The organism is Staphylococcus sp. EZ-P03 (assembly GCF_003344575.1).
Taxonomy (GTDB): domain Bacteria; phylum Bacillota; class Bacilli; order Staphylococcales; family Staphylococcaceae; genus Staphylococcus; species Staphylococcus simulans_B.
In genome coordinates this window covers 1-57,671 of record NZ_QPMO01000022.1, presented here as the reverse complement: position 1 = coordinate 57,671, position 57,671 = coordinate 1, and the positions used below count along the sequence as shown (strand labels likewise).

General features: G+C 34.1%; 55 protein-coding genes, 2 tRNA genes and 4 pseudogenes (1 of these 61 running past the window's edge). 32 read left to right on the top strand and 29 right to left on the bottom strand.

What is annotated here, in order from left to right:
• Positions 1-194: the final stretch of an amidase domain-containing protein gene (locus tag DVJ99_RS10585; protein ID WP_114604166.1), read on the top strand. The gene continues 1,996 nt to the left of window position 1, outside the view; 194 of the gene's 2,190 nt are visible here — the last part of the coding sequence; its start codon lies beyond the left edge, outside the window; the stop codon is at positions 192-194.
• A 95-nt stretch (positions 195-289) separates the two neighbouring features.
• Here DVJ99_RS10585 and DVJ99_RS10580 read toward each other — a convergent pair whose 3' ends face one another.
• Together DVJ99_RS10580 and DVJ99_RS10575 are read right to left on the bottom strand one after the other, a co-directional pair.
• Positions 290-2,101, bottom strand: coding sequence for a coiled-coil domain-containing protein (locus DVJ99_RS10580; protein WP_114604165.1), 1,812 nt, complete (start codon positions 2,099-2,101; stop codon positions 290-292).
• A gap of 176 nt (positions 2,102-2,277) precedes the next feature.
• Entirely contained in the window at positions 2,278-3,141 is an 864-nt protein-coding gene (locus DVJ99_RS10575) for an LEM-3-like GIY-YIG domain-containing protein (RefSeq protein ID WP_114604164.1), read from the bottom strand.
• A 258-nt stretch (positions 3,142-3,399) separates the two neighbouring features.
• On the opposite strand from DVJ99_RS10575, the gene DVJ99_RS10570 reads away from it, so the two are divergent.
• On the top strand, positions 3,400-4,137 hold the full coding sequence (locus tag DVJ99_RS10570) for an NAD-dependent protein deacylase (protein ID WP_114604163.1): 738 nt from the start codon (positions 3,400-3,402) through the stop codon (positions 4,135-4,137).
• A 143-nt stretch (positions 4,138-4,280) separates the two neighbouring features.
• Positions 4,281-5,036: an SDR family oxidoreductase gene (locus DVJ99_RS10565; RefSeq protein ID WP_114604162.1), complete on the top strand. Its 756-nt coding sequence runs from the start codon at positions 4,281-4,283 to the stop codon at positions 5,034-5,036.
• An 88-nt stretch (positions 5,037-5,124) separates the two neighbouring features.
• On the opposite strand, the gene DVJ99_RS10560 is transcribed toward DVJ99_RS10565, so the two are convergent.
• The gene (locus tag DVJ99_RS10560) at positions 5,125-5,805 is read right to left on the bottom strand and encodes a type 1 glutamine amidotransferase domain-containing protein (protein WP_114604161.1); all 681 of its coding nucleotides are present in this window, start codon (positions 5,803-5,805) and stop codon (positions 5,125-5,127) included.
• A gap of 326 nt (positions 5,806-6,131) precedes the next feature.
• On the opposite strand from DVJ99_RS10560, the gene DVJ99_RS10555 reads away from it, so the two are divergent.
• Together DVJ99_RS10555 and DVJ99_RS10550 are read left to right on the top strand one after the other, a co-directional pair.
• Positions 6,132-7,100: an LLM class oxidoreductase gene (locus tag DVJ99_RS10555; protein WP_114604160.1), complete on the top strand. Its 969-nt coding sequence runs from the start codon at positions 6,132-6,134 to the stop codon at positions 7,098-7,100.
• Positions 7,088-7,327 carry a DUF896 domain-containing protein gene (locus DVJ99_RS10550; RefSeq protein ID WP_114604159.1) on the top strand — a complete coding sequence of 80 codons (240 nt, stop codon included), beginning with the start codon at positions 7,088-7,090 and terminating at the stop codon, positions 7,325-7,327. The genes DVJ99_RS10555 and DVJ99_RS10550 overlap by 13 nt, the downstream gene beginning before the upstream one ends.
• 84 nt (positions 7,328-7,411) lie before the next feature.
• On the opposite strand, the gene DVJ99_RS10545 is transcribed toward DVJ99_RS10550, so the two are convergent.
• Positions 7,412-7,993, bottom strand: coding sequence for a histidine phosphatase family protein (locus DVJ99_RS10545; RefSeq protein ID WP_114604158.1), 582 nt, complete (start codon positions 7,991-7,993; stop codon positions 7,412-7,414).
• Positions 7,994-8,290: 297 nt separating this feature from the next.
• Here DVJ99_RS10545 and DVJ99_RS10540 point away from each other — a divergent pair, with 297 nt between their 5' ends.
• From DVJ99_RS10540 to DVJ99_RS10500, 9 genes are all read left to right on the top strand, one after another.
• Positions 8,291-9,247, top strand: coding sequence for an NAD(P)-dependent oxidoreductase (locus DVJ99_RS10540; protein ID WP_114604157.1), 957 nt, complete (start codon positions 8,291-8,293; stop codon positions 9,245-9,247).
• A 12-nt stretch (positions 9,248-9,259) separates the two neighbouring features.
• Positions 9,260-9,619 (top strand): cupin domain-containing protein, encoded by a 360-nt coding sequence (locus DVJ99_RS10535; protein ID WP_114604156.1) that lies wholly within the window; start codon positions 9,260-9,262, stop codon positions 9,617-9,619.
• 180 nt (positions 9,620-9,799) lie between these two features.
• Positions 9,800-10,420, top strand: a complete 621-nt coding sequence (locus tag DVJ99_RS10530; protein ID WP_114604155.1) for a LysE family translocator — start codon at positions 9,800-9,802, stop codon at positions 10,418-10,420.
• A 70-nt stretch (positions 10,421-10,490) separates the two neighbouring features.
• The gene (locus DVJ99_RS10525) at positions 10,491-11,012 is read left to right on the top strand and encodes a VOC family protein (protein WP_114604154.1); all 522 of its coding nucleotides are present in this window, start codon (positions 10,491-10,493) and stop codon (positions 11,010-11,012) included.
• Positions 11,013-11,343: 331 nt separating this feature from the next.
• Complete coding sequence (locus DVJ99_RS10520; protein WP_114604153.1) at positions 11,344-12,273, top strand: ketopantoate reductase family protein; 930 nt, start codon at positions 11,344-11,346, stop codon at positions 12,271-12,273.
• 121 nt (positions 12,274-12,394) lie between these two features.
• Positions 12,395-13,135 (top strand): SDR family NAD(P)-dependent oxidoreductase, encoded by a 741-nt coding sequence (locus tag DVJ99_RS10515; RefSeq protein WP_114604152.1) that lies wholly within the window; start codon positions 12,395-12,397, stop codon positions 13,133-13,135.
• A gap of 203 nt (positions 13,136-13,338) precedes the next feature.
• Positions 13,339-14,580, top strand: a complete 1,242-nt coding sequence (locus DVJ99_RS10510) for a quaternary amine ABC transporter ATP-binding protein (protein ID WP_114604151.1) — start codon at positions 13,339-13,341, stop codon at positions 14,578-14,580.
• Positions 14,573-16,294, top strand: a complete 1,722-nt coding sequence (locus tag DVJ99_RS10505; protein WP_114604150.1) for an ABC transporter permease/substrate binding protein — start codon at positions 14,573-14,575, stop codon at positions 16,292-16,294. The genes DVJ99_RS10510 and DVJ99_RS10505 overlap by 8 nt, the downstream gene beginning before the upstream one ends.
• A gap of 392 nt (positions 16,295-16,686) precedes the next feature.
• Positions 16,687-17,226 (top strand): hypothetical protein, encoded by a 540-nt coding sequence (locus DVJ99_RS10500; RefSeq protein WP_162912184.1) that lies wholly within the window; start codon positions 16,687-16,689, stop codon positions 17,224-17,226.
• 72 nt (positions 17,227-17,298) lie between these two features.
• Here DVJ99_RS10500 and DVJ99_RS10495 read toward each other — a convergent pair whose 3' ends face one another.
• A complete protein-coding gene (locus DVJ99_RS10495; RefSeq protein WP_114604148.1) occupies positions 17,299-18,618 on the bottom strand; it encodes a Rho termination factor N-terminal domain-containing protein in 1,320 nt (439 codons plus the stop codon).
• Positions 18,615-20,024, bottom strand: coding sequence for a pyridoxal phosphate-dependent decarboxylase family protein (locus DVJ99_RS10490; RefSeq protein ID WP_114604147.1), 1,410 nt, complete (start codon positions 20,022-20,024; stop codon positions 18,615-18,617). Before DVJ99_RS10490 ends, DVJ99_RS10495 begins: the two co-directional genes overlap by 4 nt.
• Before the next feature lie 231 nt (positions 20,025-20,255).
• On the opposite strand from DVJ99_RS10490, the gene DVJ99_RS10485 reads away from it, so the two are divergent.
• Positions 20,256-20,456 carry a hypothetical protein gene (locus tag DVJ99_RS10485; RefSeq protein WP_114604146.1) on the top strand — a complete coding sequence of 67 codons (201 nt, stop codon included), beginning with the start codon at positions 20,256-20,258 and terminating at the stop codon, positions 20,454-20,456.
• A gap of 203 nt (positions 20,457-20,659) precedes the next feature.
• Here the strand turns inward: DVJ99_RS10485 and DVJ99_RS10480 are convergent, their stop codons facing one another.
• Positions 20,660-20,914 carry a type 1 glutamine amidotransferase family protein gene (locus DVJ99_RS10480; protein WP_205527062.1) on the bottom strand — a complete coding sequence of 85 codons (255 nt, stop codon included), beginning with the start codon at positions 20,912-20,914 and terminating at the stop codon, positions 20,660-20,662.
• Positions 20,915-21,605: 691 nt separating this feature from the next.
• Between DVJ99_RS10480 and DVJ99_RS10475 the strand changes: the two genes are divergently transcribed.
• Positions 21,606-23,960 (top strand): CDP-glycerol glycerophosphotransferase family protein, encoded by a 2,355-nt coding sequence (locus DVJ99_RS10475; protein WP_114604145.1) that lies wholly within the window; start codon positions 21,606-21,608, stop codon positions 23,958-23,960.
• Positions 23,961-23,995: 35 nt separating this feature from the next.
• On the opposite strand, the gene DVJ99_RS13430 is transcribed toward DVJ99_RS10475, so the two are convergent.
• The 9 genes and pseudogenes from DVJ99_RS13430 to DVJ99_RS13335 all read right to left on the bottom strand — a co-directional run bounded on the left by DVJ99_RS13430 (position 23,996) and on the right by DVJ99_RS13335 (position 30,618).
• The gene (locus DVJ99_RS13430; RefSeq protein WP_346426308.1) at positions 23,996-24,130 is read right to left on the bottom strand and encodes a hypothetical protein; all 135 of its coding nucleotides are present in this window, start codon (positions 24,128-24,130) and stop codon (positions 23,996-23,998) included.
• 43 nt (positions 24,131-24,173) lie between these two features.
• The gene (locus DVJ99_RS10465) at positions 24,174-24,953 is read right to left on the bottom strand and encodes a tandem-type lipoprotein (protein ID WP_114604144.1); all 780 of its coding nucleotides are present in this window, start codon (positions 24,951-24,953) and stop codon (positions 24,174-24,176) included.
• 102 nt (positions 24,954-25,055) lie between these two features.
• Positions 25,056-25,835, bottom strand: a complete 780-nt coding sequence (locus tag DVJ99_RS10460) for a tandem-type lipoprotein (protein WP_114604143.1) — start codon at positions 25,833-25,835, stop codon at positions 25,056-25,058.
• Between the two features lie 83 nt (positions 25,836-25,918).
• Positions 25,919-26,698 (bottom strand): annotated as a pseudogene (locus DVJ99_RS10455) (tandem-type lipoprotein).
• A 97-nt stretch (positions 26,699-26,795) separates the two neighbouring features.
• Positions 26,796-27,581 (bottom strand): tandem-type lipoprotein, encoded by a 786-nt coding sequence (locus DVJ99_RS10450; RefSeq protein WP_114604142.1) that lies wholly within the window; start codon positions 27,579-27,581, stop codon positions 26,796-26,798.
• A 498-nt stretch (positions 27,582-28,079) separates the two neighbouring features.
• Positions 28,080-28,700: a hypothetical protein gene (locus DVJ99_RS10445; protein ID WP_084944759.1), complete on the bottom strand. Its 621-nt coding sequence runs from the start codon at positions 28,698-28,700 to the stop codon at positions 28,080-28,082.
• A gap of 128 nt (positions 28,701-28,828) precedes the next feature.
• On the bottom strand, positions 28,829-29,602 hold the full coding sequence (locus DVJ99_RS13340) for an HNH endonuclease (protein ID WP_240430836.1): 774 nt from the start codon (positions 29,600-29,602) through the stop codon (positions 28,829-28,831).
• Between the two features lie 23 nt (positions 29,603-29,625).
• Positions 29,626-30,251: pseudogene (locus DVJ99_RS10435) on the bottom strand (type I restriction endonuclease); the annotation flags it as partial.
• Between the two features lie 136 nt (positions 30,252-30,387).
• Complete coding sequence (locus DVJ99_RS13335; RefSeq protein WP_232045965.1) at positions 30,388-30,618, bottom strand: hypothetical protein; 231 nt, start codon at positions 30,616-30,618, stop codon at positions 30,388-30,390.
• Between the two features lie 793 nt (positions 30,619-31,411).
• Here DVJ99_RS13335 and DVJ99_RS10425 point away from each other — a divergent pair.
• From DVJ99_RS10425 to DVJ99_RS13495, 14 genes are all read left to right on the top strand, one after another.
• Entirely contained in the window at positions 31,412-32,077 is a 666-nt protein-coding gene (locus DVJ99_RS10425) for a Cthe_2314 family HEPN domain-containing protein (protein ID WP_114604141.1), read from the top strand.
• 61 nt (positions 32,078-32,138) lie between these two features.
• On the top strand, positions 32,139-33,650 hold the full coding sequence (locus tag DVJ99_RS10420; protein WP_114604140.1) for a hypothetical protein: 1,512 nt from the start codon (positions 32,139-32,141) through the stop codon (positions 33,648-33,650).
• 171 nt (positions 33,651-33,821) lie between these two features.
• On the top strand, positions 33,822-34,115 hold the full coding sequence (gene ssb / locus DVJ99_RS10415) for a cassette chromosome ssDNA-binding protein (protein ID WP_037576829.1): 294 nt from the start codon (positions 33,822-33,824) through the stop codon (positions 34,113-34,115).
• Positions 34,115-35,902: a cassette chromosome replicative helicase gene (gene cch1, locus DVJ99_RS10410; RefSeq protein WP_114604139.1), complete on the top strand. Its 1,788-nt coding sequence runs from the start codon at positions 34,115-34,117 to the stop codon at positions 35,900-35,902. The genes ssb and cch1 overlap by 1 nt, the downstream gene beginning before the upstream one ends.
• A gap of 70 nt (positions 35,903-35,972) precedes the next feature.
• On the top strand, positions 35,973-36,251 hold the full coding sequence (locus DVJ99_RS10405; RefSeq protein ID WP_114604138.1) for a recombinase family protein: 279 nt from the start codon (positions 35,973-35,975) through the stop codon (positions 36,249-36,251).
• Positions 36,252-36,441: 190 nt separating this feature from the next.
• Complete coding sequence (gene ccrA / locus DVJ99_RS10400; protein ID WP_114604137.1) at positions 36,442-37,791, top strand: cassette chromosome recombinase CcrA; 1,350 nt, start codon at positions 36,442-36,444, stop codon at positions 37,789-37,791.
• A gap of 21 nt (positions 37,792-37,812) precedes the next feature.
• Positions 37,813-39,438: a cassette chromosome recombinase CcrB gene (gene ccrB, locus DVJ99_RS10395; protein WP_114604136.1), complete on the top strand. Its 1,626-nt coding sequence runs from the start codon at positions 37,813-37,815 to the stop codon at positions 39,436-39,438.
• Positions 39,439-39,525: 87 nt separating this feature from the next.
• The gene (locus tag DVJ99_RS10390; RefSeq protein WP_061054987.1) at positions 39,526-40,260 is read left to right on the top strand and encodes a glucose 1-dehydrogenase; all 735 of its coding nucleotides are present in this window, start codon (positions 39,526-39,528) and stop codon (positions 40,258-40,260) included.
• A 566-nt stretch (positions 40,261-40,826) separates the two neighbouring features.
• Positions 40,827-41,165, top strand: coding sequence for an SAUGI family uracil-DNA glycosylase inhibitor (locus DVJ99_RS10385; RefSeq protein WP_114604135.1), 339 nt, complete (start codon positions 40,827-40,829; stop codon positions 41,163-41,165).
• A 97-nt stretch (positions 41,166-41,262) separates the two neighbouring features.
• On the top strand, positions 41,263-41,574 hold the full coding sequence (locus tag DVJ99_RS10380) for a DUF960 family protein (protein ID WP_069855724.1): 312 nt from the start codon (positions 41,263-41,265) through the stop codon (positions 41,572-41,574).
• Between the two features lie 19 nt (positions 41,575-41,593).
• Entirely contained in the window at positions 41,594-42,115 is a 522-nt protein-coding gene (locus DVJ99_RS10375; protein ID WP_114604134.1) for a DUF1643 domain-containing protein, read from the top strand.
• 1 nt (position 42,116) lies between these two features.
• A complete protein-coding gene (locus tag DVJ99_RS10370; RefSeq protein ID WP_114604133.1) occupies positions 42,117-42,323 on the top strand; it encodes a hypothetical protein in 207 nt (68 codons plus the stop codon).
• A complete protein-coding gene (locus tag DVJ99_RS10365; protein ID WP_114604132.1) occupies positions 42,316-42,681 on the top strand; it encodes a JAB domain-containing protein in 366 nt (121 codons plus the stop codon). Before DVJ99_RS10370 ends, DVJ99_RS10365 begins: the two co-directional genes overlap by 8 nt.
• Positions 42,682-42,729: 48 nt before the next feature.
• The gene (locus tag DVJ99_RS13495; RefSeq protein WP_114604131.1) at positions 42,730-42,885 is read left to right on the top strand and encodes a JAB domain-containing protein; all 156 of its coding nucleotides are present in this window, start codon (positions 42,730-42,732) and stop codon (positions 42,883-42,885) included.
• Between the two features lie 1,471 nt (positions 42,886-44,356).
• On the opposite strand, the gene DVJ99_RS10350 is transcribed toward DVJ99_RS13495, so the two are convergent.
• On the bottom strand, positions 44,357-45,130 hold the full coding sequence (locus DVJ99_RS10350) for an acetoin reductase (protein ID WP_046099774.1): 774 nt from the start codon (positions 45,128-45,130) through the stop codon (positions 44,357-44,359).
• A gap of 384 nt (positions 45,131-45,514) precedes the next feature.
• Here DVJ99_RS10350 and DVJ99_RS10345 point away from each other — a divergent pair.
• Positions 45,515-45,733: pseudogene (locus DVJ99_RS10345) on the top strand (recombinase family protein); the annotation flags it as partial.
• A 2-nt stretch (positions 45,734-45,735) separates the two neighbouring features.
• Here DVJ99_RS10345 and DVJ99_RS10340 read toward each other — a convergent pair.
• The 11 genes and pseudogenes from DVJ99_RS10340 to DVJ99_RS10290 form a co-directional block, all read right to left on the bottom strand.
• A pseudogene (locus DVJ99_RS10340) lies at positions 45,736-46,053 on the bottom strand (PDDEXK family nuclease); the annotation flags it as partial.
• Between the two features lie 180 nt (positions 46,054-46,233).
• Entirely contained in the window at positions 46,234-46,719 is a 486-nt protein-coding gene (locus DVJ99_RS10335) for a GNAT family N-acetyltransferase (RefSeq protein ID WP_114604129.1), read from the bottom strand.
• 152 nt (positions 46,720-46,871) lie between these two features.
• A complete protein-coding gene (rlmH, locus tag DVJ99_RS10330) occupies positions 46,872-47,351 on the bottom strand; it encodes a 23S rRNA (pseudouridine(1915)-N(3))-methyltransferase RlmH (protein ID WP_105994047.1) in 480 nt (159 codons plus the stop codon).
• A gap of 439 nt (positions 47,352-47,790) precedes the next feature.
• Entirely contained in the window at positions 47,791-48,408 is a 618-nt protein-coding gene (locus DVJ99_RS10325) for a hypothetical protein (protein WP_114604128.1), read from the bottom strand.
• A gap of 136 nt (positions 48,409-48,544) precedes the next feature.
• Positions 48,545-49,345, bottom strand: a complete 801-nt coding sequence (locus DVJ99_RS10320) for an MBL fold metallo-hydrolase (protein WP_114604189.1) — start codon at positions 49,343-49,345, stop codon at positions 48,545-48,547.
• A 343-nt stretch (positions 49,346-49,688) separates the two neighbouring features.
• Positions 49,689-50,477, bottom strand: a complete 789-nt coding sequence (locus DVJ99_RS10315) for a two-component system regulatory protein YycI (protein WP_105994048.1) — start codon at positions 50,475-50,477, stop codon at positions 49,689-49,691.
• Entirely contained in the window at positions 50,474-51,808 is a 1,335-nt protein-coding gene (locus DVJ99_RS10310) for a YycH family regulatory protein (protein WP_114604127.1), read from the bottom strand. The genes DVJ99_RS10315 and DVJ99_RS10310 overlap by 4 nt, the downstream gene beginning before the upstream one ends.
• Positions 51,798-53,627 (bottom strand): cell wall metabolism sensor histidine kinase WalK, encoded by a 1,830-nt coding sequence (gene walK / locus DVJ99_RS10305; protein ID WP_105994050.1) that lies wholly within the window; start codon positions 53,625-53,627, stop codon positions 51,798-51,800. The genes DVJ99_RS10310 and walK overlap by 11 nt, the downstream gene beginning before the upstream one ends.
• 11 nt (positions 53,628-53,638) lie before the next feature.
• Positions 53,639-54,340 (bottom strand): response regulator YycF, encoded by a 702-nt coding sequence (gene yycF, locus DVJ99_RS10300; protein ID WP_105994051.1) that lies wholly within the window; start codon positions 54,338-54,340, stop codon positions 53,639-53,641.
• A gap of 392 nt (positions 54,341-54,732) precedes the next feature.
• Positions 54,733-54,805, bottom strand: a tRNA-Asp gene (locus DVJ99_RS10295).
• 5 nt (positions 54,806-54,810) lie between these two features.
• Positions 54,811-54,885 (bottom strand) — tRNA-Glu (locus DVJ99_RS10290).
• A 107-nt stretch (positions 54,886-54,992) separates the two neighbouring features.
• On the opposite strand from DVJ99_RS10290, the gene DVJ99_RS10285 reads away from it, so the two are divergent.
• On the top strand, positions 54,993-55,886 hold the full coding sequence (locus tag DVJ99_RS10285; protein ID WP_114604126.1) for a YitT family protein: 894 nt from the start codon (positions 54,993-54,995) through the stop codon (positions 55,884-55,886).
• A gap of 101 nt (positions 55,887-55,987) precedes the next feature.
• On the opposite strand, the gene DVJ99_RS10280 is transcribed toward DVJ99_RS10285, so the two are convergent.
• Positions 55,988-57,271 (bottom strand): adenylosuccinate synthase, encoded by a 1,284-nt coding sequence (locus DVJ99_RS10280; protein WP_114604125.1) that lies wholly within the window; start codon positions 57,269-57,271, stop codon positions 55,988-55,990.
• Positions 57,272-57,671: the final 400 nt, after the last annotated feature.

The window sequence follows — 57,671 nt, the reverse complement described above, 5'->3', positions numbered from 1 at the left end:
GTGCAGTGGTCTTTGAAGCTGGCCAGCAAGGTGCTGATGGTATCTATGGCCATGTAGCCTTTGTGGAAAAGGTTAATCCAGATGGTTCTATTGTTATTTCTGAATCTAACGTTCAAGGTTTAGGCGTTATTTCTTACAGAACTATCGATGCACAAGATGCATCTGAATTAAGTTATATTGAAGGTCAAAAATAAAATATTCCAAAGATAAAACGCTCCACTCAAAACCAAGCAATTGGTCCTTTGAATGGAGCGTTATTTATAATGATTTACTTCAATGAATTGAATGATTAAGATGATTTCGTTTTACGGCGTTTCACAAACCATGTAATACCGCTTCCGATAATAACGAATGCAATACCTAGCGGCAATGCTGAGCGTTTAGCGACTTCACCCGCTGCCGGCAAATCAAAGTTGCCGTCATCATCAAATAAACCGCTTAAGAAGTCATCAGACGGATTGCCTAAAGATAAAGCACGTCCTTGCGAAGGATTAGGAATATCCGGAATTTTATCCAGCACACTGTCTCCGCCTAACAGTTTATCTATGAGACTCGGTCCGCTGAATAAGCCTGTATGACTGCCAAGCAATGGTTTATCCAATCCACTTTCTTTAGACAGCTGCAGTAAGCTTGGTGTGTCTTGTAACGGATCAAAGATACCGCGTACATCTGATTTCAATCGACTGATATCATTATCCACTTTGAGTAAATGATTCAAATGACGATCAATATCAGAAGTCATTAATTTTAACAGTTCTGCCTTCTTATCTTCTTTCTTTGCGATAATATTCGCTAATGCACGTGCTTTAGCATCGTTGAATTTAGAAGCTAATATCGTTTCAATCGCTTGGCGCTGATTATGTGCTTGGTCAATCACATTGCCAAGAATATCGTCGCCTGAAATATCTGAACCATAATGTTGTTTAAGCAGTTGTACAATTTGTGCACTGTTTGGATAATTGCGCATGATTTCTGCAGCTTTATCCGCTGCTTCTTGTTGTTCAAATTTCGTAGATAATAAAGTCTGAATCAACGCTTCTTTATCTTCTGCTTTATCAAACATAGATTCTAATAAGCTGTCGCTTGAGAAGGAAGAGAGTCCATCTAATTGACTTAACACTTGGCTCGCAATTTGTGAGTCTGTTTTGCCTTTAGTTTCAATACGATCAAGTATAGACTGTGCTTGTTGTTCATCTACAGTACTGCCGATAATAGATTTCACTGCTTCTCGTTTATCTGAAGCAGATTGTAGACGGTCTAAGACAATACTATCTTGTTGTTTTAAGTTTTCTTTAGTCGTTTCAATTTCATTTCTGAGACGGTCGGCTTTTGATTTTGAAAGTTCATGGCGTTCAGCTAATCTATTTTCCAGTTCCTGCAAGTTGGCCTCTTTATTTTGAACATATTGGTCCAAATCACGCGATGAGCTTTGTTTCTCTGTTGTTACACGTTGAATATCATTTCTCAGATTGCTTAATGCATGTTCTGCTTGATCAGCTTTTTGGGATGCTGAAGATTGAGCTGTTTCATCTTCACTTGGTTTACGCTCGTCAACTTTATTCGACAAATTTTCTAAATCTGCGATGAATTGGTCAATGCTTTGGTTAGCCTCCCCGCTGTCTAAACGCTGATCAGCTGCATCCGATTGTATCGGTGTACTTTGAGAGGTTTCCGCATTCTCTTCAACATCACGATTTACTTTATCTTTCACACTTTCAACTTTCTGTGTCTCTTCTGACAAAGCTTGTTCTGAAGTACTTTGTTTCTCTTTTATCTTATTTAACAACGTATCAACATCTTCAATACTTTTCGCTTTACCGATATCTGTTTTAAGTTGTGCCTTCTCGTTTTCTTTTATATCTTTTAATCGCTCAACTTCAGCTTTAGCTTCTTGAATACGCGCTTCTAAATTTTGTTTACGCTTATCCACATTCTGCGAAATCGTTGAATCCGCTTGGTCTGCTGCGCCGGCTGAAGGAGAGGTTGATACTGCATCGAAACCGAATAACACTGAACTTAAAACCAATACTGCACTCGTAAACTTAATCGGCTGTTTCATTAGGTTTCTACGATTCAAATCATTGTATCTCTCTCTTTTCATTCAATTCACCTTTCCTCCTAACTCTACATTCCCCATTATATAAGGAATATGACATGATTCATAGAGAGAAATAAAAATCACACCTTAGAACGACAGCATAATAGTGTTAGAAGGTGTGATAGTAATATTTATTCTGTTTGTATTTAATACTTTCAATTTAACTAAAGTGAGACTTTTTATCTATTGATATACCGTCTTGAACATTGGGCTTTAAACTCTAAGCTTGGTAACGCTTTTTTATACAAGTTAAGTTTTTTCAGTACTTCTTCACTATTCGAGTCACTTTCGAAGGTATATATTGGACGAAGCACATTGTTTTTATCATATTTCTCTTTGCTTTTCATACGTTTTGAAGTAATTTCATAAGCTGAGATAACAGAGTTATTTGCGCCTGAATTAATTCCAATAATGTATTTGATTTTATCTTTTTCCAGCAAGCTTTTATCTACATTCCATGTACCTAAAGTACGCATTTTTAAATTATCAGGGTCACGTTTCTCAATATCTTCAGGATAAACGACATTTTCATTTTTGCATAATCTAAATCCATCATTGATTTTTACAGCTAAAATAATCTCATCTGTATTAATGTCACTGACTTCCATAGGGTCATAACCGAATTCATCTTCTAAATCCTCAACTTTATAGCCGCTTGTACCGTGTCCATTTACAAGGTTTGTTAAACTATACATTTCATTCATTTTCACCATATTGATTAATGCGTTTTCTGCAGCATAAGCTTCATTATTCGTTAATTTAAAACTTACGATATAACCTAACACATTCAGACCTTCGCTAAGAATTTGTCCGATACGTTCGAATTTTAAATTACTTTCTTTTTCACCTTCAAACATGTAATCTTCTTTCATATCTTGTTCAGCGTCTTCTTTATGCTTAAATATTCTATTGCCTTTTCCTTTACCGATATAAAATATTTCGTCATTACGCGGATCTTTTAAATAATAAACATAGTAAGGTTTATTCGCATCCGCTTCCATATATGCAATTGTTGAATCGGAAAATCTTTTTAAGTGTTCCATAACATTTCCTCGCAATCATCTGTGTTTATAAAATTATTTAATACACATGTATACTAGCAACACTTATCCAACAAGTATATAGCACAATCTAACAAAATGTTTCAAAAACGTTGTCATATCTAAAGATATTTGTATGCTTGCCTTGTATATTGATAGTTTGTTAAATATCTCTGGTTGCTTAAACATTTCCTTAATCTTAGAATTAATGTGAGTAAATCAATACACGAGATGTATTGAATAATTAATGGAGTGATAAGCGTGGATACTAAAATAACACAGTTGAAAGACATCATTGATAATTCTAATAAGATTACGTTCTTTACAGGTGCAGGTATTTCTGTCGCAAGTGGTATTCCTGATTTTCGTTCTATCGGCGGTTTAAATGATGAAATCGCAAAGCAAGGTTTATCGCCTGAATATATCTTGAGTCATGATTACTTGCAAAGTAACCCAGACGGCTTCATGGACTTTTGTCATAAGTATTTATTGTTTGCGGATAAAAAACCTAACGTTGTACATGAATGGATCGCAAAACTTGAAGCGGAACATAAATCTTTAGGTGTTGTTACCCAAAATATTGATGGTCTGCATACCGATGCAGGCAGTGAAAATGTAGATGAGCTGCATGGTACATTAAATATTTTCTACAGTATCAATGATGAGAATGATCAATACTCAAAATTCGATATCATCGACCATAACTTGCGTCATAGTAAGAAAGACGGCAGTCCGCTCAGACCTGCCATTGTCTTATACGGTGAAATGTTAAATCAAATGACAATGTTCAGCGCATTAAGCAAAATCAAACAAGCGGATACTTTAGTGGTCTTAGGTTCTTCACTCGTTGTACAGCCTGCGGCTGGATTAATTTCCAACTTTGAAGGTGAGAACTTAGTCATCATCAATAAAGATGCGACATCTTATGATCATGATGCAGATTTAGTCATTCATGATGATATGGTCAACGTCATCAATGCACTTAATAACATTGACTAATCCTATTGAACCAACAGCCTTCCATCTGATTTTTTGATGAAGGCTGTTTTTTATGCTTTATTTTAAGATAATGTCACTATTTTATTTATTCACGTATGGTTGAACACGACCTAGGGTAATGAGTAAGTAAGAGGTGATTGTACATGTTTAGTTTAAATAATCAAATCGCATTCGTGACAGGCGGCGCAAACGGAATCGGCAAAGGTATTTCTGAAACATTGGCAGAAGCAGGCGCAAAAGTGATTATCGGAGACATTGATGAAACCAACGGCAAACAAACAGCTGAAGCACTCAATGGTGTATTCTTCAAACTCGATGTGACAGACTCAACTCAAGTAAATAAAGTTGTCGGGGATATCGTTCATCAATTTGGAAAGATTGATATTCTAGCTTCAAATACAGGCGTTTATCCTCAAATCAACATCGAAGATTTAACAGAAGAAGATTGGGATTATGTACAAAATATCAACTTAAAAGGTACGTTCTTTGTGACACAAGCTGTCTTAAAAGTAATGAAAAAACAAAAATACGGACGTGTTATCGTGACTTCTTCAGTTACAGGTCCGAATACCGGCTATCCTGGCTGGGCACATTACGGTGCATCAAAAGCTGGACAACTCGGCTTTGTACGCAGTGCCGCATTAGAATATGCAAAATACGGCATTACTGTAAATGCTGTACAGCCTGGTAACGTATTAACTGAAGGTTTAAAAGCTCAAGGCGAGGATTACTTAGAAGGTACACGCCAAATTATACCGACACATGAGTTAGGCGAACCTGAAGATATAGGTTACGCAGTAGCTTTCTTCGCTTCTAAAGAAGCTAAGTTCATTACTGGGCAAGCATTGATTATCGATGGCGGCCAAGTATTGCCTGAAGAACCTAGCGGTATCCTATAAACAATAAAATCACAGTTTTAGAGCTTATATACGTATAAAAATAAGACTACCCTGCACCGGGGTAGTCTTATTTCATGTACACTGAAATTTATTGACCTAATGCTTTCAGCGTATCTAACGCTACTTGTTGTGCAGATTGAGGGTTTTGACCTGTGATCAGTCTGCCGTCTGCGACAACGAATGATGACCAGTCTTCACCTTTTTCATATTCTCCGCCTTTTTCTTTTAAGGCATCTTCTAGTAAGAATGGCATGTTTTCTGTCACGCCCATTTGAGATTCCTCACTGTTAGAGAACCCTGCGACTTTTTTGCCTTTGATTAGATTTTGACCATTGTCTTTAATATTCAATAATCCTGCGGGACCATGGCAAACAGCAGTAACGTAGCCGTTATTTGAATAGATTTTTTCAGCTAGTTCAATTAAGCCTTTATCTTTTTCAAAGTCCCAAACTACACCGTGACCGCCGGCGTAATAAATCACTTCATAGTCCTCTGGGTTAACTTCTTCTGGTTTTAATGATTGATTAAGCTTTGTCATGAATTGATGATCTGTATAATATTTCCAATCCACATCTGTCATGAAGTCTTCAGATAAGCTTGCCGGATCAATCGGCACAAATCCGCCTTTTGGACTCACATAATCTACTTCATAACCTGCTTTATAGAACTCATCTGCGAAATGTACAACTTCTCCAAGCCATGCGCCTGTAGGACGTTCTAAATCTTTATATTTCGAAACATTTGTGACTGCGACTAAAATCTTTTTCATTTGAGTCTCACCTCTTGTTTATTAATATGTTTCACTTTAACACCGACCTCCCCTGCAAAAGGAAATGATTTGCTCAAAATGATGATAAAGTTATTGTAAATCTCATGCATTCATCTTCTCTAAAAAACTCAAAATAACACTTTGTTCATTTTTTTAATTTTAGTCAAAAGTGCATCAAATCAACGTTTTTGACTATTTTTGACTAAATTGATAAACCGCGTGAGCACAAGGTTTGATTAAGTTATGTAAACATTATAGAATAATTGTAGACAACTTGATTAGTGCAATCATTATTTGTCAAATTACTCAAGTTAGGAGGGATAGACGTGACAACAATTCAACAACACAACGGCTTTAAACGCACCTTTCAAAAAGGACATCTTACTTTAGGTTTAAGTATTCCTTTTGATGATAATGATTCAGTTGCGTTAGCGTTTGAACAACAAGCCCAGTTGGCACAGCTTGCGGAAAACTTAGGATTTACCAGCCTATTTGTACGAGACAATCCATTATACAGTCCGCATTTAGGCAAAGTAACCACAAACTACGATCCGTTTGTATTCTTAACGTATCTCAGTGCCAAAACCAATAAGATTGCGCTCGGAACAGCGAGTATTGTTGCGACATTGCGTCATCCGATTCATGTAGCTAAAGCTGCAGCAACTCTTGACTTGGTATCTGGCGAGCGCTTATTAATGGGACTTGCGACTGGAGACCGTTCTTTTGAGTTTCCAGCTTTCAAAGTCAAAACGAAAGACTTGCATATCCGCTTCAAAGACGCAGTCGCGTCTTTAAACGCATTATGGCAAGCACATTCTCCAGAGATTTCAAACTCTATCTTTGAGTTATACGAAGACTCAGGTCTGCAAGTATTGCCGAAGCATCATCACATACCGATATTTGCGACAGGCAACGCAAAGCAAGACTTGAACTGGATTAAAGAAAATATGGATGGCTGGATGTTCTACCCCCAAGAATTCCAACTTCAAAAAGCCTTATTAGAGGCATGGCATGACAACGATGAATTCAAACCATTCATGCATCCATTAGTCATAGATTTATCCAAAGATCCAAACGAAAAAATCAAACCCGTTAAAGGCGGCTATAGACTAGGCAGAAACACATTGATTAACGTGTTGAAAGCTTATGAACGAATCGGTACTAATCACATCATGCTGAAACTCGATACACATGAGAGAACGTACCAAGATATTATGAACGAATTGGGCGATTATGTGATTCCGCATTTCCCACCAAATGATTTCAAGGAGGAACAAACAATATGGAACTATTAGATAGAATTAATGTACTTGCAAATAAAGAAAAAGAAGTAGCACTTAGTACTGAAGAAAAACAAGAACAACATGAATTGAGACAAGAATACCTTAAAATGATTCGCGGCCAAGTGGTCAGCACATTCTCAACATTAAAAGTTGTAGATCCGCTTGGTGAAGACGTTACACCAGATAAAATCTATAACTTGCGCGAAGAAATGGGTACTTTAGACTTAAAACCTGAATAAGCAACATAAAATAGATGAATAATAAATCTGGATAGTAACGGGTTGGACACTTCTGATAGAGGCATCCAACCCGTTTTCTTCTGCTTAAGCAGGATGAATAGCTTCCACAAACGTAAAAGTTTCATCCTCATATTCAAATTTTAAAATACAGCAATTTGTCATTTTGATTTGTTTGACCGCTTCTACCGGCAAACAATGATGTGCAAATAGGAATAAAATATCTCCATGACTTGCTGCTACGACATTTTGATGCGGTGTCTCTTTTACAACTTGATGCAAAGTCTTTACTGTACGTGTTTGAACCTCTTCCACAGTTTCCCCGCCATAAGCCGCAAAGAAAGCCCCCAAATCTACTACCCCGTTTGGATGCGGAGGATTTAACAGCTCCGACTCCCCTTCAAACAAACCATAATTCCATTCTTTAATTCCTTTTAATCTAGTATAAGGTTCATCAGGAAATAAAATTTCTAACGTATCAGATGCGCGTTCTTGTGTAGATGAAAACAATGCATAGTCTGTCAGATTTAATTGATCAAAATACAGCTTAGCCTTTACGGCTTGCTGTTTTCCTAATTCAGTTAAAGGCGAATCTGATGCACCTTGAATTTGGTGTTTCTTGTTAAACAAAGTTTGTCCGTGTCTGATTAAATATAATGTCTTTTTCATGATTGTCTGCTCCTCATTTTAGTCCTTTCATCATTCGTATTGCTGTATCTGTACTAAAAATGATGGGTGTTCCCTTTCATCATAACGAATCTCTTCTATATACGGTGATGGATTTTATTACGATTTTGATACATCTTTCATCAAGTATGCTCCAACCGTTTATACATTTTGTTCATTTCGTACAAATTAAAGCAGTGAATTTATCATTTTATGCACTTCTATTATTTCAATTCCATGATAAGCTAAAGATAAATATTGTGAATGTTTTCACAAAGTAAATATAAGGAGCGATTGAGTATGACAAAAGTATTAGTAGCAGGTGCGATTCCAGAGGCGGGATTAAATCAACTGAAAGCACATTTTGAAGTAGATATGTATACTGGAGACAAATTAATTACTGAAGACGAATTAATCGAACGTATTAAAGATGCAGACGGCTTAATCAGTTTATTATCCACAAATGTAAGCGAAAAAGTCATTGAAGCTGCACCGAACTTAAAAATTATCGCAAACTATGGTGCGGGATTCAACAATATTGACATTCAAGCAGCAAGAGCACGCGGCATCGATGTTACTAATACACCGATTGCTTCCACTAACGCCACAGCTGACCTGACAATGGGTATCTTATTAGCTGTAGCACGCCGTATCCCTGAAGGCGATCAATTATGCCGCACAAAAGGCTTCAACGGCTGGTCCCCGCTCTTCTTCCGCGGGCGTGAAGTATCAGGCAAAACAATCGGTATCATCGGTCTGGGTGAAATCGGTTCTGCAGTTGCACGACGCGCAAAAGGTTTCGATATGGATATTCTGTACTCTGGTCCATCACGTCATGAAGATAAGGAACAAGAACTCGGTGCACGCTATGTTTCGCAAGATGAACTGTTGAAACAAGCAGACTTCGTCACAATCAACTGTTCTTACGATGAAAGCATGCACCACATGATTGATTATGACGAAATTAAAAAGATGCAGCCTACTGCGTACTTAATCAACGCATCGAGAGGTCCGATTGTTTATGAAGCTGAATTAGTCAAAGCCTTGCAAGACGGATTAATCGAAGGTGCCGCATTAGACGTCTTCGAATTCGAACCAGAAATTACTGAAGAACTGAAATCTATGGATAACGTTGTGATTACACCGCATATCGGCAATGCGACATTCGAAGCACGTGATATGATGGCTGAAATTGCGGCAGGTAACGTTGTCAAAGCACTCACAGGCGAAACACCGGATTATATTGTAAATAAATAGGAGTGATAACCAATGGTCGACACACAACAACGCTTTTTTAACATGGAAGATTTGCCACGCTTCTCAGAGGAGGAAGCACAAAAAACTGTCTTTTATCAATCTGAACATTCTGCAGGTGCCGTTTGGTGCATGAAACCCGGCCAATACTTGCAATGTCATACCCACCAAAACGCAGATGATGTATGGATTGTGACACAAGGCGAAGGCACATTCTATACAAATAACGGACGAGAAAGAACCATCAAAGCGGGCGACATCATTGTATCATTGCCTGGCGAAGCACACGGTATGACCAATACTGGTGATGAAGACTTTATCATGCTTGGTTTCGCTACACCGATGCCTTTAGACTTCATCCCTTATGTACATTAAGCGAATTTTATTATTACCATTTATAATCAACCTCCAAAACTTGAGATGAATGATGTTGCTGAAAGGACGTCATTCATCTTTTTTCATGCGCAATTGACACTGACGTCGAATTTCTTGTCTCATAGAATGAACAGACATGCTAAGATAGAGGCATTACTATTTTCAAGGGAGTGCTCGATTATGGATCCGCTTATCAGTTTTATACTCATTTCACTACTCATCATTATTATTCCTGGTCCTGACTTCTTCATCGTTGCGACCAATACGATGAAAGGCAGTACTAAAAATGGAATTATGTCAGCCCTAGGCATATCGAGTGCACATGTGGTCTATTCATCCATCGCCGCTCTTGGCTTGATCTTTATACTCACGAGTTCGTATTATGCATTTACAGCCATCAAATTCCTGGGTGCCGTCTATATTGCGTATCTAGGTGTTAAAACTATATTGAATGCACGTAAAACCAATAAGATTACGACTTCAAGCTATCCTATCAGGCATATCAGTTTGTTTAAATCATTCAGACAAGGCTTCATGAGTACCATACTTAATCCGAAAGCTATCCTCTTCTACATCTCAGTCTTGCCTCAATTTGTTACTAAGGAAGAAGGTTCTTTGAAAATCATTTTCTTATCTGCACTCTTTATCGCTATTGTCTTTATTTGGTTCTTTTTATGCAGCTTCTTATTTACACACATTAAGAAATTATTTAATCAGCCGCTCTTTAAATCTATCTTTGATTATGTAGTAGGTGTTATTTTAATCGGGCTTGCGGTCAGTATATTAAAGTTCGAGCAGTAACATATGAAGCATAGAAATCTGTTAAACGGCTAATATATAAGCAAGGTATTTTCAGAAAGAAGTGAGTCAGATGGATATAACAAGGGGGATTAATCATATTGGATTAACGGTACCAGACATAGAAGCTGCGACACAATTCTTTAAAGTAGGTTTAGACGGTAAGGTGGCTTACGACAGTCAAACAGAAATGGATCCGCTCAGAGGCGGTAAAGCAGTAGAACGCTTTTTAGACCTTGAACAAGGTGCTAAAATCATCAAAAAACGCATGATGGTCTTCGGGAACGGTCCTAATATAGAAATGTTTGAATTTGTGAATGCTCATCAGCACAAACCAAGTGCCTTGCAAGACGTTGGTTTTACCCATATTTCTTTTTATGTAGACGATTTTGATAAAGCACTGCATCAAATCATACAAGCCGGCGGAGAACCTGTCTCAGAACCTCATGAGAACACACGCTATGAAGATACACTAGGTAATCAAACAATCTATATCAAAGCACCTTGGGGCAGCTTAATTGAATTACAGACACTGCCTCATGGCTATTATTATCCAAAAGAGAGTGAAGCTGAAGTCTTCATACCGAAAGAATAAGCACATTCAAAAATCTTATATATTACCTTTGAAGCATCTATGCTTAAATCAAAGCATAGGTGCTTCTTTGTTTATTCACATGAAATAAAACAAGTCATAAATCTCGGTTTCAGTATACTTTCAAACAGTGTTTAATACTTTAACTCCTAAATTTTACTATTCAATGAACATGCAATTCATTTCTAAGATGGCAAAGCAAAACGAAACCTATATACCCTCTCACTATCTTATTGTCTTAGAAACATCTGTTATTTCAAATAATAGTAGGGTATTTATATATAATGACAATATTATTATTAGGATAATTTTATTATTTTAGGGGTGAAGCGTTATGTATAAAGTAGGAATCGCTGGCGCAGGTGCGATGGGAGGACGCATCGGGGTCTCTATCAAAGAAGCAGGTTATGACGTGACATTGATTGATAACTGGGAAGAACATGTGAATCGTATCAATGCACAAGGCATGGAAGTACAAACTGAAACAGATACGTATACTGTTGAAATTCCAGCAGTGCTTTCTAAAGATGTGAATGAACAGTTTGATTTGATTGTTATTTTGACGAAATCCATGCAGTCAGAAGCTATGCTTGAACACTTGCAGTCGATCGGCTGTATCCATGATGAAACGGCTATCTTAAGTATGATGAATGGTTTAGGCCATGAAGAGCGTCTATCTAAATTCGTGCCGATGTCTCAAATTTATCTTGCGGTCACAATGTGGACTGCTGGACTGCGCGGTCCTGGACAATTATTACTAGAAGGAAACGGTACAATTGATTTGCAGCGTGCTGACGGAGAGAAAGATACACGTACAGATTTCATTTTAAATGTACTCAATGAAGCTGGACTTCATGCTCAAATCAGCGAAGATGTCTTTAAATCCATTTGGTCTAAAGCCACGCTAAATAGTGTATTAAACCCGCTCTGCACGATCTTAGATAAGACCATTTACGAATTCGGCAGTTATCCAGAGTCTCGACAAATGATTGTGCCGCTAATTGAAGAAATCGTAACTGTCGCAAAAGCAAAAGGTGTCGAATTAGATAGTACAGAACTCTTAAATAAAATCGAAGCGGCCTATCCTAAAGAGACACAAGGTCTGCATTATCCATCTATGCATCAAGACTATAACAATGGCCGTCTGACTGAAATCGACTACCTCAACGGACAAGTCGCAGCTTATGGTCAAGCACTCAACGTCCCTACACCATTGAATACAATGATTACACATCTGATACATCAATTAGAAATGAAAATATAATAGACGTCATATATTTAATACTGCCCTCTGTCTTATACTCAGACAAGCAATTTTAATGATATTGCATGCTAAGTGTCTTAGGATAGACAAACTTATAAGAACTAAAGAAAGGTGATATGTTATGGGTAAATTAGATAATAAAGTCGCAATTATTACTGGAGGATCTTCAGGTATCGGAGAAGCGGTCGCAAAACGCTTCGCAGCTGAAGGTGCTAAGGTTGTAATTGTAAATCGCCATAAAGAGAAAGGTGAAAATGTGCTGAAAGCTATAGAAGACAATGGCGGCACAGGTTTAGCATTGGGCGTTGATGTGACATCTAAAGACTCGGTGGAAGAAGCAGTTAAAACGGTCAAAAATCAATTCGGCACAATCGATATCTTATATAACGGTGCTGGAGTTCATGATGGTTATAAAAATGCTTTGGAAACAGACGAAGAAACATTCGATTTATTAATGGGTGTAAACGTAAAAGGTGCTTACCTATTCGCTCATGCAGTGTTACCAACATTTATAGATAATAACAGTGGTGTAATTATCAATGTCGGATCACAAGGTTCATCTATGGCAGGCGTCGGCGGCAGTACTTATGTAACAACGAAACATGCGATTGCTGGTTTTACTAAACAACTTGCTTATGACTTTGGAGATAAAGGTATCCGAGCAAATCTTTTATCACCAGGATTTATTGATACACCAATGACAGATGGTATTGAAGATCCAAGAATCAAAAACATTCCATCACAACGTGCAGGTAAGCCAGAAGAACTTGCTTCCGCTGCACTTTTCCTTGCCTCTGACGAAGCATCTTATGTCCAAGGCGCTGAACTTAATGTAGATGGCGGTTGGACTATAGGGAGATAGGACAATAGATAAATTAATAAATGTGAAAGAGCACTGGATAGCTGATCAGCTCAGCATTAAACAGTGCTCTTTCATTATACATACACAAAACAAATAATTATATTGACTTTTAATTTATATCTATGCACAGCAAAGTTGTATTTACTAATTAATATGGTAACATTAAATATTAAGGTAATTTTTTAAAATGGAGGAGATTAATTTTGAGCAGAGTTCACGTAAGGAACTTGACCAAAGTCTTTGGTAGAAATAGCCAAAAGGCACTCAAAATGGTTGAAAATGGAGATTCTAAACAAGAAATTTTAGAAAAGACAGGTGCCACTGTTGGTGTGTATGACGCAAGTTTTGATGTGGAGGACGGAGAGATTTTTGTCATAATGGGACTCTCCGGTAGTGGTAAGTCCACATTAGTTCGTTTGATTAATCGTTTGATTGACCCTACTTCAGGAAGTGTGTACATAAATGAAGACGATGTATCAAAGATGTCTAAAAATGAATTACGCGAAATACGACGGACCAAAGTCAATATGGTTTTCCAAAATTTCGGATTATTCCCAAAACGTACTGTATTAGAAAATGCTGAATATGGATTAGAAATACGTGGTGTAGACAAAGAAACACGTCGTAAACAAGCTGAAAAAGCTCTAGAAGATACTGGATTACTTTCATTTAAGGATCAATATCCTAATCAACTTTCAGGTGGAATGCAACAACGTGTAGGTTTAGCACGTGCACTTGCAAATGATTCTGAAATATTATTGATGGATGAGGCTTTCTCGGCACTTGATCCGCTTATACGTAGAGATATGCAAAATGATTTACTCGAACTACAACGAAAAGTTAAAAAAATCATTATCTTTATCACACATGATTTAAATGAAGCTTTACGTATTGGTGATCGCATTGCTTTAATGCGTGAAGGAAAAATTATGCAAATTGGTACTGGTGAAGAAATTTTAACGAACCCTGCCAATAACTTTGTCAAAGAATTCACAGAAGATGTCGATCGTTCTAAAGTATTAACTGCAGAGAATGTTATGGAACCACCACTCACGATTAATATCGAAACAGAAGGACCAAACGTAGCCTTGCAACGTATGCGTCAAGAAGAAGTCAGCATGCTGCTAGCAATCGATCGTGAACGTAAACTTAAAGGTAGTGTCTCTGCTGAAAATGCATTAGAAGCCAGAGACAAGGGTTTACCTTTAAAAGAAGTCATAAATAATAACGTTCATAAAATTAATAAAGACATGTTTGTCAGCGACATTTTCAATATTATTTATAACTCCCCTGCACCGCTTGCAGTAGTAAGTAAAGAGGACGAACGTGTAATCGGAGTTGTTGTGCGAGGTAGTGTTATCGGAGCAATGAGCACCAAAAATATAACTGTGGGAACAGAGACTTCTTCTGATACAGGGAAAGAAGAGGTGAATACAGATGCTTAATTTTTCAATGAAACAATTACCTTTTGCAGAATGGATTGATGCTATTGTAGATTGGCTGACTGATAATTTGTCAGGTCTATTTACAGTGTTAAGAATTGTTGGAGAAGCAGTGATGAACTTCATGACCATGATTCTCACATCTATCCCTCCTTTTGTCATGATAGCTATCTTAGTCATTGCAGCTTTCTTTATATTCAAACGTAAATTAGGATTTGCCGCATTTACTTTAATCGGCTTACTGTTTATTTATAACCAAGACCTGTGGAATGATTTAATGAACACAATCACATTAGTGATTATCTCCAGTTTAGTAGCAGTTATTATTGGAGTACCTTTAGGTATCCTAATGTCTAAAAGTGATACAGTAGAAAAAACTATTAAACCTGTACTAGACCTTATGCAGACAATGCCGGGATTTGTATACTTAATTCCAGCTGTCGCTTTCTTTGGCATCGGTATGGTACCAGGGGTGTTCGCATCTGTTATCTTCGCATTGCCACCAACGGTCAGAATGACAAACTTAGGTATTCGCTCAATCTCTACAGAATTGGTAGAAACATCTAACTCTTTTGGTTCTACTGCATGGCAAAGACTTTTTAAACTTGATTTGCCTATGGCAAAAGAAAATATTTTTGCTGGTATTAACCAAACGATTATGCTGACACTTTCTATGGTTGTTATTGCATCTATGATAGGAACACCTGGGCTTGGACAAGGTGTTTTAGCCGCTGTTCAACGTTCGGAAGTTGGGAACGGGTTCGTATTCGGTATTGGGATTGTAATTCTTGCAATTATTATCGACCGCTTCACTCAAGCCTTAAATCGTCCTAAAAACACTAGAATGACAAAAAAGAAAAAATGGATTACTACTGGAATTGTTGTATTTATTGCTTTAATTGTTATTTTATTTTCTATTTTCTTCTCACCTACTAAATCTTCAAATAAAGGGACTATCACTTTAGCTTATGCACAACAAGACGATCAAATTGTTTCTACTAATGTTATAAAACAGGTACTAGAAGAAGAAGGTTATACAGTTAATGCAACATCGCTAGATATTCCTGTGGTTTGGGAAGCTGTAGCTAAAGGAGAAGCGGATGCAACGACAGGAGCGTGGCTTCCTGTAACACACGAAGCACAATATAAAGAATTCAAGGATGATTTAGATGACTTAGGTCCACATCTTGATGGTGAAGCTAAACTCGGTCTTGTCGTGCCTACCTATATGGATGTCAATTCTATCGAAGATTTAGACAGTCAAGCCAAGAAGAAAATAACAGGTATCGAACCAGGTGCCGGAATTGTTAAAGCTACAGATAAAACTATCGAATCATACCCTAACTTAAAAGGTTGGGAACAAGTTATCTCTTCTACGGGTGCAATGAACGCACAGTTAAAACGTGCTGTTCAAAATAAAGATGAAATTATAATCACAGGTTGGAATCCATACTGGATTTTCCAACGATATGACTTAAAATATCTAGATGATCCAAAAGGTACAATGGGCAAAGCTGAAAGTATCCATACGATGACACGTAAAGGATTTAAGAAAGATATGCCAGAAGCTAATAAAATCTTAGATAATTTCAAATGGAACGTAGATGATATGGAATCTATTATGTTAGAAATTGAAGATGGTAAAGATCCAGAAAAAGCAGCAAGTGAATGGATTGAAAACAATCGAGATAAAGTAGATAAATGGAAAGAGAAATAAGTTTATATAATTATATACTTTAAAATTATAGTAAAGAAACTCTGCAGCACATTGTTTAAATCAGTGATACTGCAGAGTTTTTCATGTCTTAATAATACTTTTTTAGTTCTCTTGATAAACTTACGATACTGAAACAATGTTTAGAAAGCTTCTCTATACTCCCCAAACCATTTTACCATGTTCATTCAAAAATAGGATTAATAGTATTAATGTTAATTTCACGCACAAAACTACTTTTATCAAAATACCAACATTTTTAAAATTTAAAATTACTATTTTCTATCTCTATTATGCCAATCCAAAAAGTACACTATTTATTAAAAACTTCTATCAAATTGTTGGTAAATAGATTATTCTAATACTAATAAGAAAAATAGATGGGAGATAGTATATTGAAAAAGGTATTCGCTGGTTTAGGAGTCATCGTACTCATTGCCGCATTAGGTATAGCAATCGGATTTGCATTCGGCAGCCATAAAAGCTCAGAACTTCAAAAAGATGAAGCTAAAGTTGAGGAAAAAGAGAAAACAAAGAAAGAAAAAGAAGAAAAGCAACAAGATAACAACACAGAAACAGCAGACGAAACTAACAGCCAAGAACAAGCACAAACTAATGCAGGAACAGAAATGCCGCAAGCAACTGCACCTCAAAATGATACGACAACGCAAGGCAATGCAGCACCACCCCAAAATAACCAAGCACCTTCTCAAAGTACGTCTAAATCATCAGACAGCGCTTTTGATGCAGATGCTGAATATGCTAAACAAAAAGAAATGTACGAAAAAGCTGCCAGAGGAGAAATACCTGAGCCGGGTGCAGATCTTTCTGGTGACAATGCAGAATTGATGGAACGTGATCCAAGTACACTAACGAATGATGAAGCTGAACAAAGAGAGAGAAGAACGAATGCTATGGAGTCAGAAGGTCAATAATCCATAGCTGCTAATATAAAGAAAGACGGTGAAAATCTTAAAAGGATTTCCATCGTCTTTTCTGTTCTAATATTAGTTATTATGTTGTTTAAATGATGCTTTTGTATGGCCACGATACTTCCAAAGATGCAGATGACTTTCGATTTCAGTTAATAATATGGTTAATGCATCTTCGCTGATACCATCAAAGTCCTTCGCTATGATGAGAGTCTTAGCAAAGCTTTGGATTCGATCTTGATTCAAATCTGTTCTGAGTGAAAATACCACAGTATCTATTGTATCCACTGCCTTATAATGCGCATCCCTAGTACAATAACTTTTCAGCTGTTGTAATAACGAGATGAGTTCTGGTGTGTTTTCATATTGATATTTACCAAGATGCACGACTTCTTGTAATGTTTTTGGCAAATAATATTCAATCTGTGCACGTGCTTCTTCTACTTCAAAATAAAAGTTAACATCACCATCTTCATAGACTGAATCATCATCTTCCCAATCATAATCGATATAGTCTTCATCTTGATAATAATCATCATTTAACATGCTATGCACCAAGTCGGTCACCGTTAAAAAGGCAATATCGCTTTTTTCAATTGCCTCCTCGAAAGCAACCATCCATTCTCTTTCTGTATATGTTGTTTGAAAGAATTGATTGTATAATTTAACTACTATAGATATAGGTACAATGCCATACATTTCTGCTAATCCGCCAAAAAAGTACATTTTCTTCACCATTGTATCCATTGCTTCCTCTTCATTCAGAGGAAAATCAGGAACCTTCACAAATCGCAGATAGTCTTCAAAATTTTGATACTCACCTATTAAACCTTTTAATAAAAACATCCCTTCTGGGGACAAGTTTTTTTGTTGCTCCAACCATTGAATATACTCTTTTTTCGCGACTTCATCGATTTTTAAAGTTTCTGCAATACCATTAATATGTCTGCTTGTTTTCGGGAGTTGATAATGAAGATTTTCATTAATGACACCATTTTCAAATTGATAGCCTCGCTTAACCAAGAATTTAATAACACTGATATCATGCTTTTCAAAATAACTTTTAAATGCCTCTATTACTTCTTTTGGCACCATTAATCCATAGTTATTTTCATACACAAAATAACTTTTTAGCTGATCTTTTAAGAAGCCACTCGAATTATGTCCTGAAACAATCATTGTACACACCATTTCAATCAAATCTTCATCTAAATTAGATTCGATCATTTCATCTGGATGATTATGAAATCGTTGTACAATTTTATCTATGATTTCTTGTTTTTTGAGCTTAGAACTCACAGGTATGTTGAAATTCTCACAAATCGTTAGAAGTTCTGAAACTTTATATTTCTTACTTAGAAGCTTTGAGAAAGTTAAATCTCTAGGATTTTTCATAGATGCGCCTCACTAATATAGAGATTGAGTCTATTGATAGTTTCTTTAATGTCATCTTCTGTTGTTAATGGATTTGTTGTACATAATCGAATCACACGTTGATTGTTTAGTACGGTTGTATATGCTACCGCATAGCCGGAATCTGCTATCTTTTGTGCAGCCATACTATTGAGCTGGTTGTTTTGTGCTTCAGTTAAATCTTCATTTTCATATCTGAAGTTAACAATAGAGAGATTGGCATGAGAAACGATACGCCAATGATCAAGTTGTGATACATAGCTTTCAGCGTACTCTGCTAAATCTTCACCATACTTAATGCGTTCAATAATTTCATCTTCACCAATAACTTGCAGTGTGATCCATAATTTCAATGCCCTAGCAGGTCGTGTAAGTTCTATACCTAACATTTCAGGATCAATCACATCATCGTCAGATGCAATGTCATCTAAGTATTCCGCATCCTCACCAAAGCTTTGAAGCAGATGTTGTTTTTCTTTCACAACAACCATTGCACAGCTGTATGTTTGGAATAATAGTTTATGTGCATCCCAGCTTACACTGTCGGAACATTCTACACCTTTAAATAGATGTTCGGCTTTATCTGAGAGGATGTGTGATAAACCATAAGCACCATCCACATGAAGCCATAGGTTGTATGCATCACAGATATCTCCAAGTGTTGTAAAGTCATCAACTGACCCTGTATTGGTTGTACCTGCAGTTGAAATCACAATCGCAGGCTTATAACCTGCTTCTATATCCTTTTCTATTTCAGCTTTTAGACTATCCGTATTCATTGTGAAATCTTCATTATAATCAATTCTTCGGATATTTTTCTTTAAGAAGCCTGCGACATGTAATGCTTTACCGACAGAATGATGTGTTTGAGAGGTTAAGTAGACAGTCGCTTTCTTAATGTCCTCCATATTGATTTGTGCATCTCTAGCCGCAACTAATGCGGTTAAATTAGCCATTGAGCCTCCAGATACAAACACACCGCCAGCCGGCTTGATTTCATATCCGATTTTACCTGCCAAATAATTGATTAAATTACGTTCAATATTAATCGGCAATGTCGCATTTTTAAAGTTCGAGGCATGTATATTGTTAGCTGTACTCAAAATATCCCCAAGCCATGATAAACGTGATGCAGGACCTGGTATAAATGAGAAAGAACGAGGATGATTCGGACGATATAAGTAATTCAATACTTCGTTATTCAGATCTTTCAGCACATCGTAGATATTACGTCCTTCACTTGGCACTTCCATATACTCATATTTCTTTCTAAGTTCAAGCGGTGCTTGCTGCGTTGCTGGAAGTTCTCCAATATCTCTAGATAAATACTTGTTGACTTCGTCTCTGATAATGGTTTCTAAATCTATATTGTTCTCATTAAAATCCATATCTCTTCTATGCTCCTCTATTTAGATATTTATTCAATACAATTATCACACAAGGGGCTTTTGTCATACAATCATTCACTATGTTTTATAGAAGGTTGATTTAAGATTTTGCAATTAGTTTTCATTATCTTCCACTACTTGTATAGTATGTTGATTTTCGTTAAAATCAATATGAATATAAATTTTTATTATTTTTAAATCATTCATATCTATCATGGAAAGGAGTATTTTATGAAATATATAATTGCGTTTTTAATCATTATAGGAACAGCCATAGTATTCACCTTAGTTAAATGGTTAGACAGCAAATGGATAGAAAAAAGAACAGGGAAAACAGCAGCAGAGTTAAGAAATAATAAAAAATGGTTAATCATTAGCTTTATTGGCGGATTAATAATAGGATCCCTTTATGTCATCCTCTTTTACTTTTAGGAAGATTGATTTAGTTATTAAAGATAGAAAGACACAAAAAACTTGAAAATAAATACCACCTTATAAGATTCTTTATAGTGATATTCATTTCCAAGTTTGGTTGAAAGTTTGTCTGATACTTACTGTCATACATGCTTCCTACAAATAGTTAACAACGCTTGTACTGTAATGGCTGCTTATCGCAATATAGACGCATGCATACTTTAAGATGATGTATGATATTTAAGTATGCTTTCTACTGCCTCAGCAACTTTCTTAGGTGATTGCGGGTTTTGACCAGTAACTAAGCGGCCACCTTTAACCACATAAGGTCTAAATGGTATTTTGGCTTTACTATATTTTGCATCTCTTTTTTTCAATTCGGTTTCTAACATAAACGGAACGAGTTGTTTACGATTTGTAAAAACTTCTTCCATATTTGAAAAGCCAGTAATAGCTTTGTTATGTAGTGAACCCAAAAGGTTGAACTTTTTGATTAAGCTATTTCCTAACGCAAGATTTCTGTATTTAACAGGAGTCTTGCCTTTTAAATTTTCTTTTCCTTAACTCAATAATAACTAAAACTATTTCTTTGTTTGATTTTTTCGAGCTAAGGATTGTAACTTTTTTCAAGTTCAATTTGGATTTCTAGCGATTTATTTTCATAACGTAATCTTTCAAGTTCTTCTCTTTCAGTTTCATTTAATGGTTGGTTAGACGATTCACATTGATGCTAGTCATTATTTGACCATTTACTAAAATTCCTCAATTATTTCTTTACAATAATTAAAATTATCTTAATCAAACCTATATATTGTTTTAACTGTGTGCTAGTATTAAGAAAAAAGGCATATAATTGAGGGAAATATATACTTTGGTTTTCCCTAGCCTTACTACTTTTTCTACTATCGTTTACAACCGTAATTGATAAATTCTTCGTTTTTGTTCTCACTTCATTTGAAACAAAAGCTTACATAGAGTAGTCATATCATATTTAAGATTATTTCATAAAAACTTTAAAACGTGTCGAAAACAACAATATAAAATACACCACTCAAAGTGGTTCAAGTTCAAAAAAGTGGTGATAGATATACCTCAAAAGGCTGTCTATCGCTATTTGTGTTTCGTTAAGATATAAGTTTTAGTTGATCATTTAGAAAGGAGTACAGTATGAAAGTTAATATATTAGGTTTTAATTTGTTCGCTAAAGGCGGTACAACCAGAAGCAATATCAATCTCATTAAAGCGTTCCAACAAGCAGGGCACGATGTTACATATTTTAATTACTTACATTATGAAGATGAGGCGATTATGAAATTAGTAATCCATGAAAATATTAACCCTAAGCGCCTTGAAATCAAATCACATAAAGAAACGAAAGCCTTATCAGATGCGGATATTTTAATTCTGACAAGAGAGTCGTTATTCAAAATTGCAAGAGACGTTAAGAAGCATAATAAAAACATAAAAATTATCGGAGAGGTTCATGGACCATTATGGTATCTTGATGACGACGCAGACTTAGCTTTAGATGCGATCGATGCGGTACGTGTAAGCACTAAAGAAATACAAGAAGCATTTAGCAATAGATTCCATTACTCATCGGTTTTCCATTACTATGTCAATGCTGCGCATATTCAAATCAATGAACACCCTATCAATACTAAACGCAACTTGTTCATCAAATCTCGCTTTGAAGATGGCATCAAAGACATTTCTTATGTCATTAAACTGATGGACTACATCGTTAACATAAAACAAGACAAGGCTATTCAACTCTATATTCAAGGTTATGGTCCTTCTGAAGTTTTATATCAAAACTTAATTCACTACTATAACTTAGAAGATAATGTGCACTTAAATCAAAAGGTACCTCAAACCTATATCTATGTTTCCTCATCGCCTTATGAAACTTTGGGCTACTCCATATTAGAAGCTATGGCAACGGGTAATCAAGCACTTATTTATCCAGGTGATGACAATGTGTTACAAGCGATATATGAGAAATATCATAACGTTCACTTTATGAAAAAAGAAGTTGAACATGACTATTCAATATTAAAAAGCATGTTAGAACATAAATATACGAATGCTGAACGTCTTGAAGATGTTAACGCAATGAAAGCAGATTTCCAACCAGAAACATACGCAGAAGATTATCTAACCTTATTTAATAAGGCTATGTCGAACCGCTCGCTTTTACCGATTAAATTAGAACGCAAAATCAAAGGGTTTAATACGAACGGTCTTAAATTTTTAAACAAGCGGAAAAATGTATACAAGAAAATGATGAACCTTCCAGGTGTCAGAAAAGTATCTTCAAAATCCATTGTCAGAAAAGGAATGAAGAAAATCTACAACGTTCAAAAGAACGGTATGATAGAGCGCAACTTAGATAAAATCAAACCTAAGTCAGACAGAGTTTTCATTGAGTCATTCCACGGCAGTAATTTTAGCGGTGATCCAAAATACATTGCTCTTGCAATTCAAAACCAATTTAATGATAAGAAGATATTTGTCAGCTCTAGAAATGCCTTAGTAGATATTGAAATCAGAAATCACGGCTTTATACCTGTGCGTTTCGGTTCGTTGAACTACATGAAAACATTCAGATCCTGCAAATACGTCTTTATGAACGGCAATTCTTGGGATAGAGTCGACAAGGATAAAAGACAGGTCTTTGTTCAAACATGGCACGGCTTCCCATTGAAGAAAATGGTGAATAACCTCAATGATGAACAAGAAAGAAAAGCGCAGTTTCATGCTTTCAAACCAAGAATGAAGAAATGGGATTATTTATTAACTTCTTCTAAAACGAATAAGATGCTGCTGGAGTCGGCGTTTGATTTAGAGAAGAATAAAAAGTTAAAAGTCCTTCAGTTAGGGGCACCGCGGAATGAATATTTAATAAAAAATAATAATGAAGCGGAACGTACAAGAATCAGAAAGAAATACCTGCAAGTCGATGCGAAGGATAAGAAATTCGTACTTTATTGTCCAACTTGGAGAAAAGATAAGCGCAGCAGTATAACAGGTGTAGACTTGAAAGCTTTATTAGATCATTTACCTAGTGATTATGAAATCATCGTTAAACTCCATCCTAATGATTCTAACTTGCGTACTAAATACAATCAGCTAGATCCTCGTATTCATTGCTTTTTCAATGAGTTCGTAGATATTCAAGAATTGTATTTAATCAGCGATGTCATGATAACTGATTACTCATCAACTATCTTTGATTATGCACATTTAAACTTACCTATTTTACTATTACAAGAAGATAGTCAAAAATATCAAGATGAAATCGGTTTTTACTTTGATATCCATGAAGTTGGTGATTTCTTAACTGCATCTCAAAACGAAGCATTACTCGCTAAACAAATCACACATATCAGTCGAATAGACTATTCAAATTTAATCAATCGTTTAATGAATGAAGACGATTGGAACACTTCATTCAACATACTGCAAACAATTTTCAAAGATGACTCTAAACGAAAATACAATATCAACCACGAATCTTAAGTAGATATAGCTGTATAAATAAGATTAAGCGACTTTCAAAATACGAAAGTCGCTTCTATAGTTAACAATACTTTTTGGAGAATATGAGCGTACTTATTCAAAATTTGATGCATTAACTTTGTACCAATATCTTGATTTTGATAGTCATTTAAAACAAGAATACCCTGAATGTAATATTCTCAGATTTTATTTTATATGCTACTATACTCATAATTACTTATCCTCGCTTGGATTAAAGTAGATACTATCAGTAAAATAAATATTTTCTTTCTTTTTTTCAATAAAGGTATATTCTATATCTTTGGTCCCAACTGAAGAACCTTTTAAGTCACCAGTTCCTTTTAATAATAACTTCGGTGCTTTTTTCGTTGGAATATCATATCTTTTCCTCAATTGTTTTACATTATAATCGCTATTTTCTAAATCATATTCTGCTGAGTAGCTAGGTACATTAGGATTGTAAGATATATCTCCGCCTTTATACTTATCTAAATCTTTGAAGTCTGCATATTGCGCGAAAAATTTAAAGTCCGCTATTTCTTTTCTTATCTTACTATCTTCATTTTTATTAATAGGCACGATTTTATTGTTTTCCATCCTTACAGGATATTTTTTCTCATTTTCATGTGGTCTTCCTTTATCGTCGTCTGTAATTTTATAGGTTATATAATCACCTTTAGCTGTTCGTGTATTTCTATTTAGTTCTAATACCATTCCTCTACTTTCTAAATCTCCTCCTTTACGTTGTATAGACATTTCCGAATGTAGTAGCCATGTCCCTTTATCACCTTTTTCAAACTCTTCATCTCGATATCCTTCTTTATCGTATAAATCATCAAGATTCTTGATTGGATACATGCCTAGTGTTTTTTCAAAACTCTTTTTGATTTCTGCTTCTTTATTAATTTCTTTAACTATAATTACGCATCCACCTATAATAATCGCTAAAATTAAGAAACTTGTACACAAAACTATTATTCTTGAACGTTTCATACAGTCACAACTCTCTATCTATTTAAATTTTAAATATCTTATATACCTTTGCACCTCAAAGTTATTTTACATATTCTTTTTTACATTCACCTTTACTCATACTTACTTATCCTCGCTTGGATTAAAGTAGATACTATCAGCAAAATAAATGTTTTCTTGCTTGTTTTGAATAAAGTTATATTCTATATCTTTAGTCCCAACTGAAGAACCCTTTAAGTCACCTGTTCCTTTTAATAATAACTTTGGTGCTTTTTTTGTTGAGATATCATATCTTTTCCTTAATTGTTTTACATTATAATCGCTATTTTCTAAATCATATTCTGCAGAATAACTAGGCACATTGGGGTTGTAGGCTATATCTCCACCTTTATAATTATCTAAATCTTTGAAGTCTGCATATTGCGCGAAAAATTTAAAGTCTGCTATTTCTCTTTTTATCCTGCTATCTTCAATTTTCTCAATAGGTATGATTTTATTGTTTTCCATCTTTACCGGATATTTTTTCTTAATATTATGTATTCTTTTTTGATCATCTTCTCCAATTTTATTAATTATATAATTACCTTTAGCTGTTCGCGTATTTCTATTTAGCTCTAATACCATACCTTTACTTACTAAATCTCCACCTTTACGTTCTATATTCATTTCTGAATGTAGTAGCCAGGTCCCTTTATCACCCTTTTCAAACTCTTCATCTCGATATCCTTCTTTATCATATAGATCCTCTAGGTTTTTAATAGGGTACATGCCAAGTGTTTTTTCAAAACTCTTTTTTATTTCTGTTTCTTTATTGTTTTCTTTAACTATAATTACGCATCCACTTATAATAACTGCTAAAATCAAGAAACTTGTACACACAATTACTATTTTTGAACGTTTCATAACTTCACATCTCTCTGTTTATCTTAAATTTTGGTGATCCTGTTTACATATGTACTCTTACTTTAATCCAACTATACTCATATTTACTTATCCTCGCTTGGATTAAAGTAGATACTATCAGTAAAATAAATGTTTTCTTGCTTGTTTTGAATAAAGGTGAATTCTAAATCTTTAGTACCAACTGAAGAACCTTTTAAGTCACCTGTTCCTTTTAATAATAACTTGGGTGCTTTTTTCGTTGGAATATCATATCTTTTTCTTAATTGCTTTACATTATAATCGCTATTTTCTAAATCATATTCTGCAGAATAACTAGGGACATTGGGATTGTAGTCTATATCTCCACCTTTATACTTATCTAAATCTTTGAAATCTGCATACTATGCGAAAAATTTAAAATCCTCTATTTCTCTTTTTATCCTGCTATCTTCAATTTTCTCAATAGGTATGATTTTATTGTTTTCCATCTTTACAGGATATAATTTCTTAATATTTTGTGTTCTTCCTTTATTATCTTTTGTAATTCTCTTAGTTATATAATCACCTTTAGCTGTTCGTGTATTTCTATTTAGTTTTAATACCATACCTTTGCTTACTAAATCTCCCCCTTTATGTTGAATAGCCATTTTTGAAAATAGTAACCAGGTCCCTTTATCACCTTTTTCAAATTCTTCATCTCGATATCCTTCTTTATCATACAGATCCTCAAGATTTTTAATCGGATACATACTTAGTGTTTTTTCAAAACTCTTTTTGATTTCTGTTTCTTTATTGTTTTCTTTAACTATAATTACGAATCCACCTATAATAACCGCTAAGATTAAGAAGCTTGTACACACAATTACTATCTTTGAACGTTTCATACAGTCACATCTCTCTATCTATCCTAAATTTTGAAAATCTTATATACCTTTGCACCTCAAAGTTATTTTACATATTCTTTTTTACATTCACCTTTACTCATACTTGCTTATCCTCGCTTGGATTAAAGCTTATACTATCAGTAAAAAAAATATTTTCTTGCTTATTTTCAACAAAAGTAAACTCTAAATCTTTAGTACCAACTGAAGATCCTTTTAAGTCACCTGTACCTTTCAATAATAACTTGGGTGCTTTTTTCGTTGGAACATCATATCGTTTCCTTAATTGTTTTACATTATAATTGCTGTTTTTTAAATCATATTCTGCTGAGTAGCTAGGTACGTTTGGGTTATACGATGTATCCCCATCTTTATAATTATCTAAATCTTTAAAGTCTGCATATTGTGCAAAAAATTTAAAGTCTGCTATCTCTCTTTTTATCCTGCTATCTCCAATTTTCTCAATAGGTATGATTTTATCGTTTTCCATCTTTATCGGATATTTTTTCTTATTATTGTGTGGTCTACCGTTATTGTCATATGTAATTTTGTTGGTTATATAATCACCTTTGGCTGTTCGTGTATTTCTATTTAGTTTTAACACCATACCTCTAGTTTCTAAATCTTCTCCTTTACGTTGTATAGCCATTTCCGAGTATAGTAACCAGGTCCCTTTATCACCCTTTTCAAACTCTTCATCTCGATAACCCTCTTTATCATACAGATCCTCAAGGTTTTTAATCGGATACATACTTAGTGTTTTTTCAAAACTCTTTTTTATTTCTGTTTCTTTATTGTTTTCTTTAACTATAATTACGCATCCACCTATAATAATCGCTAAGATTAAGAAGCTTGTACACACAATTACTATCTTTGAATGTTTCATAACTTCACATCTCTCTGTTTGTCATAAATTTTGAAGTTCCTCTATACAAAAGCGAACGCTAAGGCGTTTTTACTAACAACTGTTTTTATATTATCAAACAATATATATCTAATCCATTTAATATTTTAGTTTAATTCATATTTACATATTATTATTAGTCTTAACAAAAGCTTCATCATTTATGATAAGCTTCTGCTTATCAGTTAATGATGCGGTTTTTGAAAAATAACTACAGAAATTTATAGAAGAACAACAAGACTCAAACACTATATCATATAATAAGTTCTTAGAAGCTTACAAAGTAGACACGTCTTCTGATTAAACTAATACAGTTGATGAATTAACAGAAAATCCAGTATGTATTGAGTACATAAGAGATCAAACAGAAGCTAGAGAAAAAGATCAAGGTAGAACTTATTAAGCATATTAAATTAATTAACTTGATACTTTTCAATAAAAAACAGAGCACCTCCATAACGTGGAGGATGCTCTATTTTTTTATAACGCATTTACTAATCTTTCAAATTCATCTTTATTAATATTAATACCTTCAAGATTAACATTTGCTAAATTAGGGTGTTGACCGCTTGTTAGGACATATACTTCAATATGTGGACATGTTTCATTAACGATAGGCATGATTTCTTCATCAAACCGCTTCGGTCCATTGTTTTCACTGTAAATCACAACATGAAATTTAATATCATCAGCTATATTCATAGGAATTCTGTCTTCTCTCTTTCTAGACAATACACACTGTTTTCCTACGATATTTGAAATCCATTCTTCTTTCTTTCGGCAATAATCTATAAAATCTTTTCTTTGATATCCTAAGTCCATCTTCACTTCTAGTATATTTTTAATTTCATTATCTTCACAAATTAATAAATCCGGATATCTTGTACTTAAAGATTTATCAATCATAGATAAAGGCTGATCAATAAATATTTGGACACCTTCCAATCTACTAATCAAATAAGCACCCAGCAAGTCTTCTCCAATACCTGAAATACTATGATTACGTCCTCGATATAAATTTTCATGAGGGTAAGTAGGCTTTCCTGCTTCTTTATATGCCTTTACAAGATGTTCGATAACTTCCACTTCAGTGAATTTCATACTCAATCACCCTATCTATAGATATTCTATATTTCAACACACAAAGTATAGCACACGTTTGAAAGTACAAATGCAAAAACCCTCCTAATAAATTAAGAGGGTTGAATGGTAGTTTATAAAATATTAAATTATTTGCTATTATGATTAACTATTTTAGTTAATTCTTTGATTGTTAAAGGTTGTTTAGCATTTCTATGAATCATTTTGTGGCAATTAGAACATAGTGGGACTAAATCTTTAAGTGGATCTACTGTAACCTCTTTTTTTATAGAAAACATCGGTTTTAAATGGTGAATTTCAATAAAACCCTCGCCTAAATCGCCATACTTAGCTTTAAAGTCAAATCCACATACTTTACATGTAGTTCCATGTAATTTAATAGCTTCATTTCTTAATGCCTGATTTCTCTCATATTTAATACCATACTGTACATATGGTTTACCTTCGACATATTCAGTGTTTTCTAATTCATTATCTAAATTTAAAATATTCGTTTTCAAGACTTTTTGTATATAACTTTTTAAAGGTTCCTTTAAAGTCATAGGACCTTGAACATTACCTTTTAACCCGTTATCTTGTAAAAATTCTAAATCTAATTGGTCATCATCAAGTTTGTTTAATAACTCTAATTCCATGTAATTACCATAGTTAATATAATTATCACCCTTGATAACAAATTGACTATCATCAATTGTTGACTTAGGTTTGTTAATTTCTTTAATCAAACATTGATATTTAATACTCTTAATAGGTGCGGAGATGTATATATAAAGAACATCACCTTTCTTGACCTTCTTTAAATTCGGACTTTGCTTCCAATCAATAACATCTAACTTATCAAACGCTGCAACTACATTATAGAATTTAACATTACAAGGTATAACCCATTGAGTATTTGTCATATTCATTCCCCTTTTGTAATAACTAGTTGGCATGGCCTTAAAAATCTATTAGTAATGTCACTCAAATTATTAATACGATTGTTATCTTTATCACTCCAATAAAACATATGGCTTTTTAATATATTACCATCATTATTAGAGATATAATGCGTTTCTACGCATTACTTAAAACGAATAATTGTATGTATCGAAATAGACCTGTATAGTTTTGTTTTCGATAACTCATAACTTGATTAAATGCTTCAATTATGTCTACACCACGACGCTTAAGTTCAATTTGAGCTAAAGGCAATCCATTCACTAATATTGCGACATCATATCTTGCTTTATATTTATCATTTATCGATAGTTGATTTGTAATTTGGAATTTGTTTTTACACTAATTTTTTGTGTCTAAAAAGGATAAATATTCTTCGGTTTCATCATTACGCTTTAAAGGCAATTTATCGCGTAGAATACGTGCACTTTCAAAAATACTTTTACCATTAATCATCGTTAATAAGCATTGAAACTCTTTATCTGTTAATGGTTGATTTTTGAATTTATCAGCATGACGTTCATTGAGAATAGCACGGAAATTATCCAATAATTGCTGTTCATTTCTAATCGTTACAGTTTCATAGCCATTTAATTCTAACTGTTCCATCATTTCATTTTATAGAGTAAATTCACTTTGGTATACCATAACATCCCCTACCTTTGTTTCTACTACAATTAATTATACTATATTATTGTATTCATATTGTTTGAGTTTTATAAATATTTTTTATGAGTATTTCTTTATTTTAAGCAAATAATGTAACCTCCGCTTTGATAGGATCATAGTTCAGTTTAAACCTTTGGATTTGGATTTCCATCGGTAAATCTTTTCCTGAAAGAGTCTCACCTTGTATCTTTACAAGGAGTTTTGGTGGGCTGATAATATAGCCAAATAGATAGAAATTAGTAGCATAACTAAATTCACTCGGTATACTAACTAAAAGATCACTTTCTTTCGAAACGCCTTTTATTTTCATTTGTTTTGTATGTGTATTGAACGTAATTTCTTTGTTTGAAAATCCCCATTTATCATGTTCTGAGTAAAGATTACATATATTGTCATCACAATTAAATTCTCTTTTATAATCCTCAAATAGAATTCTTTGCTTGTGAGTTTTAAATTCATCCTTGTCCCATATAACTTCAGATTCGACAATTACATTCTTAGCTACTTCACCAACATTTTTTAAATATATAAAATTTTTATTTTGCCCTATAAAATGTGTTTTAGCTTTATCATTTGTTACTAAAGATGATTCATTGCTAAAGTTAAATATATCTATCTGTATACTATTCTTTATTAAAGTCTTTATTTAGCTCATATGAGTATTTAGTGCTATCAAACAAAAATAGTGGAGTATTAGAAATTCTTTTATGTTCTTCGGCTTTACCGTTATAATACATATTCGTTAAAAACGTAAGTAAGGAGATCACTAAAGAAAAGCCGGATATATACTTTGCTGTTTCTGGCTTAATAAGCATGAAAACTATTAATAAGATTAAAAATATAATGATAGTGTATATAAATTTTTTCATTTTGATCCCTCTATTAACTATTGATTTTTCTGAATTTTACAAGTTCTTCTTTTAAAACTTTAACTGTTCTTAGTTTTTAGCAAGCAAAGTAACATTAATTCCCTTTAAATAAAGTAAATTAAGTTAAAGATAAATTTATCTTATAGTATAATAAATATAAGTAAAATCTTAACTAAATGCACTAAAAAATAAGATTAACAAAAATTAATCACTAATTTGAAAGGATCTAATGTTATGAAACCTTTTGTGATCGACGAAAACTATTTTGACATTGAATATAACAAATTACTTACAGAGATCAATATATTTGATTTTTCAAAGGTTAATACTTTAGTAAGTGGATTGGACCAAATAGGTTCAAATGTACCATCCGCTATCAATTCAATACATGATACTTGTGAATATTTTTGCAATTCTTTTGTATGTTTGAAGTATGCACATAAAAATTTACCATATACAAATAATCTAGAGAAAAATTATTATTGGGTATTTTATTATCACAACATAGCCCTTCATTTTTTACATACTTTACACGATTTAATGTATACATTAGTAAGAGAATTAACCCATTCTTATGAAGTTAAATTAGAATTAGGTTTTAAAAGAGAACTAGTAGCTAAATTAAAGTCTTCTGACAATGAAACTTTTAACAAATTAGGGAATATACTTAATAAAAACAGTCCTATTCGTACCGTAAAGTATAGAGATGAATATACTCATAACATAACTCCATACCGATTAAATAGCCATCCCGAGAAAGATGAGCATGGAAATGCTTTTTTTAAAGCTAATAAACCAATGATTAATGATATTGAGGAAGCTATAAAAGACATAGAGTCTGATTTGGAAAAACTGCAAAAAAAGGCTAAGCATATTAAAACAGCACTTACCATCTTATAGTAGTTATACCATTCTAAATTCACCCAAAAACATTAAAATTTTATAGAAATGGATGATTAGTATGATAAAGAACAAATGGAAAATAGAATTATGGTTTCAGAAATTCAACTATTTTATACATAAAATCAGCAATGAGTTTGAGCCAGAAAGCATCATATTTGATAAAAATAACTTAATTAAAGGAAGATCATTACCTAATGAAACAGTTTATATTAGTTACTTCGTAAATCAACCAGATCAAATTATTGAACAACATACAGTGAAATCAAATTCAAACGGTATCTTTACTGACAATGTCCCAAATATATATCAATCAGAAATTTTTAAAAATGATAAATTATCATTTTTTATAGATAGTCAAAGTAAAATCGATATTGATGATATATCACAAGAAATCGTTGAAGAAGGCTCTTCCGTTCTCCTATCCTTAGATTTAAAAACAATAGAATCATACTTTGATGAATTCTTACTTGCCATTTCAGACAAAACAGAATTTGCTAAACAAACTGCTGAAAATGTAAGAAGACAAATAATGGGTGAGATAAATCTTAAAAAATGGGATATTCAAATTAAAATGAATAAAAACAAAGATAAATTAAATTCATCTTCAGAATTCAACAAACTTAAAAATGAAATTATAAAGAACCATCAAGACTTAACTGCAGAATCATATAATGACATTTTAATAAGTGATTTCTTAACTAAATATCTTGTATATAAAGAAAAGCAGGACTCCTATCTGGAAAAAGGCATATTAAGTCAAAATAAGTCAAACTATTTTATAAAATTAATTAATAAAAACTTAATTAAACAACGAAAAAGCGACTCCCAATATTTTGAAATTGCAAATAGTATTAAACCGTCAACTCATAAAAATGGTTCTTTAGAACAATCTGACAATATCGATCAATTCAGACAAGCTGCTATTGGTGTTTCACTTTATTTATACGATAAAAATGACCCTTACTTTAAATTTATTCGCAGCATTGCAAATGAAAGCTTGCGCAGAAAAACAATAACTGTTGATGACATTATACAGTCAAAAGAAAAAATTGATGAATTCATGGAGGAGGAAAATCTAATCAGTTATAATGAACTCTATTATAAGACAACTATTGAAGATACATTTCATTTCACCCTATTTACTGCTATTTCAGATTTATTAGACGAACTAGTTCAAACTGTGAGTACCATAATGCAAAAAGCAACAGAGCAAGACATACTAGTATCTTTACATATAATAAGTAATCTTAAACAGGACTTAAAAAGTTGGATTGAAAAATACGATCAAAAATCACAACATATAGAAAATTTAATTAATGGCTATGCTAGAAATTCAAATCTAAAATCGGTAATTGCTGAAACCATTCAAATGAATCGCAAGCTAACTTCAACTATTGAAAGTGAACTACTTTCAACACTTGCTGACTATGACATAAGCACATTTTATAATAGATATGGTTTGACCTCTAATCCTAACGATTTTCGTGATACATTAATGACTCAACTTATTAGTAAATTTTATGAATCACGTTTTAAAAACAGTAAAAAGCATAGAAATATTTATTTTTAATAAATTAATTACCTATCGAATACATGTATTCGATAGGTATTTTTTCTTTTAAATCCCTTTATATCAGTGTCCTAAAATTCCCCTGGAAAATTTGAAACTAAGCCTACTTGTGAGGGATTAGTATGTAATTACATCAAATTTGATGATTTTAATTATTAGGAGGAATTTTATATGAGCAAAAAAAGTTATTGCTTTCTTTTGTTAAAAAGACGCGCTTGTGGTGTTGCTTTTAATTTAGCAATTGGTAAAGATTTTACGTTTAACGATTTAAATTTGGCGTCCAACGTTACATGTTCAACTGACGTACAACAAGATGTTGGTCGCTGGTTTGCATACTTTGTAAAGAACACGCCAAGTGTTCCATTTGTCATTATTGGTAAGAATAGCAACGGGAACTTAGTGTATCGTAAAACAGGACCAAATCCAATGCGTCACAAAAGTAACTGGAAAGGCGGTAACAACTAATGACTAACAACATATTCAAGCAATATCCATACTGGTTAGATTCAACTGCATGGTATGAACTTATTCGAGCAAAAAACAAAAATGACGAAGATAAGATAATTCGTTTATCTAGTCCAATCATCATAGAAAACAAATTTCTCGACCCTACTACAGGGGTTGAGAAATTGACTATCACGGATGGCAAAAATATTGAACGTATTGAAACGTCAGATATTCTAACGACACAAAAGTTACCTAGACTGGTTATGTTTGGGTTCAGCATCAATGAAAAGTACATTAAATCGCTAGGTAATGCACTACAATTAATGCGTCAATCACTGCCCATTTCTACATTGTATACAGGTGTAGGTGTCTTAAGTACTGATGAAGGTACTGTCATTTCATTAGATGAACCATATCTTTCAAAAGACATCGAGCAGTCTCAGGCTGATGAAATCATTTGTGAAACAAAGTATGACTTACAACCTAAAGGTACATTTGAAGGCTGGTGGCAAATGTATCTTGATGAAGTAAAAGGAAACTTGTTACTGGAGCTTGCTGTGATATTTGGTGTTTCTTCATTAGTGACTGCGTTCTTAAAAACAAAGCATGAAGTCGAATATTTTGGCACGATATTTTCATTTATGGGGAACTCTAGTACGGGTAAATCGACTGCAGCGGCATTAGCAGTTTCAATAGCAGGGAATCCATCTAAAGGTGACCAAACATTATTCAGAGGTTGGAACGGCACCCGTAATGCAATTGAAGGATACTTAAGTAACAACTTTGGTGTTCCTATTGCCTTAGATGAATTATCAGCAGCTACCTTTAAAGATACAAATGGTTTACTTTATTCCCTAGCAGAGGGGCAAGGTCGTCTACGTGCTAATCGAGAAGGAAATGTAAAAAATCCTCACCACTTTGGATCTAGTGTGATTAGTACAGCAGAACACACAATATTCAAAGATGCTAGTGCAAATGATGGTTTGAGAGCAAGATGCATCGAAATTTCTGATGTCTTTACAACAAGTGCTGACAATGCGGACGCCATTAAAAAAGGAACATCAAAAAACTACGGACACGTAATGCCGTTAGTAGCTGAATATCTTCTAAATCGTGAATATGAAGTAATCAAGTGGTTTCATAGAGAACACGATTGGTTCAAAACACAACTTAACAATGAAACAAACAATGTAGGCATACGTATGTTCAAGCGCTACGCCACCATTATGGCATCAGCAAGAATATTAGTACGTGTAATTGCGACACCCATAGATTTGGATGCAGTTAGAGAGTATCTAGTTAGTTATCATGTAGATTCCGTAAGTGAACGCAGTTTGGCAGCCAAGGCGATTGATAGTGTGGTTCAGTTCGTGGCACGCAATCGTAGTAAGTTTGCGGAAAATGAAAAACTCTCCACAATGATTGAAAATTATGGCCTTATTGAGCTGAAAGACGATCACATCCAAGTCAAGATGCTTAAAGATGTTTTTAAACATATGCTAGAAGAAAACCAATATCAAGATGTAAAAAATGTAATAGATAGTTTAAGATCAGAAGGATATATCCAGATGGATTCCGATCGGATAGCCATCAAACGTAGTGTCAAAGATACTCAAGGAAAACCTAGGAGTATTGTATTCTATCATCTTAAATTGGATAAAGAACTTGCCCCTATTTTCGGCTTAAGCTCAAATTCAGAACCATTCACACTACCGCACTTTGATGGGAATACAAATCCAAATTTGCTTAATGACTTTGTTAATCAAGCCAGAGAAAAAGAAGCAAGTGACGATTTAGAACTATAAATTTGAATGTTATACCGCTACAACGCTATAAACGCGTTGTAGCTCATTAAATCAATCGGAGGAAAAAATTATGAACGTAATTGCATTAGCACATAATATTACAGATGAAAGAGAAGACCACTTGGATAAACAACCTATTGATACTGTAAGAGAATATTGTAAAAACAATGGTCTTAAGATCACTAAAATCTACGACGAAGAAAGCACCTTGGTAGATGATATTAACGATAATCATATTAAACCTAAACGTGTTGTCTTTTGGGGCACCTATGAAGATTATCCTAAGTTGGACAAACTCTGTTCAAAGCGAAAAATTAAATTCATTACAATATTTCCAATGTTGGTATAACACTTTTACTACTATAAAAGTCAATTGGGAGGAAGAATATGGACGAATTAATCACATTACTCGCTGATTTAGTGATTGAAGAAATTAATCATGCTGATGACTAATAATAACGCCCAACACCAGCAGGTGTTGGGCTCATCTATAAATTCGTTCATAAATATATATTATCACTTTGGAAGGAGGAAACAGGATGAAACAAGCAATAGGTTACTTACGACAGAGCACTACAAAGCAACAATCACTCTCGGCTCAGAAACAAACCATCAAAGCATTAGCCGAAAAGCATAATATTCAACACATTACCTTTTATAGCGATAAACAATCAGGTAGAACTGAAAATCGAACAGGTTACCAACAAATTACTGAACTGATTCAACAAGGACAATGTGACGTATTATGTTGCTATCGTCTGAATCGACTTCATCGTAATCTAAAAAATGCATTAAAACTCATGAAATTGTGTCAAACGTATCATGTTCATATCTTAAGCGTTCATGATGGCTACTTCGACATGGATAAAGCATTCGATCGGCTCAAACTCAATATTTTCATCAGCTTGGCTGAACTAGAATCTGATAATATAGGCGAACAAGTCAAAAATGGAATCAAAGAAAAAGCGAAACAAGGTAAACTGATTACAACACATGCACCCTTTGGGTATCACTATCATAATGGTACATTCACGATAGACACAGTAAAAGCACCAACAGTAAAAGCTGTGTTCAATTATTACATTCAAGGTAATGGTTATAAAAAAATTGCGCAATACTTAGAAGCTGATGATAAATTCATTAATCGCAAGCCTTATCAAGTGCGTAATATTATCCTTAACCCTAATTACTGTGGCCGTGTTATCAATCAATACGGACAATATGAAAACATGTTCCCAGCTATTGTCAGTACAACGATATACGAAGAAGCTCAAGTTACCCGAACTCAGAAACAAGTCAAACGTAAGCCGTCAGAAAATCAACTCAAACAAAAAATCAAATGTCCCTATTGTCATTCGACACTCACAAACATGACTGTCCGCAAACCAGATTATTCATTGCGTTACTATGTCTGTCCCCAAAATATGAATAACGCTCGCTTTGTTTGTGAATTTAAAGGAATCAACGCACAAGAATTAGAAACAAGTGTTTTAGCGACTTGTCAGGACTTCTTTCAAAATCAACAGCTCTATTCAAAAATAAACCATACTATTCAACAACGACTCAAAAGACAAAGAGATGTAGAAACTAAAACTACACTCAATCACGAGCAGCTGATAGAAAAATTAGCCCAAGGCAAAATTGATGCAGAAACGTTCAGAGAACAAACGCAATCATTACATCAACAATCAAAACCTATATCATCAATCAGTGCGTATCAAATTCAAAGAGCTTTTCAAAACATCATTCAACAACGTTTCACGTTAAACATGCTGAATCCCTATATTGATGTAATTAGTATTACTAAAAACAAAACCCTTGCGGGGATCTATTTCAAAAATGAACCTCTAAACATTGTCAATCAAACGACGCAATCATCGATTGCTTAATAGATGAAAGGATGAAAAAATATGAATGAAATGAAGAAGAAGAGAATCGGAGGGTACATCCGCGTATCCACGGAAAAACAGGTAATGGGCTATAGCATAGAGGGACAAATTACACAAATAGAGCAATATTGCCAATTTAACGGGTATGAACTCGTTGATATATATGCAGATCGGGGTATATCAGGAAAATCTATGAACCGTCCTGAATTACAGCGCATGTTAAATGATGCTAAAAATGGAAAATTAGACTGTGTTATGGTTTATAAAACAAATCGTTTGGCACGTAATACTTCCGATTTACTTACAATCGTCGAAGAACTTCATCGTCAAAATGTTGAATTTTTTAGCTTGTCTGAACGCATGGAAGTCAAAAATTCAACAGGTAAGTTAATGCTCCAGATACTTGCAAGTTTTTCCGAATTTGAAAGAAATACAATTTTAGAGAATATTTATACTGGACAACATCAAAGAGCTTTAGAGGGCTATTATCAAGGCAATCTTCCATTAGGATATAATAACATACCTGATAATAAAAAAGAATTAATGATTAATCAACATGAAGCTAACATCGTTAAATATATCTTTGAATCTTATGCCAAAGGCCATGGTTATCGTAAAATAGCCAATGCACTCAATCATAAAGGATATGTAACTAAGAAAGGTAATGCATTCAGTATTTCAGCTGTTACTTATATTCTCTCAAATCCATTCTATATTGGTAAAATTCAATTCGCAAAATATAAAGATTGGAATGATAAACGTCGTAAAGGCTTGAATGATAATCCAGTAATCGCCGAAGGCAAACACACCCCTATTATTAGCCAATCATTATGGGATAAAGTCCAAGTACGTAAAAAACAAGTAAGTGAAAAACCACAAGTTCATGGTAAAGGAACCAATATTTTAACTGGATTAATTTCGTGTCCCCAATGTTCTGCTTCAATGTCTGCGAGCACAACAGTTAATACACTTAAAGATGGTACTAAAAAACGCATTCGCTACTATTCGTGTAGTAACTTTCGTAATAAAGGGTCAAAAGTATGTTCTGCGAATAGTGTCAGAGCCGATGTAATTGAAAAATATGTTATGGATCAAATACTCGAAATTGTTAAAAGCGACAAGGTTATCAAGCAAGTCGTTGAGCGTGTCAATCAAGAACATCAAATTGATACGTCTGCACTCAATCATGATATCGCATATAAGCAACAACAATATGATGAGGTCCAAATCAAATTAGATAACTTGATAAAAACGCTTGAAGATAATCCAGACTTAACAACAATACTCAAAGAAACAATCCATAAATATGAAACACAACTGAATGACATTACGAATCAAATTAATCAACTGAAGCAACAACAAAATCAAGAGAAAACATCATATAATACGAAACAACTATCCGCTGTTTTACGTCGCATATTTCAAAACGTAGAATCCATGGATAAATCACAACTCAAAGCGTTATATCTCACAGTCATTGAACGAATAGATATTCGTAAAGACGAACATCGTAAAAAGCAATTCTATGTCACATTAAAACTCAATCATGAAATCACTAAACAACTCTTCCATAATACCCCTATCGACGAAGTGCGCCTCAGCACTTCGTCTTTATTTTTATCTCAAACACTCTATATTCATATATAAGTATAAGTGACTTTTTTAGCTTCTTGATTGAGTTAGGTATACAATAAAATTATGAACAATATTAATTTAGAGGAAGGATGTTTTAAAATGGGAAAATTACAAGATAAAGTCGTCGTTATTACAGGTGGTGCACAAGGTATGGGAAAACTTCATGCCAAAAAAGCGATAGCTGAAGGCGCAAAAGTCGTGATAACTGATATTAATGATGAATTAGGTCAAAAAACAGCTAATTCTCTTGGAGACGATGTTTTATTTATCAAACATGATGTATCTAAAGAAACGGATTGGAATCATGTCATTCAAGAAGTTATGAACAAATGGAATCGAATTGATGTATTGGTTAATAATGCAGGAATCACATACAATAAAACAATTGACCAAATATCATTAGAAGATTATATGAAGATTGTAAATATTAATCAAGTATCTGTATTTTTAGGCATCAAAACTGTATCAAAAATTATGAAAAGTCAAAAACAAGGGTCAATCATCAATATTTCTTCAATGAATGGTCTTGTTGGTGGTGCAATTGGCTATACAGATACAAAATTTGCGGTCAGAGGTATGACAAAAGCTGCGGCTAAAGAATTGTCTCCATACAATATTCGAGTTAATTCAGTACACCCAGGTGTTATAAAAACACCAATGTTAGAACAAGACGATGTTAAAGAAGCCGTTAAAGAATTCGAAAAAACAATTCCAATGCGAAGAGTTGCGCAACCCGAAGAAGTATCTAAACTTGTATGTTTCTTAGGGTCTGACGATGCTTCTTATTCTACAGGATCAGAATTTGTTATAGATGGTGGTATTACTGCACTATAAATTATAAATCAATTAAAATATAAATAGTTCTCTTGAATAAATTTTAGGCGAAGTGCTCCTCAGCACTTCGCCTTTATTTTTTCCTTAAACAAGCTAAATTTATACTTACTGTCCTTTTGTCATACAATAACACTTTTCTAACTTATAAATTCAGTTTACATATAAGTACAACTCAATGTGAAGCTTATATTGATATGACAAAAGAACATCCCTAAATAATAAACCAACGGGATGACAATGGGATTTGATAAATACAAGTACGAGAAGGATTACGCATGCGTAATCCCGAAATCCCATTATTATTTATAAATAAATAATATAAAAAGGGAAAGTAAGTCACAATTACACCTACAAATCTAAATTATATAAATATATGGCTATATTTCCTGAGAAATAAGCGGGATAACGGGATTTCCTTGTCATATCAACCTTTCTCACAAATATTGCTTGGGATATTTTCTGAATAACAATGGGATTCACAAACGAAACAAACTTTTTTTAAAGCATATATTATCTATATGGTGTATTACATGTATACATCAAAAACATTATAGGAGGTCATAACCATGACACTAGAAAAACAACTCAAGCACTATATCACACATTTATTTAGCCTACCCAAAAATGAAGTGTGGGAATGTGAAGCAATCGATGAAGTCTCCGACAACATACTACCTGATCAATATGTAAGACTTGGCCCACTCACCAACAAAACACTTCATACGTATACTTACTACTCTGATACCCTTCATGAAAGACATATATACCCCTTTATCCTCTACTATCAGAAACAACTCATTGCGATTGGTTATATTGATGAAACAAACGATATGGACTTTTTATACCTTCATAATACAGTTATGCCACTACTAGATCAAAGACACTTACTAGGAAAAGGAGAATGACAATAATGAATAAATGGATTTATATCGCAGAAATAAGTATCACTATTATTACCGAAGTGATATCAGTGATGAAAGATATAGAAAAGGAGCAATCATGATGGAACGTTATATTACACGTGGTATTGCCAATTACTTGCCAGCAATGTTACAGCAACAATTATGGAAACTTGTAGCGCAACGCGAAAACGAACAATTCAAGGAACTAGAAGAGATTGATTACTTTCATATTTTCCAGTTCAATATGCATAATAGTCAATTATACATCAAACATAAGCAAGAACGTCCAGAGTACGTAAAAATTCATAAGGCAAATTATTCAAAAGCTATCAATATTAATAAGGTCTACATTATCCGAGAAGATGATGTAGACCTTTCTTATTACGTCATGTTGTTACCTGAAGAATATTAAATAAAGGAGTTAGATAAAAATGAAATCAATCAAAAGTGTATTAGAAACCGAAGCGATATTTAGTGAGGATAAAATGCATCGTTATCTTCTCAAAAAAACTTGGAATATTGATAAAGAAGTACTCACAATTATAACGATGTACCCTCATTATGATGGCATTATTAATGTTGACCTTACAACACAACTTATTGTCAATAAAGTAGCTGAAAAAGATGAATATGGTGGCGTTAATTTTATAAATCTTTTTTCAAATATTGATACCCCCATTAATTTAAAACATATCGAAAACAGCCATGACAAGCACACGGATATTCACATTATGAAAGCTGTCAAAGAAGCCGATAGTGTTTTATTGGCTTGGGGTTCCTACGGAAAGAAACCCCTTGTGGAAAAACGAGTGAATGATGTATTAGACATGTTAAAACCTCACAGTAAGAAAATCAATATATTAACAAACCCTCAAACAAATGAAATCATGCATCCATTAAATCCATACGCTAGAAAGGCATGGACAATTAAACCATTAAAGGAGACTAAATAGAATGAATCAAACATGGAAAGAAGTATACCAATATTTAATACATCAACCACACATAGATGTTATTAAAGGCATTATCGCCTTTTCATCAAACATAAAAAATAATTCAGAATTAGATGAGCTATATTCCATTTATATGAATGATGATTCTATCACATCCATTGTTCACCCTGACTTAATAGAAAGTATAGAGGTTATCCATAATGAGTAGAAAAAGAATAGATATTGTCAAAGTCCAAATGATCAAAGAAGATACACTTTGGTATTTAAAAAGACGTATTGAAGAATCAAAAGATGCTACTGATATTATGCGTGACTTCATAGGAACCATTAATTTTGCGGTTATCCATCCTCGAGAAATATTTAAAACAGCCATATTAAGTAACGCAACGGGTATGATTATTGGCCATAACCACCCAAGTGGAGATGTCACACCTTCTCCAGAAGATATCAAAATAACTCAGAGGATAAAAGAGATTAGTGAAATGATGGGCATTATATTATATGACCACATAATATTTTCAGAAAATGATCATCATTCAATTATGAAAAATGACTTAGATGATTAGATATCACTTTATTAGTTCGTAAATACAAATGTCTATACAAAATTTAAAATAGTCATATTTTGTCATCCTCAACCATCATATGAAGATATTGAAGCTACAAAGCGTCTATATAAAGTGGGTAAATTAATCAGAATAGATGACCTCGATCATCTCATCTTTACAAATAATTCATTCCATTCAATAAAAGAAAGTTGTCTTCTCTAAAGGTTAAGCATTATATTCCTGACCTTTTTTATTAACGATTTGTCACATTCATATAGAAACAAGCAGATTTTTCATCATCCTATATCTGTAAAAACTATATATTTTTTAATCCTACGCTTATAAAAATATATATCCAATATTAACTCTACTTGTTATAATTACAAATAAAGTAAAAAAATAGGTTAAGGAGAATTTTTATAAAAAATGGTTGTTCTCTGTATTAATTGTTTTGTTAATAAGCCTCATCAGCGTATTTACATATTTTCAGTACTCAATAAATCAAAGTTTGTCACTATAGAAAGAAAAGCTGAAACTCAAGACTGTTAAGGCTAAAGGCGAAACAGACAAAAAACAGATAAGGAAAAAGAAAATAATTATAATTCAACTGAAGAACCTTCAACAGAAACTGCTACAACTTAATAGTAGCATATCTCAAAGTTTATCCAGTTAATTTAATTCAGATAGACCATAAAGGAAAACATAAAAACCTACCTAAACGAATAATCGGAGATGATAACAATGAAAACAGCTGCAATCTACTTGAATGAAGGAAATGAATCACAATTCGGTGTATCCCTAGAAGAGCAACTAGAAATACTTACAAAAATTGCTAAGGAAAAAACTATCATATCGAAAAAGTTTATACTGATAATGAAGAAGACTTTATAGTGGGCTACTATCCTAAATTATATGAACTTAACAATAAAATACGTAACACAGATTATGATCTAGTATTATTCTATAAGTCATTTAACATGTTTCATGAAATATATGATTATCTGAAGCAGATAGAGTTTTGCATTAACAGTCATGTCGATGTTTATAGTCACATGGAGTTTATAGATTCTACTGCTGGTTCAGAAGGACTTAAATTTATACATGGTCTTATAGCAACAGACGACTGTCTATAGACAATACTGAGAGGAGAAATAGTGTAAAAAAACGTGTATGAATATAACATAGAAACACATTACTTAAATTAACAGGAGGAAGAAACGTGGCAGATTATAAAAGATTGCTAAGGACAAAATTCGTGAAGCTAAATTAGATGAAAAAGCAAAAACATATTATGCAAAAGGAAAATAATTATCACAGGATAAAGACTTAAAGAAAAATTCTGCTGATTATGGCAAAGGATTCATTAACGGACTAAAAAATATAGAAACTATCCCAATGTTAGCATTAACATTCGTTATGATGCTATTGCTATAGATACCTATGATGTAAACCTGTACTATAAGCTAAAACGGATAAATGCATATGTTTCATTATTATTAATCCCTTCATTACAAAATAAAAAATAACATTTTAATTTGTATTTATTATAAATAACTTAATGAAATTTTACAATATTTATTGCATATTTTATAATCTCATTTTCCGAAATGCTCCTTCTAATAAATAAAGGCAAGATGCTTATAGCAGCTTGCCTCAAAATAATTTTCAAGTTATTAATATTAATTATATTTTCTTATCTATAAACTAATCCACCATCAGTTAAAATAGATTGTCCAGTAATATAGTCAGAATCACTTGATGCAAGGAATGAAACTAAATTGGCAACATCAGTAGGTTCTTGATATCTTCCAAGTTTAATTGCTGAAGAAAATTCTTTAAATGCGTCACCTTTTTTAAGATTATCATCCAATTTAACCATTTCTTCATCGATGCGATCCCACATTTTAGTTTTAGCAACACCTGGACAATAAGCATTCACTGTAATTCCTTTATCTGCTAACTCTTTTGCTGCTGTCTGCGTAAATGAACGAACTGAATGTTTTGTTGCTGAATAAGTACCAAGTACTTCGTAAGATTCATGTCCTGCTATACTACAAGCATTTATAATCTTACCTTTACTGTTCTGTTTGATAAATTGGTTAGCAGCTGCTTGAATACCAAATAATGTTCCAAACACATTAATATTAAACAATTTATTCAATTCATCTTCATCAATTTTTAAAATTGGACTAACTGCATCTACCCCTGCATTATTTACCATAACATCCAATTGGCCAAATTCTGTTTCTGCAAATTTAACTAACTCTTCTTGCTCTTTTTTCTTAGAAACATCGCTTCTAAAAGCAGATACTTTATATCCTTTTTCTTTGAACTCTTTCTCAGTTTCTAATAGAAGTTCTTCATTAATATCTTGTAATACTATATTAAATCCATCATTGGCCAATCGTTCTGCAATACCTTTTCCTAATCCGCCTGCTGAACCTGTGACTATTGCTGTTTTACTCATAACCAAATCACTCCTATATCTTATTATATTTAGTTATTCCCTATTTGCTTTATCAGAAACTTTTTTAATTAGATTTTTTAATTTCATCTCATTTTTGATTTAATATTTAACTATTATTACTTATCAATTTCAATAATATTCATCTAATAAAATAATGATTAACGTAATCTATCCACTATACACGAAAATGATAATTAATTTATTACAGAATATCTCACAATGATTTTTTACCAAAAAAGTAATAGGATTTGTTAATTAAATGAATTAGTTATTGAAGTATTAAATAACAATAACTAATTATGGCGGTCCAACGTGTTGATGACACGTTGGACCTTTATTTGAATTCATTCATAAATATATATTATTTTTTTGGAGGTGAAATTAATGGTAGAAGTCATTGGTTACGTACGTCAAAGTACACTCAAACAACAAAGCTTAGCTACTCAAAAATCACTCATTTTGGATACTGCTAAGCAATATGGATGGTCTAATGTAACATTCTATGATGATAAGCGAAGCGGACGACATACAAAACGTTCGGGCTATCAAAAGATGGTAGAAATAATTACGTCTGGAAAATGTAAAGTATTGTGCTGTTATCGTCATTTATTCTGACACCATTGTTTTAAGTTCATGAAATCTATGTAAAGATCCGTATCATCATCTCTCTTTAGTACATAGCGATCGCGTAATTGCATCGCACTGTCAAAGACAGACTTACCGTTAATCCCTGTCATTAAACGTTCAAACTCACGATCCGTCAGCGGTTTTCCATTTAATTTATCCTTATGACGTTCATTGATAATGTTCCGAAAATTATCATGTAGTTGTTCAACGTTATGTATACTTACTCGTTCGTATCCTAAACTCTCAAGTTGTCGTAGCACTTCATTTTCTAATGCATATTCACTTTGATAAGCCATTCATTCATCCACCCTAAACTTAATCTTTCTTTAAATATATCAAAATTTAGTAATAATTAATATTGGACGCGTTATTTTATACTAGATAAATAACGAACTTTTTTAAAATATAGTATATTTATTACTTTTTATCTGTAAATCAGACTAATAATTTTACTAAAAATTACTTAACTTGTAACGTTAATTTAAGTCGTAAAGTTTTTTCTCCATTCTTACTATACCTTCCTCATCAGCATTACTAACTCCATCCTTGAAGTTATAGCCAAACTTCTGATAAAAAGGAACTGCAGTAATTGATGCTGGTATCTCTATCCGGCTAGCTCTCTTATAAAACTCATCGTCTTCCAATGTATTAATAATAAGTTTTCCAACCCCTTTACCTTGGTATTCAGGTAAAACAAAAATAGTGAAAAAACTACTCTCTGTTAGACTATCCCAATAGGGACCAATTGCACCTGTCGTAATGATAGTCTCCTCATCTCTAAATACATAAAAGTGAGTCCAAGAAGCTCTTTCGATGATTGACGACACGGTTATATTCTCAGCATCTTTTACCAAATCTTCTTTAGAATAATCAGAGATGTTCGTTTCAAACATTGCTCGATGAATCAACTTAACAATTTCCTCAGCATCCTTTTCTTCAAAATATTGAATATTAATGCCCATAAAATCATCTCCTTTGCTTTTAAAAATACTCTTTGCTAAGTATTCATCTAGGCCTTCTTTTTCTACATAATACTTTTTAATTCAAATATAATAAACTATTGATCAAGCATAAATATTTCACAATACATTTTATTAATCATTAAAAAACCGCATCATTTATGATATGCTTCGCCACGCATAATCTTAAACGATCTATACACCTGTTCTAGCAGAATGACACGCATCATTTGGTGCGGAAATGTCATTTTGCTGAAGGAGAGGGCATAGTTGCTTCTGTCTAAGACGTCTTGATGTAAGCCGTTAGATCCTCCAATGATGTAAGTAAAGTCGCTTTGACCTTGTATCATGCGCTGCTGGATGTTTTTAGCTAATCCTTCAGATGTTAGCATGTTGCCTTTGATTTCTAAGGTAATAACTGTGGATTGCGGTTTAATTTTTGCTAACAGCCGTTGTCCTTCTTTTTGTTTTACTTGTTCTATCTCTTTGTCGCTCATATTTTCCGGTGCTTTTTCATCAGGTACTTCCACAATCTCAATTTTTGTGTAAGCTCCTAAGCGTTTTTGATATTCTGCAATGGCTTGTTTCCAGTATTTTTCTTTTAATTTGCCTACGGCAAGTATTGTAATCTTCATCACATTCTCCTTTTTATTTTGAACTTATTCTAGTTATCCACAGGATATCCACCTATTCACAGGCTACTGTCTTAATTAGTACGTTATGTATATAAATTCATAGCTATTCTTGTGGATTTTACTCACATTTCTGTACATAACTTGTAGATATGTGGATAACTCTGTTAATAATGTGGGTATTTCTATGTGGATTGTGCACAAATGGGGATAACTCAACCTTATTTTGTGCATAACTTGCAGGTAGGTCTTACATAGTTATTCACAGTTACGCGCTTTCTTTACACGAAATTGTGAATAACTACCCTACGTGCACACTACCCTAAAAATTATATCATGTTCTTTTTACTAGTTTTACAATCTAAACGTTTTTCATCACATTCATTAAAATCACTGGTTTTCTATTATAAACACCTACACTTGTATGTAGGTGCCATTTTATTTATTGATTTTTTAACTCTTTCAGCTTTTCAGTAGCTCTACTTTTCAAAACTCCACCTTCAATAAATACATTCATGCTATCACTTTCAATATATTCATTGAAGTACTTAATACTTTTCATGTAGTCGTTAAGAATATTTATTAATTTGTTATACTCGTATACTTTCTCTGTTGGTGGCTCAATTGCTAGAAGCATATCAGCTGCATCGGCATATTCATGGTATGCGCTTTGAACTTCTAAATAAGATATTTTTCCCGAACCTTCATTATTTGCTTTTTCAAATGCCTTATTTATTTTATCATTACCTTTATCCATATACTTAATTGCTTCATTAGAAATTGTTTTATACTCTTTTACAGTTACATATTTCTCTTCTCTATTTTTGGCTTCTAATTTTTTGATTTTTTCCGAAGGTTCTTCCTGTTTAACGCTTTTTTGATTGCTATTCTTATTTTTTCCTTCATTTAAACCTTGATTGTCAGGTGTAATCGCTTTAAATAATAAGGTAAAGAAAACACTAAATAAAACTATTACAAGTATGATCCCTCCCATTATTAAACCTGCATTCAACTTGTCTTTTTGTATCCATTTCTTAAAGTTTCGTGTTAGTTTTTTCATGATTGTTGTTCCCCTTTTTTAATTTTTATATTTTTAATATATCACATTTCCTTAATAACAAATTAAAGAGTTTAGAAAAATAAAAACCAAGACTTTTGGACGTTATATTTATCCAAAAACCTTGGTTTAAGTTTGTTTATATTGTGTAAATCGGTGTAGGTTCTGCCTTATCCGTATCACATAATAAAACTTCTTTATTTGTATCAATATCATGATGGTTTAAAACTTGTCCTACACTCATACGTGCTAAGTCTTTCATATTATTATCTTGTGATAGATGTGATAAGTAAATACGTTGTGTATTGCCTGTAATGACATCACACATTGCCATAGCCGCATCTTCGTTAGAAACGTGTCCCATATCACCTAAGATACGTTGTTTTGTTTTCCATGGATAACGACACATGCGCAGCATGTCGACATCATGGTTGCTTTCGAACATGAAAGCATCACTGCCTCTGATCATGCCTTTCATTCGATCTGAAACATATCCTGTATCCGTAATCATTGTAAATTTCTTATAATCATTATGGAAAATGTAGAATTGCGGATCTATCGCATCATGCGAAACATTGAATGATTCAATATCAAACCCAGCTAAAGAATGTGTTTCATAGGGGTTGAAGATGAATTTTTGGTCCATTGGAATCTTGCTGTCTTTCTTTTCAATGGCTTGCCATGTCTTTTCATTTGCATAGATAGGCAATTGATATTTACGTGCAAGTACGCCTAATCCTTTAATATGATCAACATGTTCATGTGTCACTAAAATACCATTTAAATCTGCTATATTTTTATCGATTTTACTGAAGAGTTCTTCCATTTTTTTGCCGGTTAATCCAGCATCAACGAGCAGGCTACCTTTATCACTTTCTACATAAGTGGCATTGCCTGTACTGCCACTCGCTAGTACGCTCATACGTATCAAGCGATTCACCCTTTCTAAGTTACTCACTATTTCTCTATTATGTTTTTCCGAGTACATTTCTATTATTATCTCAAATTATTGAGGCTTTGTTAAAGATACGGCTTGATCATACTGCCGTTTGAGTGGCCGAACAGTGCCGGACCTCATAAATTAAAAATTTCACCTATCTATTGTACACCTAAATGACCTTTCTGCCCACTGTACTAAGGAAAATAATCTTATTTGTTCTTTTGGATATTCAGTTATCCGCTTCTCCGCAAAGAAAGAAGCATCAATAGCTTCAATGAGCCACTGACACTTCTTTCGTTAACCACTGCTTATGTTTGGTTTCTCTACGTTTTTAACGTTATTACTATCTTACGATAATTTTAGGGTTTTTAGACGTTGCTTCGACATAATAAGTTTTAGTTTCATTGCTGTCTGCGTGATTCACTTTGATTTCCCAGTTTGCCTGGAAGACTTGAACGTTAGTTTCACGTACGACAGAGTAGTAACCGAGTCGAATATTAGTCACAGCATCATTACGCTTTAAATAACGATTGAAGTACAATGCTTCAATGGCATTGCGTGCACTGATTACTTTTTCTTCATCATTATTTTCACCTTTAGATGCACTGAGTTCATTCATAGCCGTTTGACGATAACTGCTTACCTTGTCCTCATCATCTACTTTGAATTTCACCATAGCTTTATCATTATTCATAATCGGCAAGCCTTTAAAGGTTTGTTCAAAGACTTCTTCATCATTATCTGTACTGAATAATTGATAATCTTCACCTTTATAAATGTTCTTTTTCATGAACATTTTCAGACTTGTGACTTGATCATTACTCACGCTGATGGCTGGGTCGATTGTACCTTCTGCCACTTTCCCGTCATCAGTTGCTTTAATATCTTCTTTAGACTTAGCATAGTTCGTAAAATCTTTTGAGCGTCCTGTCACCAACTGCACTTGCAGCCCTCTGACATCCGGCAGCTCTTTAGGAATACTGATTTCTTCTTGTCTGAAATCCACTTCATTATTATCATCCGCTTCATTGATATGTGATTTATTGATTTTATTCACATACATAATAGCAAGCATGATGTTGATGATGATAAACACGAATATAAAGAGTGTCTTTGCGTATTTCCAGTTCATTCTTCAAGACCTCCATTCGAGTAAGCATGCCATTCACCATCGTATTGGATATACCATTGCGGTTCATATTCACTGTTGCGCTGTACTTCAATATCGTCTTTCTCTTTATCTTTCATCGTATAACCAATCGTCATGTTAGTTACTTTCTTAAAGTCGATATTCGGGTTATTCGCAAGGTTGGAACGTACCGTTTCAGCACCTGGCAAGTCTTTCTTATCTTCATCGCTGTCGATAGTGATATTCGTTTTAAGCAAGGCACGTGCATAACTGAAAATGCCTTTCTCTCCCCAAGCGACTTGAATCGTACTTAAATTATTTTTATTAAAGACAGGCACACCGTTTAAGAAACTTTGATATGTGAGTTCACCAGAGGTTTCATCTGTATCAAATAATCGGAAATCATCTGTGAATCCGCCATGTGCATTAATATAATCAAATGTACTTGGTATAGTCTCCAACATATTTTTAGATTTCGATTCATCTTCAGACAGGTTCGTGTAACGATACGATTCATTTTTAGAATCATAGCTCGCAACACCTGTATTGTTATTATAAGTCGTGCTGCCGCTCTTAGTACTGCGTACCACGACAGAATCATTAAAGAGAATAGAGTTCATCGCTTCTACACTGATATGGTTAAAAATAGTACGATATGTCTTTAAGTGTTTAGGCTTCTCTGGTGCAAAAATATGCGTAGAGGCATCTATTGTATTTTTATTCGTAATAATATCTGCGAAAGGTGATAAATCCGGTTGAATCTTATCTTCTAAATCTTTCACATTCTTGCTTGAAATCGATGTATTCATACGCATTACATGATGATGATCACTGCCGATTGCATATATCACTGCAGTATTCTTTTGATCAGCATCGATAATCAAACGGTTGAAATTGAATTTATTCGAGACCTTCGCATCCATATTCAAGACTTGTCCTAAATTCATAGATAAAGGCATATCATAAGAGAAATCAAGAACTAAGAAGCGATCGCTCAACTCTGGAATAAACAAGTTATGCGCATGATATACCTCATTAGCATTCTTAATTTCTTGGTTCTTTAATACTTTGACAATTTTCCGATTCATATGGCGTGTTTCTAATGCACCTTCAGATTGATCACTATCAGAGATAACCACTTGATAAGGTGTTATCACACTATCCATAGATTCAGAGTTCGCCTTGCCGATAGTATTTTGTGTATCTTTCTTATTATCCTGACTTTCAAGATTCGCCAAGTCCGGTGAGAAATTCCACATCAAATACGTTAAGACAATACTCATCAGCACCAAAAGTGTAAGTATGACTGATTTTGCGGCTTCTTTATGCCTCATCCCAATCACCATCTTCTATAACTTCACACGGTAACGTGATGAAGATTGATGTTCCTTGACCCTCGACGCTGTTTGCCCAAATACGGCCGTTATGTGCTTCCACAATCTCTTTTGAAATCGCCAGCCCTAAACCAGTACCGCCCATCTTGCGTGTACGTGCTTTATCTACACGGAAGAAGCGATCAAAGATTTTATCTACTTTATTAATCGGAATACCGATACCATTATCTTTAATACGAATTGTCATACGGTTATATAATGGGTTCGGTTTCACGTGAAACTCAACTCGTTTATTGCCGCGCGAATATTTCATCGCATTGGTAATCACATTATCAAATACTTGTGTCATCTTATCCGGGTCAATTTCTGTAAAGATGGTCTCTTCAGGAATATCTCGTACAAATGTCACATCTTTAGCCGCCATTTCATGACGGTTGATAATTTTATTAATAAACATGTTGAAGTCAACAATCTCTTTGGTAATTTGTTCTGAATCATTGTCCATACGCGATAAGTTAAGCAAGTCATTTACCAAACGAATCATACGTACTGTTTCTTCTCTTGTGACAGATAAGAATTGCGGCGCAATCTCAGGATCTTGCCAAGCACCTTCTTCTAAGGCTTCAAGATAACTGTTCATAGAAGTCAGCGGTGTACGCAGTTCGTGTGAAACGTTCGCAACGAATTCGCGGCGTTCTTGTTCAACTTGCTGCTGCTCAGTTACATCATGCAGCACAGCAATATAACCTGACACGAAACCTGTATCTTGAACGATTGTACTGAAACTTACACGTGCAATAATACCTTCAGCTTCATTAATATCTAATAAGAAACTATTATTGTTTTCTTGCATTTCATCAAGTGCGAACTCATCTTCTAGGTTAAGCACACTTAACATGTTATAACCCATTACATCTTCTTTAGCCATGCCCAGCATTTTCAAGGCCATATCATTCACAATACGTACACGGCCGCGTCTGTCCGTCGCAATAACCCCATCACTCATGTGCGTGATAACAGAGTCTAAACGACGTTTCTCGCTTTCTGTATTCGCTTGTGCTTCTTGTACCCGCTTCGACAAGTTATTGAAGGCCAATGCAAGTTCGCCGATTTCATCGTTCCCATAAATCTTCACGCGCTGTGTATAATTCCCTTTTGACATCTCTACAGTTTGGTTACGCATATCCGTAATCGGTTTTGTAATCGTACGGGCAATAAAGAACCCAAGCAAACCAGTGATGAAGAGGGAAATTGCAGTACCTACGATAAAGATTTGGTTAAAGTTGTTCAGCTGATCATACACATTATCGATATCAGCTTCGATATAAATATCGCCGATAACCCCTTTAGACGACTTTACAGGCAAGTTGTAAATCCATACACGCTGTTTACCCTTGCCGTAGTCTTTTAGGATAGTGTGGTCATTGGCTTGTCCTAATGAAAGCGCCTTTTGAACAGAGGTATCATTTGCCTTTTGATTCACAATACTATTAGAAGATTGCTTCGTCGTTGCGACAATGATTTGATTCTTATCAATATAGTTGATCTGTTCGATTTCTTGGCGGTTCGCATATTCATTAAGCAGATTTTGAATCTCTTTTTGCGCGTTGACTGAGCGGTCTTCTTCATTTACCTTTTCCACGTTGATCTCGATTTGTTTTGCATACTGCGCAATATTGTTTTTAAATGTCTGCGTTAATTCTCGTTCTAAGTTATTAGTGAAATATAAACCAATAATCTGCATACCGATGATAATTAATAAGACATAAACAATCACGAGTTTCGTGTGAAGGGATTGAAATTGTTTAAGCCATTTCATACAACGCCGCCTCAGTCATGCTGCTGCAGGAAGTATCCAACACCGCGGCGTGTCACAATATATTCTGGGTGTGACGGATCATCCTCGATTTTTTCTCTTAAACGACGGATTGTCACATCGACAGTACGCACATCGCCGAAGTAATCATAGCCCCATACAGTTTGAAGTAAATGTTCACGTGTCATTACTTGTCCCATATGGTTTGCCAGATAATGGAAAAGTTCGAATTCACGATGTGTTAATTCAATATCTTTTCCGCGTTTCTTAATAGAGTATGCATCCGGATAAATCACAATATCTTTGATTGTAATTTCATTCGGCGCATTATTTGCTTCTTGTGCCGGTTGTGTATAACGACGGCGCAAGTTCGCTTTCACACGTGCAATCAATTCACGTGTACTGAATGGTTTTGTGACATAGTCGTCTGCGCCAAGTTCTAAACCAAGCACTTTATCAATTTCAGAGTCTTTCGCCGTTAACATAATAATCGGCATTTCATATTTTTTACGCACTTCGCGGCAGACTTCCATACCATCTCTGCCAGGAAGCATAATATCTAGAAGTACGATATCTGGTTCTTCATCATAAATTAAGTCGATTGCATCATTACCATCATACGCACAAAAGACTTCATAACCTTCTTTTTTCAAATTAAATTCTAGAATATCAGCAATAGGTTTTTCATCGTCTACTACAACTACTTTTCTCGCCATAATCCTAAACCTCATTTCTAATCATAATCGTACATGAATAATTTTATTTAGACATAAGTATCTACTATATAATTTACCATTTCTTACACGCCAATTCTATTTTTCATATCAAATTTATAGCGTAATCCACGACCTGATTTACATATAAAACAATATTTTAAGAAGTCATTTATAATTTGAGGCGTTTCAAAAATGGGGAAATGTCTAAAAAAGAGAGGATTCATGTGTGTTCATGCTATTGTAGCACTTCTTTACTTTTTATACTAAAATCGTGTTTTGAATACTTTGTATCAGAAGTGTAAATAAAATAAAAGTTTCACAGTCTGTATTTACATTGCCTTTACCTAAAAAAGGCAAAATAAAAATGCCCACCCTATTGGGTGAGCATTATACGGTCTCGACGGGAATCGAACCCGCGATCTCCTGCGTGACAGGCAGGCGTGTTAACCGCTACACTACGAGACCTTAAATGGTGACTCCTACGGGACTCGAACCCGTGTTACCGCCGTGAAAGGGCGGTGTCTTAACCGCTTGACCAAGGAGCCGTTTTTTAAGCACAAGATAGATTATAGCACAGCTATTTTAAAAAAGACAAGCTTTTTTTAAAGATTTTTTGTATAATTTTTACATAACCCATTTTAGGAGGTAAATTATGAATCAATCTACTACTTCTGAGGGTCATGCTAAGAAAGAAAAAAGATTGTCTCTCACACAAATCATCATTCGTATTCTTTTCTTAACTATCGGTTCAATGCTTACAGCCGTAGGACTTGAACTCTTCTTAGTTCCAAATAAATTGTTAGATGGCGGGATTGTCGGTATCTCGATTATCTTATCCCATTTAACAGGATGGTCTCTTGGTATATTTATTTTCTTACTTAACTTGCCATTCTTCTTTTTAGGCTACAAGCAAATCGGTAAAACTTTTGCAGTGTCCACACTTTATGCAATTACAGTCTTATCTGTAGGAACAATGTTATTAAGCGGTATTCCTGCAGTTGTAAAAGAACCGCTGCTTATTACTATCTTCGGGGGTGCCATTGTAGGTATCGGTGTCGGATTAGTAATACGTGCCGGGGGAAGTATGGATGGTACAGAAATCATGTCTATTCTTGTACATAACCGTCTGCCGTTTTCAGTCGGTGAAATCGTTATGATTTTCAACTTCTTTATTTTCGCAGTCGCAGGTTTTGTCTTTACCTGGGAAAGTGCAATGTACAGTGTTGTTGCTTATTTCATTGCCTTTAAAATGATTGACTTGATCTTAGTCGGTTTAGATGAATCGAAAGCTGTATGGATTATCAGTGATGACTATAAAGAAATCGGAGAAGCCATTAACGACCGTTTAGGACGTGGTGTGACGTATTTGCATGCGGAAGGTGCTTATACCGGCGATCCGCGCAAAGTCGTCTTCACGGTCATTACACGTGTCGAAGAAGCCAAACTCAAAGAGGTTGTGCTTCAAATCGATCCTAAAGCCTTCTTATCCTTCGGTAATGTTTCTGAAGTACGCGGCGGTCATCACCGTAAGAAGAAAATCCATTAAAATATATATGATTTCAAATCAAAAAAGATGCGATGCAGGAAGAAAATTCCTGTCTCGCATCTTTTTTAGTTCATACATTTATCATGCTTTGTTTTATCGTCTTACCATAATGGTTTCAACATGTTTGTTTGTGTACGGTCTGGACCTACAGAGAAGATTGAAATACCGACACCGCATAGTTCAGAAATACGTTCTAAGTAACGGCGTGCATTATCTGGAAGTTCTTCTAATGATTGAACACCTGTAATGTCTTCAGTCCAGCCTGGTAATTCTTCATAGATTGGTTTGCAACGGTTTAATGCGTTCAAGTTTGCTGGGTATTCTGTGATTTCTTCGCCATCCAACTCATAAGCAACACAGATTTTAACTGTATCTAAACCAGTTAAAACGTCGATAGAGTTGATAGATAGATCTGTAATACCGCTCACACGACGAGAGTGGCGCAATACTACTGAGTCGAACCAGCCTACACGACGCGGACGTCCTGTAGTTGTACCGTATTCACGGCCGACTTCACGGATATGATGACCATCTTCATCGAATAATTCAGTTGGGAACGGACCATCGCCGACACGTGATGTATAAGCTTTGCATACACCGATAACTTTAGATACAAATGTAGGTCCGATACCGCCGCCGACTGTTACGTTACCAGCAATCGGGTTGCTTGATGTAACGAATGGATATGTACCATGATCGATATCCAGCATTACACCTTGTGCCCCTTCAAATAGAACACGTTCGTTTGCGACAATAGCATCATCTAATAATTTAGGTGTGTCTGTCACATATTCTTTTAATCTTTGACCAGCCGCATAGTACTCTTCGAAGATATCTTCGAAAGCAGGTACTTCTTCATCGAACATACCTTTGAAGTAAGCAGCTTTGTATTCAAGATTCGCTTTTAATAATCTTTCAAATGTTTCTTTGTCTAATAAATCCGCCATACGGATTCCGATTCTTTGTGCTTTATCAACGTATGCTGGGCCGATACCTTTCTTAGTCGTACCGATTTTATTATCACCACGAAGACGTTCTTCATACTCATCTTGTAATAAGTGGTAAGGCAAAATGACCTGTGCACGATTTGAAATACGCAAATTATTTGTTGGAATACCGCGTTCGTTTAATGCGTCCAACTCTTTTAATAATGCAACGGGATCTACTACAACACCGTTACCGATAACAGAAAGTTTGTCTTGATAGAAAATTCCTGACGGTACTAAGTGCAATTTATAAGTTTCCCCGCCGAATTTGATAGTATGTCCTGCGTTATTTCCGCCTGAAAAGCGTGTGATAACGTCCGCTTGTTCCGCTAAAAAGTCTGTGATTTTACCTTTACCTTCGTCTCCCCATTGTGTCCCAACAACTACGATTGATGACATAAGAGCACCTCCAAGTTATTCTCAATTAACCATTCAATATTCTATCAATTGTAAGCGTGTAATGCAAATAGAAAACGAACATTAAATATTACAGTTTTTTGGCAATCACATAAAAAGCAACTTTCATCTAAAATACCTTTAACGCTTGTAACACCAATATTTCAACGAAGTTTTATTCATTTTTATTACACATACTTATTGACAAAATATACCTTTTAAACCGACTTAAAACCGTACATTAAATACAAACATCATTTCATTGTACGTAAAAATATTTTTTCGCACAAACTTCAATATACCAAATACCCAATCGAGTAGGAGAGTAATCATTAATTGAATACTCGTCCTCTCACACCACCGTGCGTACGGTTCCGTACACGGCGGTTCAATATCTTGCGTA

What these genes read in the sequence shown, in the direction of transcription:
- DVJ99_RS10575 (WP_114604164.1), bottom strand. Translation starts at nt 3,141, where the DNA reads ATGGAACACTTAAAAAGATTTTCCGATTCAACAATTGCATATATGGAA.
- DVJ99_RS10490 (WP_114604147.1), bottom strand. Translation starts at nt 20,024, where the DNA reads ATGGATTTTAATGAGAACAATATAGATTTAGAAACCATTATCAGAGAC.
- DVJ99_RS10485 (WP_114604146.1), top strand. Translation starts at nt 20,256, where the DNA reads ATGAAATATATAATTGCGTTTTTAATCATTATAGGAACAGCCATAGTA.
- DVJ99_RS13335 (WP_232045965.1), bottom strand. Translation starts at nt 30,618, where the DNA reads ATGAAAATAAAAGGCGTTTCGAAAGAAAGTGATCTTTTAGTTAGTATA.
- DVJ99_RS10495 (WP_114604148.1), bottom strand. Translation starts at nt 18,618, where the DNA reads ATGAAAAATCCTAGAGATTTAACTTTCTCAAAGCTTCTAAGTAAGAAA.
- DVJ99_RS10545 (WP_114604158.1), bottom strand. Translation starts at nt 7,993, where the DNA reads ATGAAAAAGACATTATATTTAATCAGACACGGACAAACTTTGTTTAAC.
- DVJ99_RS10535 (WP_114604156.1), top strand. Translation starts at nt 9,260, where the DNA reads ATGGTCGACACACAACAACGCTTTTTTAACATGGAAGATTTGCCACGC.
- DVJ99_RS10450 (WP_114604142.1), bottom strand. Translation starts at nt 27,581, where the DNA reads ATGAAACATTCAAAGATAGTAATTGTGTGTACAAGCTTCTTAATCTTA.
- DVJ99_RS10280 (WP_114604125.1), bottom strand. Translation starts at nt 57,271, where the DNA reads ATGTCATCAATCGTAGTTGTTGGGACACAATGGGGAGACGAAGGTAAA.
- DVJ99_RS10310 (WP_114604127.1), bottom strand. Translation starts at nt 51,808, where the DNA reads ATGAGGCATAAAGAAGCCGCAAAATCAGTCATACTTACACTTTTGGTG.
- DVJ99_RS10515 (WP_114604152.1), top strand. Translation starts at nt 12,395, where the DNA reads ATGGGTAAATTAGATAATAAAGTCGCAATTATTACTGGAGGATCTTCA.
- cch1 (WP_114604139.1), top strand. Translation starts at nt 34,115, where the DNA reads ATGACTAACAACATATTCAAGCAATATCCATACTGGTTAGATTCAACT.
- DVJ99_RS10465 (WP_114604144.1), bottom strand. Translation starts at nt 24,953, where the DNA reads ATGAAACGTTCAAGAATAATAGTTTTGTGTACAAGTTTCTTAATTTTA.
- DVJ99_RS10335 (WP_114604129.1), bottom strand. Translation starts at nt 46,719, where the DNA reads ATGGGCATTAATATTCAATATTTTGAAGAAAAGGATGCTGAGGAAATT.
- DVJ99_RS10350 (WP_046099774.1), bottom strand. Translation starts at nt 45,130, where the DNA reads ATGAGTAAAACAGCAATAGTCACAGGTTCAGCAGGCGGATTAGGAAAA.
- DVJ99_RS10405 (WP_114604138.1), top strand. Translation starts at nt 35,973, where the DNA reads ATGAACGTAATTGCATTAGCACATAATATTACAGATGAAAGAGAAGAC.
- DVJ99_RS10365 (WP_114604132.1), top strand. Translation starts at nt 42,316, where the DNA reads ATGAGTAGAAAAAGAATAGATATTGTCAAAGTCCAAATGATCAAAGAA.
- DVJ99_RS10550 (WP_114604159.1), top strand. Translation starts at nt 7,088, where the DNA reads ATGGAACTATTAGATAGAATTAATGTACTTGCAAATAAAGAAAAAGAA.
- DVJ99_RS10420 (WP_114604140.1), top strand. Translation starts at nt 32,139, where the DNA reads ATGATAAAGAACAAATGGAAAATAGAATTATGGTTTCAGAAATTCAAC.
- rlmH (WP_105994047.1), bottom strand. Translation starts at nt 47,351, where the DNA reads ATGAAGATTACAATACTTGCCGTAGGCAAATTAAAAGAAAAATACTGG.
- DVJ99_RS10445 (WP_084944759.1), bottom strand. Translation starts at nt 28,700, where the DNA reads ATGAAATTCACTGAAGTGGAAGTTATCGAACATCTTGTAAAGGCATAT.
- DVJ99_RS10505 (WP_114604150.1), top strand. Translation starts at nt 14,573, where the DNA reads ATGCTTAATTTTTCAATGAAACAATTACCTTTTGCAGAATGGATTGAT.
- DVJ99_RS10530 (WP_114604155.1), top strand. Translation starts at nt 9,800, where the DNA reads ATGGATCCGCTTATCAGTTTTATACTCATTTCACTACTCATCATTATT.
- DVJ99_RS10315 (WP_105994048.1), bottom strand. Translation starts at nt 50,477, where the DNA reads ATGAACTGGAAATACGCAAAGACACTCTTTATATTCGTGTTTATCATC.
- ssb (WP_037576829.1), top strand. Translation starts at nt 33,822, where the DNA reads ATGAGCAAAAAAAGTTATTGCTTTCTTTTGTTAAAAAGACGCGCTTGT.
- DVJ99_RS10540 (WP_114604157.1), top strand. Translation starts at nt 8,291, where the DNA reads ATGACAAAAGTATTAGTAGCAGGTGCGATTCCAGAGGCGGGATTAAAT.
- DVJ99_RS10375 (WP_114604134.1), top strand. Translation starts at nt 41,594, where the DNA reads ATGAAATCAATCAAAAGTGTATTAGAAACCGAAGCGATATTTAGTGAG.
- DVJ99_RS10560 (WP_114604161.1), bottom strand. Translation starts at nt 5,805, where the DNA reads ATGAAAAAGATTTTAGTCGCAGTCACAAATGTTTCGAAATATAAAGAT.
- DVJ99_RS10385 (WP_114604135.1), top strand. Translation starts at nt 40,827, where the DNA reads ATGACACTAGAAAAACAACTCAAGCACTATATCACACATTTATTTAGC.
- DVJ99_RS10460 (WP_114604143.1), bottom strand. Translation starts at nt 25,835, where the DNA reads ATGAAACGTTCAAAAATAGTAATTGTGTGTACAAGTTTCTTGATTTTA.
- DVJ99_RS10475 (WP_114604145.1), top strand. Translation starts at nt 21,606, where the DNA reads ATGAAAGTTAATATATTAGGTTTTAATTTGTTCGCTAAAGGCGGTACA.
- DVJ99_RS10525 (WP_114604154.1), top strand. Translation starts at nt 10,491, where the DNA reads ATGGATATAACAAGGGGGATTAATCATATTGGATTAACGGTACCAGAC.
- yycF (WP_105994051.1), bottom strand. Translation starts at nt 54,340, where the DNA reads ATGGCGAGAAAAGTAGTTGTAGTAGACGATGAAAAACCTATTGCTGAT.
- ccrA (WP_114604137.1), top strand. Translation starts at nt 36,442, where the DNA reads ATGAAACAAGCAATAGGTTACTTACGACAGAGCACTACAAAGCAACAA.
- DVJ99_RS10580 (WP_114604165.1), bottom strand. Translation starts at nt 2,101, where the DNA reads ATGAAAAGAGAGAGATACAATGATTTGAATCGTAGAAACCTAATGAAA.
- ccrB (WP_114604136.1), top strand. Translation starts at nt 37,813, where the DNA reads ATGAATGAAATGAAGAAGAAGAGAATCGGAGGGTACATCCGCGTATCC.
- DVJ99_RS10370 (WP_114604133.1), top strand. Translation starts at nt 42,117, where the DNA reads ATGAATCAAACATGGAAAGAAGTATACCAATATTTAATACATCAACCA.
- DVJ99_RS13340 (WP_240430836.1), bottom strand. Translation starts at nt 29,602, where the DNA reads ATGACAAATACTCAATGGGTTATACCTTGTAATGTTAAATTCTATAAT.
- DVJ99_RS10565 (WP_114604162.1), top strand. Translation starts at nt 4,281, where the DNA reads ATGTTTAGTTTAAATAATCAAATCGCATTCGTGACAGGCGGCGCAAAC.
- DVJ99_RS10325 (WP_114604128.1), bottom strand. Translation starts at nt 48,408, where the DNA reads ATGAAAAAACTAACACGAAACTTTAAGAAATGGATACAAAAAGACAAG.
- DVJ99_RS10520 (WP_114604153.1), top strand. Translation starts at nt 11,344, where the DNA reads ATGTATAAAGTAGGAATCGCTGGCGCAGGTGCGATGGGAGGACGCATC.
- DVJ99_RS10285 (WP_114604126.1), top strand. Translation starts at nt 54,993, where the DNA reads ATGAATCAATCTACTACTTCTGAGGGTCATGCTAAGAAAGAAAAAAGA.
- DVJ99_RS10390 (WP_061054987.1), top strand. Translation starts at nt 39,526, where the DNA reads ATGGGAAAATTACAAGATAAAGTCGTCGTTATTACAGGTGGTGCACAA.
- walK (WP_105994050.1), bottom strand. Translation starts at nt 53,627, where the DNA reads ATGAAATGGCTTAAACAATTTCAATCCCTTCACACGAAACTCGTGATT.
- DVJ99_RS10380 (WP_069855724.1), top strand. Translation starts at nt 41,263, where the DNA reads ATGGAACGTTATATTACACGTGGTATTGCCAATTACTTGCCAGCAATG.
- DVJ99_RS10425 (WP_114604141.1), top strand. Translation starts at nt 31,412, where the DNA reads ATGAAACCTTTTGTGATCGACGAAAACTATTTTGACATTGAATATAAC.